This is a genomic window from Mycoplana sp. BE70 (assembly GCF_031455855.1).
In the GTDB taxonomy this organism is placed as follows: domain Bacteria; phylum Pseudomonadota; class Alphaproteobacteria; order Rhizobiales; family Rhizobiaceae; genus Mycoplana.
Window position 1 is genome coordinate 57,371 of the sequence record NZ_JAVDTM010000013.1, and the last position, 56,021, is coordinate 113,391.

The 56,021-nt window shown below is 63.1% G+C and carries 53 protein-coding genes and 1 pseudogene (2 of these 54 running past the window's edge); 30 read left to right on the forward strand and 24 right to left on the reverse strand.

Annotated elements, in window-relative coordinates; translation table 11 throughout:
- Positions 1 to 137, forward strand: the end of a protein-coding gene (locus J2Y48_RS21195) for an amidohydrolase family protein (protein ID WP_310422130.1). It extends 1,063 nt beyond the left edge of the window; the window shows 137 of its 1,200 coding nt (coding positions 1,064–1,200); its start codon lies off the left edge, out of view; its stop codon occupies positions 135 to 137.
- A gap of 103 nt (positions 138 to 240) precedes the next feature.
- Here J2Y48_RS21195 and wrbA read toward each other — a convergent pair whose 3' ends face one another.
- The gene (wrbA, locus tag J2Y48_RS21200) at positions 241 to 840 is read right to left on the reverse strand and encodes an NAD(P)H:quinone oxidoreductase type IV (protein ID WP_310422133.1); all 600 of its coding nucleotides are present in this window, start codon (positions 838 to 840) and stop codon (positions 241 to 243) included.
- 173 nt (positions 841 to 1,013) lie between these two features.
- Here wrbA and J2Y48_RS21205 point away from each other — a divergent pair, with 173 nt between their 5' ends.
- From J2Y48_RS21205 to J2Y48_RS21225, 5 genes are all read left to right on the forward strand, one after another.
- Positions 1,014 to 1,769, forward strand: a complete 756-nt coding sequence (locus J2Y48_RS21205) for a competence/damage-inducible protein A (RefSeq protein ID WP_310422136.1) — start codon at positions 1,014 to 1,016, stop codon at positions 1,767 to 1,769.
- A gap of 220 nt (positions 1,770 to 1,989) precedes the next feature.
- Positions 1,990 to 2,832, forward strand: a complete 843-nt coding sequence (locus tag J2Y48_RS21210) for a universal stress protein (protein WP_310422140.1) — start codon at positions 1,990 to 1,992, stop codon at positions 2,830 to 2,832.
- A 175-nt stretch (positions 2,833 to 3,007) separates the two neighbouring features.
- Positions 3,008 to 3,505, forward strand: a complete 498-nt coding sequence (gene gpt / locus J2Y48_RS21215; RefSeq protein ID WP_310422143.1) for a xanthine phosphoribosyltransferase — start codon at positions 3,008 to 3,010, stop codon at positions 3,503 to 3,505.
- A gap of 852 nt (positions 3,506 to 4,357) precedes the next feature.
- The gene (locus J2Y48_RS21220) at positions 4,358 to 8,170 is read left to right on the forward strand and encodes a vitamin B12-dependent ribonucleotide reductase (protein WP_310422146.1); all 3,813 of its coding nucleotides are present in this window, start codon (positions 4,358 to 4,360) and stop codon (positions 8,168 to 8,170) included.
- A gap of 360 nt (positions 8,171 to 8,530) precedes the next feature.
- Positions 8,531 to 8,797: a DUF2277 domain-containing protein gene (locus tag J2Y48_RS21225; protein WP_310422150.1), complete on the forward strand. Its 267-nt coding sequence runs from the start codon at positions 8,531 to 8,533 to the stop codon at positions 8,795 to 8,797.
- Between the two features lie 11 nt (positions 8,798 to 8,808).
- Here J2Y48_RS21225 and J2Y48_RS21230 read toward each other — a convergent pair whose 3' ends face one another.
- The 4 genes from J2Y48_RS21230 to J2Y48_RS21245 form a co-directional block, all read right to left on the reverse strand.
- Positions 8,809 to 9,000: a DUF6494 family protein gene (locus J2Y48_RS21230; RefSeq protein ID WP_310422152.1), complete on the reverse strand. Its 192-nt coding sequence runs from the start codon at positions 8,998 to 9,000 to the stop codon at positions 8,809 to 8,811.
- A gap of 245 nt (positions 9,001 to 9,245) precedes the next feature.
- Positions 9,246 to 10,517 (reverse strand): ATP-binding protein, encoded by a 1,272-nt coding sequence (locus tag J2Y48_RS21235; RefSeq protein ID WP_310422153.1) that lies wholly within the window; start codon positions 10,515 to 10,517, stop codon positions 9,246 to 9,248.
- 59 nt (positions 10,518 to 10,576) lie between these two features.
- The gene (locus tag J2Y48_RS21240; RefSeq protein ID WP_310422156.1) at positions 10,577 to 11,227 is read right to left on the reverse strand and encodes a response regulator; all 651 of its coding nucleotides are present in this window, start codon (positions 11,225 to 11,227) and stop codon (positions 10,577 to 10,579) included.
- A gap of 120 nt (positions 11,228 to 11,347) precedes the next feature.
- On the reverse strand, positions 11,348 to 11,833 hold the full coding sequence (locus tag J2Y48_RS21245) for a hypothetical protein (protein WP_310422159.1): 486 nt from the start codon (positions 11,831 to 11,833) through the stop codon (positions 11,348 to 11,350).
- Between the two features lie 263 nt (positions 11,834 to 12,096).
- On the opposite strand from J2Y48_RS21245, the gene J2Y48_RS21250 reads away from it, so the two are divergent.
- On the forward strand, positions 12,097 to 13,311 hold the full coding sequence (locus J2Y48_RS21250; RefSeq protein ID WP_310422162.1) for a GGDEF domain-containing protein: 1,215 nt from the start codon (positions 12,097 to 12,099) through the stop codon (positions 13,309 to 13,311).
- A gap of 152 nt (positions 13,312 to 13,463) precedes the next feature.
- Positions 13,464 to 14,237: an NAD kinase gene (locus tag J2Y48_RS21255; RefSeq protein WP_310422165.1), complete on the forward strand. Its 774-nt coding sequence runs from the start codon at positions 13,464 to 13,466 to the stop codon at positions 14,235 to 14,237.
- A gap of 144 nt (positions 14,238 to 14,381) precedes the next feature.
- Here J2Y48_RS21255 and prfB read toward each other — a convergent pair.
- The 3 genes from prfB to J2Y48_RS21270 all read right to left on the reverse strand — a co-directional run bounded on the left by prfB (position 14,382) and on the right by J2Y48_RS21270 (position 19,637).
- A protein-coding gene (prfB, locus tag J2Y48_RS21260; protein WP_310422168.1) for a peptide chain release factor 2 occupies positions 14,382 to 15,513 on the reverse strand; the annotation gives its coding sequence in 2 pieces (ribosomal slippage) (positions 14,382 to 15,443 and positions 15,445 to 15,513; 1,131 coding nt in all).
- A gap of 113 nt (positions 15,514 to 15,626) precedes the next feature.
- Positions 15,627 to 18,077, reverse strand: coding sequence for a penicillin-binding protein 1A (locus tag J2Y48_RS21265; protein WP_310422172.1), 2,451 nt, complete (start codon positions 18,075 to 18,077; stop codon positions 15,627 to 15,629).
- Between the two features lie 306 nt (positions 18,078 to 18,383).
- Positions 18,384 to 19,637, reverse strand: coding sequence for an N-acetylmuramoyl-L-alanine amidase (locus J2Y48_RS21270; RefSeq protein WP_405030277.1), 1,254 nt, complete (start codon positions 19,635 to 19,637; stop codon positions 18,384 to 18,386).
- A 727-nt stretch (positions 19,638 to 20,364) separates the two neighbouring features.
- Here J2Y48_RS21270 and J2Y48_RS21275 point away from each other — a divergent pair.
- Positions 20,365 to 23,274: an Rne/Rng family ribonuclease gene (locus J2Y48_RS21275; protein ID WP_310422175.1), complete on the forward strand. Its 2,910-nt coding sequence runs from the start codon at positions 20,365 to 20,367 to the stop codon at positions 23,272 to 23,274.
- Between the two features lie 134 nt (positions 23,275 to 23,408).
- On the opposite strand, the gene J2Y48_RS21280 is transcribed toward J2Y48_RS21275, so the two are convergent.
- Positions 23,409 to 24,560 carry an aminotransferase class I/II-fold pyridoxal phosphate-dependent enzyme gene (locus tag J2Y48_RS21280; RefSeq protein ID WP_310422178.1) on the reverse strand — a complete coding sequence of 384 codons (1,152 nt, stop codon included), beginning with the start codon at positions 24,558 to 24,560 and terminating at the stop codon, positions 23,409 to 23,411.
- Between the two features lie 236 nt (positions 24,561 to 24,796).
- On the opposite strand from J2Y48_RS21280, the gene J2Y48_RS21285 reads away from it, so the two are divergent.
- From J2Y48_RS21285 to aat, 5 genes are all read left to right on the forward strand, one after another.
- Positions 24,797 to 25,558 (forward strand): DsbA family protein, encoded by a 762-nt coding sequence (locus tag J2Y48_RS21285; protein ID WP_310422182.1) that lies wholly within the window; start codon positions 24,797 to 24,799, stop codon positions 25,556 to 25,558.
- Between the two features lie 205 nt (positions 25,559 to 25,763).
- On the forward strand, positions 25,764 to 26,201 hold the full coding sequence (gene aroQ, locus J2Y48_RS21290; protein ID WP_310422185.1) for a type II 3-dehydroquinate dehydratase: 438 nt from the start codon (positions 25,764 to 25,766) through the stop codon (positions 26,199 to 26,201).
- 22 nt (positions 26,202 to 26,223) lie between these two features.
- Complete coding sequence (accB, locus tag J2Y48_RS21295) at positions 26,224 to 26,688, forward strand: acetyl-CoA carboxylase biotin carboxyl carrier protein (RefSeq protein ID WP_310422187.1); 465 nt, start codon at positions 26,224 to 26,226, stop codon at positions 26,686 to 26,688.
- Positions 26,689 to 26,698: 10 nt separating this feature from the next.
- Entirely contained in the window at positions 26,699 to 28,042 is a 1,344-nt protein-coding gene (gene accC, locus J2Y48_RS21300) for an acetyl-CoA carboxylase biotin carboxylase subunit (RefSeq protein WP_310422190.1), read from the forward strand.
- 9 nt (positions 28,043 to 28,051) lie between these two features.
- Positions 28,052 to 28,666 carry a leucyl/phenylalanyl-tRNA--protein transferase gene (gene aat, locus J2Y48_RS21305; protein WP_310422194.1) on the forward strand — a complete coding sequence of 205 codons (615 nt, stop codon included), beginning with the start codon at positions 28,052 to 28,054 and terminating at the stop codon, positions 28,664 to 28,666.
- A gap of 92 nt (positions 28,667 to 28,758) precedes the next feature.
- Here the strand turns inward: aat and J2Y48_RS21310 are convergent, their stop codons facing one another.
- From J2Y48_RS21310 to gatB, 4 genes are all read right to left on the reverse strand, one after another.
- Positions 28,759 to 29,202, reverse strand: coding sequence for a DUF2155 domain-containing protein (locus tag J2Y48_RS21310; protein WP_310422197.1), 444 nt, complete (start codon positions 29,200 to 29,202; stop codon positions 28,759 to 28,761).
- A 79-nt stretch (positions 29,203 to 29,281) separates the two neighbouring features.
- Positions 29,282 to 29,677: an NADH:ubiquinone oxidoreductase subunit NDUFA12 gene (locus tag J2Y48_RS21315; protein ID WP_310422201.1), complete on the reverse strand. Its 396-nt coding sequence runs from the start codon at positions 29,675 to 29,677 to the stop codon at positions 29,282 to 29,284.
- 153 nt (positions 29,678 to 29,830) lie between these two features.
- Positions 29,831 to 30,328, reverse strand: a complete 498-nt coding sequence (locus J2Y48_RS21320) for a GNAT family N-acetyltransferase (protein WP_310422204.1) — start codon at positions 30,326 to 30,328, stop codon at positions 29,831 to 29,833.
- Positions 30,329 to 30,330: 2 nt separating this feature from the next.
- The gene (gene gatB / locus J2Y48_RS21325) at positions 30,331 to 31,833 is read right to left on the reverse strand and encodes an Asp-tRNA(Asn)/Glu-tRNA(Gln) amidotransferase subunit GatB (protein ID WP_310422207.1); all 1,503 of its coding nucleotides are present in this window, start codon (positions 31,831 to 31,833) and stop codon (positions 30,331 to 30,333) included.
- A gap of 154 nt (positions 31,834 to 31,987) precedes the next feature.
- On the opposite strand from gatB, the gene J2Y48_RS21330 reads away from it, so the two are divergent.
- Together J2Y48_RS21330 and J2Y48_RS21335 are read left to right on the forward strand one after the other, a co-directional pair.
- Positions 31,988 to 32,293, forward strand: coding sequence for a DUF1294 domain-containing protein (locus J2Y48_RS21330; RefSeq protein ID WP_310422210.1), 306 nt, complete (start codon positions 31,988 to 31,990; stop codon positions 32,291 to 32,293).
- 195 nt (positions 32,294 to 32,488) lie between these two features.
- Positions 32,489 to 32,746, forward strand: coding sequence for a YjhX family toxin (locus tag J2Y48_RS21335; protein WP_310422213.1), 258 nt, complete (start codon positions 32,489 to 32,491; stop codon positions 32,744 to 32,746).
- 94 nt (positions 32,747 to 32,840) lie between these two features.
- On the opposite strand, the gene J2Y48_RS21340 is transcribed toward J2Y48_RS21335, so the two are convergent.
- From J2Y48_RS21340 to J2Y48_RS21360, 5 genes and pseudogenes are all read right to left on the reverse strand, one after another.
- A complete protein-coding gene (locus tag J2Y48_RS21340) occupies positions 32,841 to 33,350 on the reverse strand; it encodes a GNAT family N-acetyltransferase (RefSeq protein ID WP_310422215.1) in 510 nt (169 codons plus the stop codon).
- A 59-nt stretch (positions 33,351 to 33,409) separates the two neighbouring features.
- Positions 33,410 to 34,891 carry an Asp-tRNA(Asn)/Glu-tRNA(Gln) amidotransferase subunit GatA gene (gene gatA / locus J2Y48_RS21345; protein WP_310422218.1) on the reverse strand — a complete coding sequence of 494 codons (1,482 nt, stop codon included), beginning with the start codon at positions 34,889 to 34,891 and terminating at the stop codon, positions 33,410 to 33,412.
- An 18-nt stretch (positions 34,892 to 34,909) separates the two neighbouring features.
- Entirely contained in the window at positions 34,910 to 35,386 is a 477-nt protein-coding gene (locus J2Y48_RS21350) for a GNAT family N-acetyltransferase (protein ID WP_310422221.1), read from the reverse strand.
- A 4-nt stretch (positions 35,387 to 35,390) separates the two neighbouring features.
- Entirely contained in the window at positions 35,391 to 35,678 is a 288-nt protein-coding gene (gatC, locus tag J2Y48_RS21355; RefSeq protein ID WP_310422226.1) for an Asp-tRNA(Asn)/Glu-tRNA(Gln) amidotransferase subunit GatC, read from the reverse strand.
- 128 nt (positions 35,679 to 35,806) lie between these two features.
- Positions 35,807 to 36,510, reverse strand: a pseudogene (locus tag J2Y48_RS21360) (metal-dependent hydrolase).
- Between the two features lie 191 nt (positions 36,511 to 36,701).
- Between J2Y48_RS21360 and J2Y48_RS21365 the strand changes: the two are divergent.
- Positions 36,702 to 37,007, forward strand: coding sequence for an alkylphosphonate utilization protein (locus J2Y48_RS21365; RefSeq protein WP_310422228.1), 306 nt, complete (start codon positions 36,702 to 36,704; stop codon positions 37,005 to 37,007).
- Positions 37,008 to 37,017: 10 nt separating this feature from the next.
- Complete coding sequence (gene ruvX / locus J2Y48_RS21370) at positions 37,018 to 37,491, forward strand: Holliday junction resolvase RuvX (RefSeq protein ID WP_310422231.1); 474 nt, start codon at positions 37,018 to 37,020, stop codon at positions 37,489 to 37,491.
- Here ruvX and J2Y48_RS21375 read toward each other — a convergent pair.
- Together J2Y48_RS21375 and J2Y48_RS21380 are read right to left on the reverse strand one after the other, a co-directional pair.
- On the reverse strand, positions 37,449 to 37,787 hold the full coding sequence (locus J2Y48_RS21375) for a DUF6105 family protein (RefSeq protein ID WP_310422233.1): 339 nt from the start codon (positions 37,785 to 37,787) through the stop codon (positions 37,449 to 37,451). The genes ruvX and J2Y48_RS21375 overlap by 43 nt on opposite strands.
- Positions 37,784 to 37,942: a hypothetical protein gene (locus J2Y48_RS21380; RefSeq protein WP_310422236.1), complete on the reverse strand. Its 159-nt coding sequence runs from the start codon at positions 37,940 to 37,942 to the stop codon at positions 37,784 to 37,786. Before J2Y48_RS21380 ends, J2Y48_RS21375 begins: the two co-directional genes overlap by 4 nt.
- 241 nt (positions 37,943 to 38,183) lie before the next feature.
- Here J2Y48_RS21380 and J2Y48_RS21385 point away from each other — a divergent pair, with 241 nt between their 5' ends.
- The gene (locus J2Y48_RS21385) at positions 38,184 to 39,116 is read left to right on the forward strand and encodes an AEC family transporter (protein WP_310422238.1); all 933 of its coding nucleotides are present in this window, start codon (positions 38,184 to 38,186) and stop codon (positions 39,114 to 39,116) included.
- Here J2Y48_RS21385 and J2Y48_RS21390 read toward each other — a convergent pair.
- Entirely contained in the window at positions 39,101 to 40,750 is a 1,650-nt protein-coding gene (locus J2Y48_RS21390; RefSeq protein WP_310422241.1) for an acyl-CoA dehydrogenase family protein, read from the reverse strand. The two genes, J2Y48_RS21385 and J2Y48_RS21390, sit on opposite strands and share 16 nt — an antisense overlap.
- 173 nt (positions 40,751 to 40,923) lie before the next feature.
- Between J2Y48_RS21390 and J2Y48_RS21395 the strand changes: the two genes are divergently transcribed.
- The 4 genes from J2Y48_RS21395 to dprA all read left to right on the forward strand — a co-directional run bounded on the left by J2Y48_RS21395 (position 40,924) and on the right by dprA (position 45,036).
- Positions 40,924 to 41,865 (forward strand): aspartate carbamoyltransferase catalytic subunit, encoded by a 942-nt coding sequence (locus J2Y48_RS21395; RefSeq protein ID WP_310422244.1) that lies wholly within the window; start codon positions 40,924 to 40,926, stop codon positions 41,863 to 41,865.
- Positions 41,862 to 43,154: a dihydroorotase gene (locus J2Y48_RS21400; RefSeq protein ID WP_310422247.1), complete on the forward strand. Its 1,293-nt coding sequence runs from the start codon at positions 41,862 to 41,864 to the stop codon at positions 43,152 to 43,154. The genes J2Y48_RS21395 and J2Y48_RS21400 overlap by 4 nt, the downstream gene beginning before the upstream one ends.
- Before the next feature lie 107 nt (positions 43,155 to 43,261).
- The gene (gene plsY, locus J2Y48_RS21405) at positions 43,262 to 43,876 is read left to right on the forward strand and encodes a glycerol-3-phosphate 1-O-acyltransferase PlsY (protein WP_310422250.1); all 615 of its coding nucleotides are present in this window, start codon (positions 43,262 to 43,264) and stop codon (positions 43,874 to 43,876) included.
- Between the two features lie 14 nt (positions 43,877 to 43,890).
- Positions 43,891 to 45,036 (forward strand): DNA-processing protein DprA, encoded by a 1,146-nt coding sequence (dprA, locus tag J2Y48_RS21410; protein WP_310422254.1) that lies wholly within the window; start codon positions 43,891 to 43,893, stop codon positions 45,034 to 45,036.
- Here dprA and J2Y48_RS21415 read toward each other — a convergent pair.
- Positions 44,968 to 45,222 (reverse strand): hypothetical protein, encoded by a 255-nt coding sequence (locus J2Y48_RS21415; RefSeq protein WP_310422256.1) that lies wholly within the window; start codon positions 45,220 to 45,222, stop codon positions 44,968 to 44,970. The genes dprA and J2Y48_RS21415 overlap by 69 nt on opposite strands.
- Before the next feature lie 233 nt (positions 45,223 to 45,455).
- Between J2Y48_RS21415 and topA the strand changes: the two genes are divergently transcribed.
- From topA to rpmG, 6 genes are all read left to right on the forward strand, one after another.
- Positions 45,456 to 48,134 carry a type I DNA topoisomerase gene (gene topA, locus J2Y48_RS21420; protein WP_310422259.1) on the forward strand — a complete coding sequence of 893 codons (2,679 nt, stop codon included), beginning with the start codon at positions 45,456 to 45,458 and terminating at the stop codon, positions 48,132 to 48,134.
- A complete protein-coding gene (gene rnr, locus J2Y48_RS21425; protein WP_310422262.1) occupies positions 48,131 to 50,485 on the forward strand; it encodes a ribonuclease R in 2,355 nt (784 codons plus the stop codon). Before topA ends, rnr begins: the two co-directional genes overlap by 4 nt.
- A gap of 110 nt (positions 50,486 to 50,595) precedes the next feature.
- Entirely contained in the window at positions 50,596 to 51,045 is a 450-nt protein-coding gene (locus tag J2Y48_RS21430) for a DUF983 domain-containing protein (protein WP_405030278.1), read from the forward strand.
- Positions 51,042 to 51,710, forward strand: coding sequence for an NUDIX hydrolase (locus J2Y48_RS21435; protein WP_310422268.1), 669 nt, complete (start codon positions 51,042 to 51,044; stop codon positions 51,708 to 51,710). Before J2Y48_RS21430 ends, J2Y48_RS21435 begins: the two co-directional genes overlap by 4 nt.
- A gap of 12 nt (positions 51,711 to 51,722) precedes the next feature.
- A complete protein-coding gene (locus J2Y48_RS21440) occupies positions 51,723 to 52,907 on the forward strand; it encodes an MFS transporter (protein ID WP_310422271.1) in 1,185 nt (394 codons plus the stop codon).
- Between the two features lie 101 nt (positions 52,908 to 53,008).
- Entirely contained in the window at positions 53,009 to 53,176 is a 168-nt protein-coding gene (gene rpmG / locus J2Y48_RS21445) for a 50S ribosomal protein L33 (RefSeq protein ID WP_258162352.1), read from the forward strand.
- A gap of 831 nt (positions 53,177 to 54,007) precedes the next feature.
- Here the strand turns inward: rpmG and J2Y48_RS21450 are convergent.
- Together J2Y48_RS21450 and J2Y48_RS21455 are read right to left on the reverse strand one after the other, a co-directional pair.
- Positions 54,008 to 55,375: a PleD family two-component system response regulator gene (locus J2Y48_RS21450; RefSeq protein WP_310422274.1), complete on the reverse strand. Its 1,368-nt coding sequence runs from the start codon at positions 55,373 to 55,375 to the stop codon at positions 54,008 to 54,010.
- 15 nt (positions 55,376 to 55,390) lie between these two features.
- Entirely contained in the window at positions 55,391 to 55,762 is a 372-nt protein-coding gene (locus J2Y48_RS21455; protein WP_108001214.1) for a response regulator, read from the reverse strand.
- Between the two features lie 142 nt (positions 55,763 to 55,904).
- Here J2Y48_RS21455 and J2Y48_RS21460 point away from each other — a divergent pair, with 142 nt between their 5' ends.
- On the forward strand, positions 55,905 to 56,021 hold the 5' portion of the coding sequence (locus J2Y48_RS21460) for a DUF3572 domain-containing protein (RefSeq protein WP_310422277.1). It continues 180 nt past the right edge of the window; only the first 117 of its 297 coding nucleotides appear in the window; the start codon lies at positions 55,905 to 55,907; the stop codon falls past the right edge of the window.

Genomic DNA, 56,021 nt, shown 5'->3' on the forward strand with positions numbered 1-56,021 from the left:
GTCCGGGCGCACGAGCCGATTTCGTCGTTCTCGACGCACCGCACATCCCGCAGGCCGTGGTCGAGGTACCGAAGGCGCGGGACGTCTACAAGGGCGGGCGGCTCGTGGCATCCAACGGGAAGATCGTCTCGGGCTGACGTCGCGATCGCCCACCTGTGCGGTTGCCCATCTGCTTACCATACGAAGAAGGGCGCGCTCGGCCGAGCGCGCCCTTTTTCGGTTTCAATATATAGCGTGAGCTCAGCCGGCGAGCTTCGCAGCGAGCTTTGCGACGTGGGCGCCCTGGAAACGGGCGGCGTCGAGTTCGACAGCCGAAGGCTGGCGCGAGCCGTCGCCGTCGGTGATCGTCGAAGCACCGTAGGGCGAGCCGCCCTTGACTTCATCGACGCCCATCTGGCCCTGGAAGGCGTAAGGCAAGCCGGCAACGACCATGCCGTGATGCAGGAACGTGGGGATGAAGCTCAGAAGGGTCGATTCCTGGCCACCGTGCTGGGTCGCGGACGAGGTGAACGCAGACCCGACCTTGCCCACGAGCTTGCCGTTGAACCACAGGCCGCCGGTCTGATCCCAGAAATTGCGCATCTGCGAAGCCACGGTGCCGAAGCGCGTGCCGGCGCCGACGATGATGGCGTCGTATTCTTCCAGTTCATCGATCGTGGCGATGGGAGCGGCCTGATCGAGCTTGAAATGCGAAGCCTTGGCGACCTCGTCCGGAACCAGCTCCGGTACACGCCGGATCGCGACGTCGGCGCCTGCGGATTTCGCGCCCTCAGCCACGGCATTCGCCATGGTTTCGATGTGCCCGTAGGCGGAGTAGTAAAGAACCAGTACTTTTGCCATTCTTCTTCTCTCATTGCGTAGAGGTAGCGGTCATTCCGCTGATTGCTGCAGCTGCGAACATGGAGCACATGCCGGGACAAAGCCAGCGCCCGCCACCGAAACAGACTGTTCGCGCAGAATTGACAATCACTTCGCCGCGTTGAACGAATCAACGACAATAAGGAATATTCCCAATGACTTCCGCCAAGCTCATCACCGCCGCGATGCTCGCCATCGGCGACGAACTGCTGTCCGGGCGCACCAAGGACCGCAACATCGGCCATCTGGCCGACATGCTCTTTCTCGCTGGAATCGACCTCAAGGAAGTGCGCATCGTCGGCGACGACGAGGAGATGATCGTCGACGCGCTGAACGCCCTGCGCCGCCGCTACGACTATGTCTTCACCTCCGGCGGCATCGGCCCTACCCATGATGACATTACCGCCGACGCGGTCGCCGCGGCGTTCGGCGTACTCTGCACGCACGATCCGGCCGCAATGGAACTGATGGCGGCGATGTATGCCCGTCGCGGCATGGAATTCAACGAGGCGCGCCAACGGATGGCGCGGATGCCGGTCGGCGCGAAACACATCCCAAACAGCGTCTCGACCGCCCCCGGCTTCAGCATCGGCAATGTGCATGTGATGGCCGGGGTACCGCAGGTCTTCGTCGCGATGCTGGAATCCCTCCTGCCGACGCTTAAGACCGGGACGCCGGTGCTTTCCCGCAGCATCGCCTCCCCGTTTGGCGAGGGCGACATCGGCACCCAGCTGACCGCCATCCAGAGGGCCCATCCCGAAACCTCGATCGGCTCCTATCCGCGGTTCGACGGAACACGCTTTTCGACCGAAATCGTCATCCGCAGCCGCGAAGAAGCCACGGCGTCTGCAGCCGAGAGGGACATCCTGGCGATGATCGCTGAGATCGCGGCGGCCAAGGCCGCCACTTGACCGACATCAAGGCCGGATTGCAACCGGCGGCGCAGATTGCATTGGCCTGACCGCGTCAGCATCGCAGATTGCGACGCCGACAGGAGACCAAATTCCGCATGCCTCTTGAATCGAAGGCGATTTGGGAGAAGGATCATGCAGAAATTCAACGCGTTACCGACCCGCTGCCGGAGGGTTGTTCCGTTCGGCGCGGCGCACCCCGACCGCAATGGAGACCGCAATGACATACAAGACCATCACCGCCGTGCTCAGTGTTGCGGAAGACGCTGAAAAGGTGACCCAGCACGCGCTCGCGCTTGCCGAGCGGCACGGCGCGCATCTGATCGGCGTGCACGCAGAGACACCGATCGTCGTCACGATCGCTGCACCGATGGAGTTCCCCGATCCGAACGCGATCATGGAACAGCAGGCGCAGGCGCAGGCGGTTTCGCGGACGATCCAGAAAACCTTCCGGACCCTGGCCCAACGCGCTGGCGTCCCCCACGAGTGGCGGCTTTTCACCGGTAGCGCCGGCTATAGTGCCAGCGGCGTCATCGACAGTGCGCGGGCGAGTGATCTGGTGGTGGCAGCGCAGTTGGACGCCAACGGCGACGGCCCTTCCCGCGCCGACATCGAGGACCTGCTCTACGAAAGCGGTCGGCCGCTCTGCCTCGTCTCCGATGCCGTCGCCGGTCCCGAGACGCCCGAACGCGTGCTGGTCGCCTGGAACGGCACGCGCGAATCGGCCCGCGCCGTCTTCGACGCACTGCCGCTGCTCAAGGAGGCGAGGGAGATCGAGATCTTCACGGTCGACGCCCACGACAGCGCTTCGGAGCATGCCGCCTTCTCCGGTGCCGAGATCGCCTCCACCCTCACGCGCCATGGCCTGACGGTGTCCATCAATTCCGTAAGTTCCGGCGGGGACACGGTCGCCCACGTCATCAACCGCCGCGTCAGCCAGACCGGCGCCAATCTGCTCGTCATGGGTGCCTTCAGCCATTCCTGGCTGCGGCACCGCCTGTTCGGGGGCGTCACCAGCGCAATGATGAAGGACCTGCGCGTGCCGGCGATCATGTCGCGCTAAGCTGATTTAGAGCACGGCGCGGCCCGCTGCACCTCCGAACCGGCTGCGATTCCGTCTCTTCGCTGTGGATCACCGGGCGACGGCGCAACTGCGCCGTTTCCCTTCGCGATGCAACTGCTCTAGAAAAGGCCGATCATCCGCATTTCCGCCGGACGCCCGGCGATAGGAGCCCGCCATGTCGCTTCCCGACAAAGCCTTTCCCGTATCCTGGGACCAGTTTCACCGCGACGCCCGGGCGCTTGCCTGGCGGCTGTCCGACAACGACCGCGAGTGGAGGGCGATCGTCTGCATCACGCGCGGCGGCCTCGTGCCTGCCGCGATCATCTCGCGCGAGCTCAACATCCGCCTGATCGAGACCGTCTGCGTCGCCTCCTATCACGACTACGTGTCGCAGGGCGAAATGCACGTGCTGAAGGGCGTCGCGCCGGAACTGCTGCAGAACGAAGGCGAAGGCATTCTGATCATCGACGACCTGACGGATACCGGCAAGACCGCCGCGCAGGTGCGCGCGATGCTGCCGAAGGCGCATTTTGCCGCCGTCTATGCCAAGCCGAAGGGCCGGCCGATGGTCGACACCTTCGTCACCGAGGTCAGCCAGGACACCTGGATCTATTTCCCCTGGGACATGGGTTTCAGCTACCAGGAACCGATTGCCAAGGGCACCCGCGGCTGACCGCCTGCCAACACCCTGCCCTTCTACGCTTCAGCCCTGCAATGCCGCCGTGGCAACGGCGGCATTGCCGTCTATTGGCTGCTGTACACATCGAAGCGAACACTGTCTGGCGGCGCTCTTCTTGCGACGGACGCGAACTGCCACCAGGCTGGCGGGCACGCGGCCATGGAAAAGAGGAAACCGCCGGTTCGCTCGTCCATTTTGTCACGCGGCTGGCCCTGCGCAGCCATCGGCCTAGTGAAACAGCGCGGGGAATGCACATCGCCGATCCGTTGCCAATTCCCCCCATGTGCGTTGCGCGGTTTTACCCTTAGTTTTGCCCCATTATTTCTTGGGCTATCCACACTTGTCTCGCACCCGCCGTGATCATCCGCTCGGAAACGCCTGATTTTGCAGCATTTGAACGATCTCCCCATTTTCCACAGGCAACGCACACAACATGTAGCGTCCACAAATCCGTCACAAACCACCCCTTGACGGAATCGGGTGCCATGGCGTTAATGGTTCTTAAGTTGCAACGGCGGCTGGGCCGGAGAGTTTAAAGTCCGGTTCATAAAATCAGGAAATCGCGATTGGTGACCATGCGTCAAGGTGGATGATCCGCCGCCGCAGGGGATGTTTTGCGCACGTTTTCTTGATCGCCGAAGCGGCCCATGAGGCTGGAATAAAGAAGTTGTTTACACTACATTTAGTGTTTGCAGCTAAACTCAGCACAAGATACAGGGTCTCGATAGATCGGGTTTCCCGCACACATTGAAGAGAGTTGGGGCAGGCTGCGAGACATTGCGGCCGCGCGGAACAATTGCGCCTGCGCACACGTACGCAGGAACGCTGACAGAAGGACAACGGACCATGCGCATAGAACGTCGCTTCACCAAGCAGGGCCAATCGGCCTATGCCGAGATCGAATTCCGCAAGGCCACCAGCGAGATCAAGAACCCGGACGGCTCGATCGTCTTCCGGCTCGCCGACATCGACGTTCCCGCCCAGTTCAGCCAGGTCGCAGCCGACATCCTGGCCCAGAAGTATTTCCGCAAGGCCGGCGTGCCGGCGCGCCTGAAGAAGGTCGAGGAGAACGACGTCCCCTCCTTCCTGTGGCGCTCCGTCCCCGACACCGACGCGCTGAAGGACCTGCCGAAGGAAGCCCAGTACGGCTCGGAGACCGACGCCCGCCAGGTGTTCGACCGTCTCGCCGGCACCTGGACCTACTGGGGCTGGAAGGGCGGCTACTTCGACAGCGAAGAAGACGCCTCCGCCTTCAAGGACGAGCTTGCCTACATGCTCGCCACCCAGCGCGTCGCCCCGAACTCGCCGCAGTGGTTCAACACCGGCCTGCACTGGGCCTATGGCATCGACGGCCCCGGCCAAGGCCATTTCTATGTCGACCCTTTCACCGGCAAGCTGACGAAGTCCAAGTCGGCCTACGAGCATCCGCAGCCGCACGCCTGCTTCATCCAGTCGGTCGAGGACGACCTCGTCAACGAGAACGGTATCATGGACCTGTGGGTGCGCGAGGCGCGCCTCTTCAAGTACGGCTCCGGCACCGGCTCCAACTTCTCGCACCTGCGCGGCGAAGGCGAAAAGCTGTCCGGCGGCGGCCGCTCCTCCGGCCTGATGAGCTTCCTGAAGATCGGCGACCGCGCCGCTGGCGCGATCAAGTCGGGCGGCACGACGCGCCGCGCCGCCAAGATGGTCGTGGTCGACATCGACCATCCGGACATCGAGGAATACATCAACTGGAAGGTCAAGGAAGAGCAGAAGGTCGCGGCGCTCGTCACCGGCTCGAAGATCGTCGCCGGCCACCTCAAGGCGATCATGAAGGCCTGCATCAACTGCTCGGCTGACAACGACGCCTGCTTCGACCCGAACGAGAACCCGGCGCTGAAGCGCGAGATCCGCGCCGCCAAGAAGAACCAGGTTCCGGAAAACTACATCAAGCGCGTCATCCAGTTCGCCAAGCAGGGCTACAAGGACATCGAGTTCAAGACCTACGACACGGACTGGGATTCGGAGGCCTACCTCACCGTTTCGGGCCAGAACTCGAACAACTCCGTCTCCATCAAGGACGACTTCCTGCGCGCCGTCGAGACTGACGGCGACTGGAACCTGACCGCCCGCAAGGACGGCCGCGTCATGAAGACGCTGAAGGCGCGCGACCTCTGGGAATCGATTTCCTACGCCGCCTGGGCGTCGGCCGACCCGGGCCTGCACTTCAACACGACGATGAACGACTGGCACACCTGCCCGGCTGCCGGCCCGATCCGCGCATCCAACCCGTGCTCGGAATACATGTTCCTCGACGACACGGCCTGCAACCTCGCCTCGCTGAACTTGCTGCAGTTCAAGGACGCAGCCACGAAGAACATCAACATCGCCGACTACGAGCATGCCGTCCGCCTGTGGACGATCGTTCTCGAAATCTCGGTGATGATGGCGCAGTTCCCGTCCCGCCAGATCGCCGAACTCTCCTACGAGTACCGCACGCTCGGCCTCGGCTATGCCAATATCGGCGGCCTGCTGATGTCGTCCGGCATCCCTTACGACTCGGCCGAGGGCCGTGCCATCTGCGGCGCGCTGACCGCGATCATGACTGGCGTTTGCTACGCGACGTCCGCCGAGATGGCCGGCGAGCTCGGCACCTTCCCGGGCTTTGCACCGAACCGCGACAACATGCTGCGCGTCATGCGCAACCATCGCCGCGCCGCCTATGGCGAGACGACCGGCTACGAAAATCTCTCGGTCGACCCGGTCGCCCTCCTCCATGACGACTGCCCAGACCAGGACCTGATCGTCCACGCAATGAGCGCCTGGGACAAGGCGGTCGAGCTCGGCGAAAAGCACGGCTATCGCAACGCGCAGGTCTCGGTGATCGCCCCGACCGGTACGATCGGCCTCGTGATGGACTGCGACACCACCGGCATCGAGCCCGACTTCGCGCTGGTCAAGTTCAAGAAGCTCGCCGGCGGCGGCTACTTCAAGATCATCAACCGCGCCGTTCCCGACGCGCTGCGCACGCTCGGCTACTCGGAAGCCCAGATTGCCGAGATCGAGGCCTATGCGGTCGGCCACGGCAACCTCAACCAGGCGCCCGGCGTCAACCCCGGCTCGCTGAAGGCCAAGGGTTTTTCGGACGAGAAGATCGCCGCCGTCAACGGCGCGTTGAAGAGTGCCTTCGACATCAAGTTCGTCTTCAACCAGTGGACGCTCGGCGCCGACTTCCTGAAGGACACCCTGAAGGTGTCCGACGAGCAGCTCGCCGACATGAGCTTCAACCTGCTCGAGCACATCGGCTTTGCGAAGAAGGACATCGAGGCAGCGAACATCCACGTCTGCGGCGCGATGACGCTCGAAGGCGCACCGTTCCTCAAGACCGAGCACCTGCCGGTGTTCGACTGCGCCAACCCCTGCGGCAAGATCGGCAAGCGCTACCTTTCGGTGGAAAGCCACATCCGCATGATGGCGGCCGCCCAGCCGTTCATCTCGGGCGCGATCTCCAAGACGATCAACATGCCGAACGAGGCGACCGTCGAGGATTGCGGCTCTGCCTACATGCTCTCGTGGAAGCTGGCGTTGAAGGCCAACGCCCTCTACCGCGATGGTTCGAAACTATCCCAGCCGCTCAACGCCTCGCTGATCGAGGACGAGGCGGACGAGGATGCGGTCGAGGAACTGCTGCAGGCCCCGGCTGCCGCCCAGGCGGTTGCCGTCACCGAGAAAATCATCGAGCGCGTGATCGAGAAGGTCACCCGCGAGCGCGAGAAGCTGCCGAACCGTCGCCAGGGCTACACCCAGAAGGCCGTCATCGGCGGGCACAAGGTCTACCTGCGCACCGGCGAATTCGGTGACGGCCGCCTTGGCGAGATCTTCATCGACATGCACAAGGAAGGTGCGGCCTTCCGCGCGATGATGAACAATTTCGCGATCGCCATCTCGCTCGGCCTGCAGTACGGCGTGCCGCTCGAGGAATATGTCGAGGCCTTCACCTTCACCAAGTTCGAGCCGGCCGGCATCGTCATCGGCAACGACGCGATCAAGAACGCCACCTCGATCCTCGACTATGTGTTCCGCGAGCTCGCCGTGTCCTATCTTGGCCGCAACGACCTCGCCCATGTCGACACGTCGGACTTCTCCAACACCGCACTCGGCAAGGGCATCCAAGAAGGCAAGACCAACCTGCTGGCGACCGGCTGGACGCGCGGCTACAAGCCGACCCTCGTCCTCGGCGGCGGCGGCGATCGCCCGCTTGGCGAGCCCAAGGGGGCCGCGACCGCCGCGCCCACCAAGGCCACATCTGCCGGCAACGTCACGTCTTTTGCTGGAAGCGCTGCGCGCAAGCTCGAGCCGACCGTTGCGATCTCCACCTCCGAAATCGTTGCTTTCAAGCGCGACTACGAGGAAAAGGCAGCGGAACTGGCCGAACAGGTCGCCGAAGAGGCTGCAAGCGAAGCCGAACCAAGCGTGACCGCCCTCTTCTCCGACAAGGCCCAGGCCGACGCGGCCGCGGCCAAGGCGGATGCGAAGAAGCTGGAGAACGAACGCCGGATGCGCTCGATCGCCCAGGGCTACACCGGCAGCATGTGCTCGGAGTGCCAGAATTTCACGATGGTGCGCAACGGCACGTGTGAGAAGTGCGACACGTGCGGTGCGACGAGCGGGTGCAGCTGAGCCAACCAAGGTATAAAGATGCCATCGCCGTCCGAAGACGGAGGAAGCACCGGTAACACCACAAAATGTTGCCTCAAAACACAAGAAGCCCGCCAATTGGCGGGCTTCTTGCATTTCAAAAAGGGGCGCTGGTCTGCGCCATCCCAATAAGATTCTAATGTCATTCCGTCACCGCTCGATTTCCGCATTTCTCTATGTCGCCCAAGGCCGCAAGCCGTGCCAAAGTTGGTGAGATACCGCGACTGTTATATTCTCGCGCTTGAGACCTGCTTTGAAAGCACCTTGCCGCCCCAGCGGGCATTGAGTTCTCCTCATCAACGCCTCCAAAGAGAGGGAGCGGAACGCAACCGGGAGCATGTCATGTGCCGAAACATAAAGCCGCTGTTCAATTTCGATCCTCCGGCGACGAAGGAGGAAATCCACGATGCCGCATTGCAGTTCGTACGCAAGCTGGCCGGAACGACCAGACCCTCAAAGCGGAATGAAGCGGCATTCGATCGCGCGGTGCGGGCAATCGCGGCCTGCGCCAGCGAACTGCTCGATTCCATGGAGACCTCGCAACGGCCACGCAACCGTGAGGAAGAGGCCGCGAAGATGCGGGCGAGAAGCGCAGCCCGGTTCGCTTGATCGGCGGCAGCCTACGGAAGGTCGATCTCGCCGTCCACCACGTGGGTGAGGCCGGTGCCCTCCGCCGTCAGCGTCATGCGAAGCTTCAGCTTCTTGCCGGCGACCTGCCCTCCGCGCACCATCTCCTCGATCTTGCGCTGCGAGGTGACGCCGACTTCCTTCAAGAACTTGCGGATCGACATGTTGAAAGCGTCTTCGCTCATCGGGGAACTCCTCAGTGCCGATAAGGAATTGTAGGCGAACGGCGAGGTCAAGGAAACAGGAGCGCGGCAGCACAGGAGCCACGCTAAAGCGCGTCGCGATCTTTCAGATTCGCTTGCCGCGCTTTAGGCCCTTGTTGTTTCGCATGTCATCGTCCCGAAACCGGTTGCCACTTTTTCGGGTGGAGACATGCTTAAATCGATGCACCGCCTGACCGACGACTCCGGGCGCGCAAAGCCGGGAGGGACTACTGGTCCGCCTCCCACAATGGCAGCGTGACTTCGGCGCAAAGCCCCTTGCCTTCCGGACGGTCGCCGAGCGTAAACGTGCCGCCGTGGCTTTCGACGATCGCGGCCACGATCGACAGTCCCAGACCGCTCCCTTCGGCACCGCTGCCGGCCACCCGGAAAAAGCGGTCGAGCGCACGTGCGCGCAACTCCGGCACGATGCCGGGCCCCGTATCCTCGATGCGCAGGACCAAAACATTGTCGCGGCGGGCCAGGTGGACGGTAACCCGGCCGCCTTCGGGGATATATCGCAGCGCGTTGTCGACGAGGTTGCGCACCATCGCGCCGAGAAGGTCGGCATTGCCGCGGACGGTCGCCTCGACCCCCGGCTCGACCTCCAGCCCCAGATCGATGTCGCGCGCGGCGGCCTGTGGCGCCAGCGGGACGAGCGTGTCACGAACCAGCGCCGCCAGATCGACCGGCTGCGACGCTGCGCCAGCGGAGTCATGCTCCACCCTCGCCAGCGCCAGAAGCTGTTCGACCACGCGCGTGCCCCGGTCGACGCCGACGAGCACGTCGGCGATTGCCTGCTGCCGTTGGTCGGGGGCCGTGGCCAGCCGTGCCACCTGCGCATGCGCGCGAATCGCGGCCAGGGGTGTGCGAAGTTCATGCGCGGCGTCGGCTGCAAAGTGCCGGTCGCGCTCGCGGGCGGCGGCGATCCGCGAAAACAGCGCATTGAGCGCACCGACGAGCGGCAGCACCTCGGCCGGCGCGGTCTCCGGCCGCAGCGGCGACAGGTCCGCCGCCGAACGTCGCCTGACGCCCTCCGTCACCCGATCCAGCGGCTGCACCCCCCAGCGGACGAGGCCCCAGATCAGGACCGCCAGCAAGGGCACCGCAATCCACACCGGGTGGAGGATATGGGCTGCAACGCTGGCAGCGAAACTGTTACGCACCTCCTGGCGTACCGCGACCTCAACGAAGGTATCGGCGCCGGCGGCCGCCCTGTAGACGCGCCAGCTGTCGCCATTGTCGACGGCGTCGCTGTAGCCGGTCTGTCCATTTCCCGCATCCGCCGGCGCGTCGGCACCGCGAGGATGGGTGCGGATGTGGAAGGACAGCGGCTGTGCGCGATCCGATTCGATCAGCAGCCCCTCGGAGGGGAAAGACGCCGTTGCGGACAAACGATCCAAAAAGTCCACCATCATGTCCGCGGACTGCTTGAGGTGGACGTCGACTACCTCGTCGATCAGGCTCCGGGTGTCGTAATAGGTGAAGTAGGCTGTCGCCATCCATCCGGCGACCATGCTTCCGCACAAGGACAACACCAGCCGGCGGCGCAGCGATCCACTCATGGACGAGTTGGAATGTGATAGCCGACGCCGCGCATCGTGCGGATGACGTCGGGGAAAAGCTTGCGGCGCAGATTGTGAATGTGAACCTCGACGGCGTTGCTGTCTATTTCCTCGTCCCAGCCATAAAGTTGTTCTTCCAGCTGTCTGCGGGTCAAGACCCGCCCCGCATTCATCAGCAGGCTCTGCAGCACTGCAAACTCCCGGTTCGAGACGGCAACCGGCGTTCCGTCCAGCGTCACGCTGCGGGCCGCCGGATCGAGCGCGATCCGACCGTTCTTCAGGACCGGCGCCGCCTCACCGACCGCGCGGCGCAGCAGCGCCCGCACCCGAGCCAGCAACTCCTCCAGATCGAAGGGCTTCACCAGATAGTCGTCGCCACCCGCATCAAGGCCCAGGACGCGATCGGCGATGGTATCGCGCGCGGTCAGGACCAGCACCGGGATCTTGTCCCCTGCGGCGCGCCACCGCCGAAGCAGGGTCAACCCGTCCATGACCGGAAGGCCGAGATCCAGAACCACCGCATCATACTTCGTCACCGCCCACGCCGCCTCGGCATCATCCCCGTCGCGCACCCAGTCCACCGCGAAGCCCGCCTGGCCGAAACCGGCAACCAGACCACGACCCAGCAACACATCGTCTTCGACCAACAACAATCTCATCGCGCGTGCTTGTTTGCCAACGTTTGGAAGGAAGCTGCCTGCCCGCCGGCAAGGCCGGCGGGCGCAATGTGACATCCTTGGTGGCAGCCGGCAATCTACAGCCACTTGTTACAACGACTGCCAGTTCGGGTGCTCGAAATGGGTGCCGTACGCCTCCAGCGCCTGCACGATCAACAGCACGCCCTCGTGCGGATCGGCCTCGCCTTGCAGCCCGGAAATGCCGTCGAGAACCTGCGCCAGCACCAGATGGAATTGCTCGTCCACTTCGGGCTCCAATTTGCAATTCTGGACCATGAAATCGACCTGGGCCTGAACCTCTGTCGCAAGCGCCTTGTAGTCCGCAGCCGGCAGCGTGCCGGCGTCGATAGCCGGTATCCTTGCTGCGATCGCGCCGTGGATCCCGTTCATGCCCTTGATCATGTTGTCGTCGCCTTGCCATTTTGCGCCGGCGTTGAGCGTCAGCTCCAGTTGGGTCTGGCCATGATCGTGCGTTGCCGTCTGCGCTAACGTCGCGCCACCCCCGAGGCCGAGGCCGAGGCCGAGGCCGAGGCCGAGGCCGAGCGCGGATACGGTCAATTGTCTACGGATATTCATGATATTCTCCTTGGTCGATGCCAGCACTTCGGTGCCGCAGGCCGGTCTACGCCGCCCAGCTTATGGGTCGCTTAAGTTGATCCAGCCGACGCAGAACCTGGAAATGCGCTTGGCGCCAGAGGTCCGAAAGAGACAAGTTTACCGGTTTCCTTGAACCCGCCCTTAACCGACCCGTGCTATTGCGGGGTCCCAACCCGCTGCGGATGGGCATGCGCGCCATGAGGGCGAGCAGCATTATCGCGTATACGTTTCGTGGAACTCGGATGAACCTGGATTTCCAAACGCTTTATCTCATCATACTGCTCAACTCAGTCGTCCTGTGCGTTACTTGGTCAGGTTTCGTCTGGACGCATCGTAACATCAGTGGCGCCGGCTACTGGTTCGCTGCATGCCTGTCGACGACGATCGGCGGCATTATGTTCACCATCGAATCGACAACCTACGGCCACCTGTCCATTGTCGCGGCCAACACCTTCACGGTGTTCGGCTTTTGCCTGGCATGGGCCGGCATCAGGCGCTTTCGAGGCCAGCTCGTCGATTGGCGTTCCATCCTGGTCATCGTCCTGGCCGGTGCCGGGGTCCTGGCTGCGGCTGGCGGCAATCGACCCGCCATCAATGTGATCATTGCGGCAGTCCAGCTCATTCCCATGGTCTTAGCCACCGTCGCTCTGGCGGCCTTTCGCCGGCCAAGCCTGGGAACGATCGCCGCGACTTCGGGCTTTGTTGTCGCCTTGATGGGTCAAGGCACCGAGATGGTGCTCAACGTCCTGCGACTGACCGGTAGCCTGTCGACAGAGGCGTACTATGAAGTTGCGGCATTGTTGCTGGTTGCTGCGATCTTCGGCGCAACCATCTGGAACCTCGGTTTTGTGCTGATGGCAGTCGATCGCCTGGCGTCCGATCTCAACAGGCTCGCTTCTTTTGACGAACTTACGGGGCTACCCAATCGTCGCAACTTCCTGGAGACCGCCCACTGTATGAGAGCCGATGCGGAGCGTGTTGGTGCCGGGTACGGTGTGATGATGATCGACATTGACCGATTCAAGACCATCAACGACACCTATGGCCATGCGGCAGGCGATGCGTGCTTGCAGCATTTTTCCACGATCGCTGGTCAGTTCGTGAGGCCCGACCGGTTGTTGGGGCGTCTGGCGGGTGACGAGTTCGGCATTGCCCTTGTCGTCAGAGATCCCGTTGCCGCGCGGTCATTCGCCGAACAGCTTGCACGGACTGTCGCCGCAAGCCGTTTCCGTTGGCAGGGTGAAATCATCCAGATTTCCATCAGTGTCGGCGTTGCACTCAGGTCGGCTGGCAACGGCGACTTGCTCAAAGATATCATCGAAGAGGCGGACGTGGCACTTTACGAAACCAAGCGCCGCGGACGCAATGGCTTCACCATGGCCCCCGGGGCCACTGCCCGGAACGGGTCATGGACCGCACCAGTTCCGGCGACTGCCAAGGCAGCCCGACGGGCATGATAGATGACAGCCGGAAGCAGCGACATGTGCGAGTTTTGTGGTGCACCCTTCAACAATGCATGCAACAAAGGATTCATCTAGGCGATCATGAACCGCGATCGGCAGGAACGCTCGACGGTCTACGGAACTGGAAGAAGGACTAAGCAGACGACATGACACGCAGCATCAGATCGCTTTCGTTCGTCGCCTCGCAGGCGCCGGAGGCGCAGGAGGCGATGGCCGAACTGGTGGCGCGATACGGCAATGCCGGGCCGGACGAGGCAGACGTGGTCGTGGCGCTCGGCGGCGACGGCTTCATGCTGCAGACGCTGCACGCCATGATGAATTCCGGCAAGCTGATCTACGGCATGAACCGGGGTTCGGTCGGCTTCCTGATGAACCGCTACAGCATCGACGCGCTGCCGGATCGGGTGGCCAAGGCCGAGGAAAATATCTGCCGTCCGCTGGAGATGCAAACGATCGACGCCGCCGGCAACAGGCGCGAGGCGCTCGCGATCAACGAGGTCTACCTGTTCCGCCAATCCTACCAGGCGGCCAAGTTGCGCGTGGCCGTCGACGGCCGCACCCGGCTGGAAGAACTGATCTGCGACGGCCTGCTGCTGGCGACACCGGCCGGCTCGACCGCCTACAATCTGTCGGCGCACGGGCCGATCCTGCCGCTGGAGGCCCCGCTGCTGGCACTCACCCCCGTCAGCCCCTTCCGCCCGCGGCGCTGGCGCGGCGCTCTGCTGCCGAACCACGTCACCGTGGAGATCGACATTCTCGAGCCGGAAAAGCGGCCGGTAAACGCGGTGGCCGACTATACCGAGGTCAAGTCGGTGTCGAAGGTCACCATCACCGAATCGGAGAACTCGACGGCGATCATCCTCTCCGATCCGGACCACTCCTGGTCGGAACGGATCCTGTCGGAACAGTTTCAGTATTGAGCCGGCGCCGCCACCGCGTCAGCCGTCCATCAAGGCTCTGATTTTCCGGCAATCACGCAATCACCGGAGAGTGCTTCCGCTCGATGCAGTGGCCACAGACAGAAAAGGCCCCCGCAGGGGCCCTCTCCATTCATTTTCACCGGATCAGGCGAGATCCTCGACCGCCGCATCCGCGCCGCCATTGACGCGGTGAGCGAGCGCCGCCTCCATGAACTCGTTCAGTTCGCCGTTCAACACGTCGTCCGGGGCCGTGCTTTCGACACCGGTGCGCAGGTCCTTGACCAACTGGTAGGGCTGCAGAACATAGGAGCGAATCTGGTGTCCCCAGCCGATGTCGGTCTTGGAGGAGGCCTCCGCATTCGCCGCTTCCTCCCGCTTCTTCAGTTCCGCCTCATAGAGGCGGGCGCGCAGCATGTCCCAGGCCTTGGCGCGGTTCTTGTGCTGCGAGCGCTCCTGCTGGCAGGCGACGACGATACCGGTCGGAATGTGCGTGATGCGCACCGCCGAGTCTGTCGTGTTGACGTGCTGGCCGCCGGCGCCCGATGAGCGGTAGGTGTCAATCCGGCAATCGCTCTCGCTGACCTCGATGTTGATCGAATCGTCGACCACGGGATAGACCCAGATCGAGGAGAACGACGTATGGCGGCGGGCGTTGCTGTCATAGGGCGAGATCCGCACCAACCGGTGCACGCCCGATTCGGTCTTCATCCAGCCGTAGGCGTTATGGCCCTTGACGAGGATCGTCGCCGACTTGATGCCGGCTTCTTCGCCGTCGTGGATTTCCAGCAGTTCGACCTTGAAGCCCTGGCGCTCGGCCCAACGCGTGTACATGCGCAGCAGCATGTTCGCCCAGTCCTGGCTCTCGGTGCCGCCGGCACCGGAGTGCACTTCGACATAGGTGTCGTTGCCGTCCGCCTCGCCCGACAGCATCGCCTCGACCTGCCGGCGGTTGGCCTCCGTGCGCAGTTCCTTCAGCGCGTTCTCGGCATCCTTGACGATGTCGGCGTCGCCTTCTTCCTCACCGAGTTCGATAAGGTCGATATTGTCCCTCAACTGCTGCTCGAGCGCGCGAAGGCCATTGATGCCGTCATCAAGCTGCTGGCGTTCGCGCATCAGCTTCTGCGCCTCGCCGGCATCGTTCCAGAGGGTCGGGTCCTCTGCCTTGTTGTTCAACCAGTCCAGTCGTCTTATCGCCTGGTCCCAGTCAAAGATGCCTCCTCAGCAGGCTTATGGCCTGCTTGATTTCGTCGACTACGTTTTCGATTTCCGCGCGCATGTCCGCCTTCTTCGATTGTTTGTGAATTGGCTGGTGAGATAGTCATAAGGGGCGCAGAAGTAAAGGCGAGCGTCCGAGAACGCCCGCCCTTTTTACCCCGCCCGGACCGGTGGCTAGAACAGCCCGCTTTGCCCGCCGGTGACGGCCTGATTGGCCTGCGGCGAATTCTTCAGGATTTCCTCCGGCTCCATGTATTCCTCGCCGCCGATGACCGAGAAGACGTCGGCCGGCCCCGTGCCGGGCTTGAACGCCTCCATGATCGTGTCCGGCTCGCCCTCGTAGGCCTGCATGCCGGTCTTGCGGTTTACCGCGATCATCTGCATGCCTTCAGGAATCAGGAACTTGCTCGGCGGCGTTCCTTCCGTGGCCGCCTGCATGAAGGTGTTGAACAGCGGCGACGACAATGAGCCGCCGGTTGAGCCGCGCCCCATCGGGGCCGGGTTGTCGAAGCCGAGATATAGCCCGGTGACCAGATCCGGCGTGTAGCCGACGAACCAGGCGTCCTTCTCGTCATTGGTGGTACCGGTCTTGCCTGCCACGGGGCGATCGAGCTTGATCTTGCCCGCCGCCGTGCCGCGCGTGACCACGCCCTCCATCATCGAGGTGATCTGATAGGCGGTCATCGGATCGAGCACCTGCTCGCGATTGTCGATCACGTTCGGCTCGTCCTGGTTTTCCCAATTGCTTGCATTGCAGCCTTCGCAGGTCCGCTCCTCATGGCTGAAGATCGTCTTGCCATAGCGGTCCTGGATGCGATCGATCAGCGACGGCTTGATCTGCTTGCCGCCGTTGGCAAACACGGCATAGCCGGACACCATACGAAGCACGGTGGTCTCGCCCGATCCGAGCGAGGCGGCGAGAACCGGATACATCTTGTCATAGACGCCGAAGCGCTCGGCGTATTCGGCCACGATGTCCATGCCCATGTCCTGGGCAAGGCGCACCGTCATCAGGTTGCGCGACTTCTCGATGCCGAGGCGCAGCGTCGACGGACCGGCGGCGCCGCCGCCGTAGTTCTGCGGACGCCAGATCTGGCCGCCGGCGACGATCTCGAGCGGCGCATCCATGATCACCGATGCCGGCGTGTAGCCATTGTCGAGGGCTGCGGCATAAACGAAGGGCTTGAAGGAAGACCCCGGCTGGCGCATCGCCTGGGTCGCGCGGTTGAACTCGGATTGCGCATAGGAAAAGCCGCCTACCATCGCCAGAACGCGTCCGGTATGCGGATCCATCGCCACCAGGCCGCCCTGAACCCGTGGTGGCTGGCGGAGACGATACGTGCCCTGTACCTCGGTGGGTTCGACATAGACGACGTCGCCGGGAGAGAAAACGCCTTCCGGCGACTTGGCCGACTTGCGGTCGCCTTTGGACGACCGGTACGCCCACTTCATCTGTTCGGCGGGAATGCGGCCGGTCACGCGTTCCTCCGCCACCTTGCCGGAGGGTTCCTTGCGCGGCTGCAGGCCGATGTCGGCACCCTTGCCGTCGGTCGCAAGGACCACCGCGAGCTTCCATTCCGGCACATCGCTGAGAGCGTTGACCTTGCTGAGCTCGCCACCCCAGTCGCCGCCGATCTCGATCGTCTTGATCGGTCCGTGGAAACCGCGGCGCTCGTCATAGCTGATCAGGCCGTCCTGCAGGGTCTTGCGGGCGATCACCTGGAGGCGCGGGTCGAGTGAGGTGCGCACCGACAAGCCGCCTTCGTAGAGCGCGTTGTCCCCGTAGCGCTCGATGATCTGCCGGCGCACCTCTTCGGCGAAATAGTCCGAGGCGAAAAGGTAGGAGCCGCGGTTGCGCGGCGTGACGCCAAGCGGCTGCTTCTTGGCTTCGTCACCCTCGCTCTTGGTGACGTAACCGTTCTCGACCATGCGGTCGATCACCCAGTTGCGGCGCTCGATGGCGGCGTCGGCCCGGCGGAACGGATGATAGTTGTTCGGTCCCTTCGGCAGGGCTGCCAGGTAGGCCGTTTCGGCGATCGTCAATTCCGTGACGGACTTGTCGAAATAGGTCAGCGCCGCGCCAGCGATGCCATAGGAGTTCATCCCGAAGAAGATCTCATTGAGATAGAGCTCGAGGATACGGTCCTTCGTGTAGGCCTGCTCGATGCGGAACGAAAGGATCGCTTCCTTGACCTTGCGGTCGATCGTCTGGTCCGATGAGAGCAGGAAGTTCTTGGCGACCTGCTGGGTGATGGTCGAAGCGCCGACCGGCCGGCGACCGGAGCCCATCTGCTGCACATTGACGACGATCGCCCGGAAGAGGCCGGTCACGTCCACGCCGGGGTGGTTGTAGAAATTCTTGTCCTCGGCCGAAAGGAAAGCCGCCTTCACCCGGTCCGGGATCGCCTGGATCGGCAGATAGAGCCGGCGCTCGCGCGCGTACTCTGCCATCAGCGCGCCGTTGGCGGCGTGCACGCGCGTCGTCACCGGCGGGGCATAGCTGTTCAATACCTCGTAGTCAGGCAGATCTTTCGTGACGTTTGCGAGATAGACCGCGACAATCGCGGCCACACCGAGAAAGAACACGGTGCCAATCCCGAAAAAATATCCAATCAATCTGAACATGTGCCAGTTACCGGTACCCTATTATCTCATCGGCTGGGACAAAAGCGGCGCGCCACGCCAGGCACGTATGCAATTCGGGGGCCGCCCCGTCCCGAAGGCGACCTGAAAATTCGCCCATCGAGTCGCCTCACGTTGCACCCGACTAGGGCCGTGAATGTGAGGAAAATAGGGCTTAATACAAACGCTACCGGAAGACCACGGCACAATTGCATGTGCTGTTACTTTTTCGGCACATCAATTAGGGTAACACGACGTTTAACTCCTCGCGTCGCGAATACGAGGGTGCGAGGGTCAAGCGGCAGCGGATCAACCGCCGTTGGCGACCACGGTCGAGCGATAGCGCTGAACGGCCTGGGCCAGCAGCTCGGCAACCTTCTTCTGCCAGGCCGGATCGAGCAGCAGTTGCTCGTCCTCCTTGTTCGACAGAAAGCCCAGTTCGAGAAGAACAGACGGTACGTCAGGCGCCTTCAGCACCCGGAACCCGGCATGGCGATGGGGGTTATTGATGAGGTTGACCTTCCCCTCGAACGAGCCGACCACCTCCTTGGCGAGGCTGATGGAGAAGGCCTGCGTCTCCCGGCGCGTCAGATCGATCAGAATGTCGGCGACCTCCGCCGGCTCACCTTCCAGCGTCATGCCTGCGATCTCGTCGGAGAGGTTCTCCCGCACGGCAAGATTGGCCGCGAGGCTGTCGGAGGCCTTGTCCGATATCGTATACACCGTCGCGCCGCGAATGTCCTTCTGGCGCAGCGTGTCAGCGTGCACGGAGATGAGCAGGTTGGCGCCGCGATTGCGGGCCAACTGCACCCGCTGCGGCAGGGACAGGAACTCGTCCTTTTCGCGCGTCAGGAAGGCCTGCGTCGAAGGCAGCTTGTTTAGTTCAGCCGTTAACTCCTGGGCGAAGGCGAGCGTCAGCACCTTTTCATTGGTGCCGGTGACCGCTCCCTGCGCACCGTTGTCGATGCCGCCGTGCCCCGCATCGACGGCGACCACGAACGACCCGCTGCCGCCTGCGGCGGCACCCGGCAAAAGCTGGTCGCCGTCGGACGCCGCCGGGATCGCGGTAGCATCCTTCCACGTCTGGCCGGCCAACAGTTCCGAGAATGCGGCCGTGGTCACCACCTCCGCATCGACGATCAGGCGGTAGCTGACGCCCCCCTCCTCCTCGCGGACGTCGGAAACGACGACCTTGACCGGATGCCTGGCCGTCAGCACGATCCGCGATCGCCCGGCCGCCATGGCGCCGTAGCGAATGTCGGAAAACACCCCGCGGGCAGCGACATCCTCTTTCTGGAGCGAGAACACGGTTTCCGGCAGGTCGAGCAGGATGCGGTAGGGATTGGCGACGTAGTGCACCGAAACATCCGGCCGCCGGTCGAAGTCTATGACGAGGCGCGTGCGGGTATCGTCTCCGGCAACACGGCCGGAAAATGCGAGCAGCGGAGCATCCGCCACGGGGATTGATGCCGTCGTCACGACCGGCTCGGCAGCGAGCGCCGTTCTGGAAAACCCCGCAAAGGCTGCAGCGATCAGAAGGGCCGCGACCGCGCCCCGGCGCAACGCCTTACCAGCCAACCGCCTCACCTGGCCCGCTCGAAGCACCGCAACCGTCAAACTCCTGCTCTCCTCCAACTGACCGGATATTCCAAGGCGCGTTCAACGCCGATTCAGCAGTTCATGCCAATCCGAACCGTACAAAAGCTGAGCGTCCAAGATGCCGTCGGCATGGTTAACGAGACCTTATCGTTCCCGACCCCATCTCGAACGGCCGGCCTCCATCCCGCGCGATTGGATCATAATTGTGACGGTCCCGGCTTTTTCCTTGCCATTGTGACATATTGAACATAAAAGCAATTTCAGGAAAGAAGTACAGACGGGATAGGAGCCGCAGACGGGCAGCCAACCATCTGGAATTGGCGCCGCATTTGGCCTCCATCCGCCGTCGCAATGCTTGTTTCCGGGCAAATGGAATCGCGTACTCCGGCGGTGGCCGGACCAAACTCAGGGTGGATTTCCACCACGACCCCTTCGGGTCTTTTCATCGGGCCATATTGGTCTAGAGCATTGGCATTCTCGTTTGGACGTAGATGTTGTCGCTGCGGTATTCGTCAGAAGTAAACAGGCACCGGTACAGTCTAGTACCGGCTGTTGTCTGGCCGCGGCCCGCTCACCGTAGTCAGACGAGAAATCACATATTCGGCACAGCAGCATCCCCCCTCTCCGGCCCACCGTCCCTGAAGGACCGGTCGCCAGGCGGGTTCCGCTCGCGCCGAGGAGCAGAATTTTCATGGCAGACAAAATGCTTATCGATGCGTCTCACGCAGAGGAGACGCGCGTCGTTGTCGTACGCGGCAACCGCATAGAAGAGTTCGATTTCGAATCGCAGCACAAGAAGCAGATCCGCGGGAATATCTACCTGGCAAAGGTGACCCGGGTCGAACCTTCGTTGCAGGCGGCCTTCGTCGACTACGGCGGCAACCGGCACGGCTTCCTCGCCTTCGCCGAAATCCACCCCGACTACTACCAGATTCCGCTTGCCGACCGCCAGGCCCTCCTGCGCGCCGAAGCCGAGGAAGCACGCCGTGACGAGGACATCGAGCACGTCGAAACCGCCCCGGTAGCAAAAGCGATGGAAGTTGCTGACGTGGCCGTCCCGGTCGCGGCGATCGCCGAGGCGGAGGCTGAAACTGTCGAAGTTACAGCCGACACAGCCGCCGGCGATGCCGAGCCTGCTGTCGGTGCGGCCGAAGCCACCATCGACGCCGCCGAGTCCGGCGTCGAGGCGGAAGCGATTGCGGCTGAAGCCGAAGTGGAAGCCAAGCCGAAGGCACGCAAGCCCCGCAAGCCGCGCGCAAAGAAAGTTGCAGCGTCAGAGGGAACCGCAACCACCGAAGAGACCGCCGCCGCTGAAGACAGCGAAGGCAAGACTCCGTCCGGTGACATGGCTGCCGCCGTCGATACCGACGAGATCTCCGAAGAAGTGCGCAAGCGCCCCAATGACGACGATGATGACGACGATCATCACGACGAGAAGGAAGAGATCGAATCGGTCGGCGCCGAGGACGCGATGGAGGAGGTTCCCGATCGCATCGTCCGCAAGCCACGCAAGCAGTACCGCATCCAGGAAGTCATCAAGCGCCGGCAGATCCTGCTGGTGCAGGTCGCCAAGGAAGAGCGTGGCAATAAGGGCGCGGCTCTGACCACCTATCTTTCGCTCGCCGGACGCTATTCGGTTCTCATGCCGAACACCGCGCGCGGCGGCGGCATTTCCCGCAAGATCACCAATCCGCAGGACCGCAAGCGCCTGAAGGAAATCGCCCGCGACCTCGAGGTTCCGCAGGGCATGGGCGTGATCCTGCGCACCGCCGGCGCCAACCGCACCAAGGTCGAAGTCAAGCGCGACTTCGAGTATCTGATGCGCCTGTGGGAGAATGTTCGCACGCTGACGCTGAACTCCACCGCCCCCTGCCTCGTCTATGAGGAAGGCAGCCTGATCAAGCGCTCGATCCGCGATCTCTACAACAAGGACATCGGCGAGATCATCGTGGCCGGCGAGGAAGGCTACAAGGAAGCCAAGAGCTTCATGAAGATGCTGATGCCGAGCCACGCCAAGGTGGTTCAGCCCTACCGCGACATCCATCCGATCTTCTCGCGCTCGGGCATCGAAGCCCAGCTCGACCGCATGCTGCAGCCGCAGGTGACGCTGAAGTCGGGCGGCTACATCATCATCAACCAGACCGAAGCGCTCGTTTCGATCGACGTCAACTCCGGCCGCTCGACGCGCGAACATTCGATCGAGGAGACGGCGCTGCAGACGAACCTCGAGGCATCCGAGGAAGTGGCGCGCCAACTGCGGCTGCGCGACCTTGCCGGCCTCGTCGTCATCGACTTCATCGACATGGAGGAGAAGCGCAACAACCGGGCCGTCGAGAAGAGGCTGAAGGACTGCCTCAAGAACGATCGCGCCCGCATCCAGGTCGGCCGTATCTCGCATTTCGGCCTCTTGGAAATGTCGCGCCAGCGCATCCGCGCCTCCGTGCTCGAGAGCACGATGCAGACCTGCCCGCACTGCAACGGCACCGGTCATGTCCGTTCGCAGTCTTCGGTCGCCCTGCACGTCCTGCGCGGCGTCGAGGAATACCTGCTCAAGAACACCACGCACAACATCACCGTGCGGTCGACGCCGGACATCGCGCTCTACCTTCTGAATCAGAAGCGCGGCACGATCAACGATTACGAGACCCGGTTCGGCGTGCACATCGTCATCGATGCGGATGCTCATGTCGGCGCTCAGCATTTTGCGATCGATCGCGGCGAGCCGGTGGAAAACCCCGTTAAGATCGAGCAGTTCGTTCCCTTCGCACCGGAGCCGGACGAGGACGACGATATCATCATCGAGGATGATCTCGCCGAGGAAGAGGCCGAAGCGGTCGCCGCTTCGCCGACGCCTGCCGCATCGGCCGATGAAGCGGGCCGCAAGCGCAAGCGTCGCCGCCGTCGCCGCGGTCGCGGTGGACGCGACGAGGCCGAGGGCAGCGATACCGCGGCGTTCGGCGGCGAACAGGCCGGTGATGAGGACGAGGTCGAAGGCGACGCCAACGGCGAGGACGAAGGCGACGTAGCCGATGCCGGCGCTGAAGCACTGAGCACGGCCGAGAGCGAGCAGAAGCGCAAGCGTCGTCGGCGCGGCAAGCGCGGCGGCCGCCGCAACCGCGACGAGGCCGAAACGTCCGCGTCTGGCGAGGCATCAGACGACGAGTCGGATGAAGTCGAGACCGCGGACATCGCAGCTCTGGAAAATGCGGATGCCGCGGCGGAAGATGCCGTAGAGGGCCAGCCGGCGCCGACCGAAGTGGAAGTCGTCGCCGAGGTTCAGCCCGAGCCGGCCCCCAAGGCACGTCGGACCCGCAAGGCTAAGACGAAGGTCGAACCTGCAGCTGAACCCGCAGAGGCCGTTGCCGATGTCGCAGCTCAAGTTGAGGTCGAAGCGCAACCTGCGGAGGAAACCGCCGCCGAGCCCGCCGTTGAGGAAGCCGCGGCAGCGCTCGACGAGGCCAAGTCGGCGCGTGCTAACCGCGACCTTTCGGCCATCGCCACGCCCCCGGTCGTGACGTCGTCGACGTCGCAGGAAAAGGGCGATGACGAACCGGAGAAGCCCAAGAAGGGCGGCTGGTGGCAGCGCCGCGGCTTCTTCTGAGAAGCGCACCAGAACCAATTAGAAAAGACCCGGCCCAGTGCCGGGTCTTTTGCTTTTGAAGCGCTTGGGCAGGCCCGGCTGACAGGCGAACCCGACTTGCCGCGTCAGAGCATAACCGGACCGGAGCCGCCCCCCTACTTCAGCCAGGTGGCGATACGGTCGGTGGCTTCGACCATCTGCTCGTGCGCCCCGGCAAATGAGAAGCGCATCGTGCGGTGACCGCCGATCGGATCGAAGTCGTGCCCCGGCGTCGCCGCGACGTTGATCTCGTTCAACATCCGGCGGGCGAACGCCATGCTGTCGTTTGTGAAGCGCCCCACGTCGACATAGGCGTAGAACGCGCCGTCCATCGGCGAGGCGATCGAAAAACCAAGTTCCGGCAGGCGAGTTGCCAGCAAATCGCGGTTGCGACGGTAGCCTTCACGATGAAGGTCGAGCTCGTCGCTGGCACCGAGTGCAGCCAAAGCGGCCAGCTGCGAGATTTCCGGTGCGGAGATATAGAGGCTTTGCGTCAGGCGCTCGATCGGTCGCACGACGGCTTCCGGCAACACCATCCAGCCGATCCTCCAGCCGGTCATGCAGTAGTACTTGGAAAACGAGTTGATGACGACGGCGTCATCGGTGAGTTCGAGCGCGCTCGTCTCCTCACCGGAAAATGTCAGGCCATGGTAGATCTCGTCGGAAATGAAGGCGATGTCGTTGGCGGAGCAGTAGTCAGCGAGCGTCGTCAGGTGGGCGCGGTTCGTGACGGTCCCGGTCGGGTTTGCCGGGCTGGCCAGCAGGATGCCCGAGAGCTTGCCAAACACAGACTGCGCCGCCTCCAGGCTTTCGGGCGTCATGGTGAAATCATTTTCGGCACTCACCTCGATCTCGATCGTCTCGATGCCGAGCGCGGCGAGAATGTTGCGATAGGCGGGATAGCCAGGGCGCGCGATCGCCACCCGGTCGCCTGGATCGAAAAGCGTCAGGAAGGCCAGATTGAACGCCGCCGACGAGCCGGTGGTCACGGCGATGCGGGACGCGTCGATCTTGACGCCATGGCGCGTTCGATAGTGTGCGGCGATGCCCTGACGCAGCGCATCGAGACCAAGGGCCTCCGTGTATCCGATTCGACCATCGGCAAGTGCGGCCCGTGCCGCCTCGAGTGCGACGCGCGGCGCCGGATGGGCCGGCTGGCCAACGGCCATGGAGATCACCGGATGCCCGGCGGCTCGCCGCCGTGTTGCCTCCGCGAGCACGTCCATCGCGTGAAAGGGTTCTACTGCGCTGCGCCTGGATATCTTCATCGCCGGGTGCTTCCTTGCCTTACGTGAGATTTCTTCGCCCCGGCCTTCCCCTTGCCGGAAGAAACGCCTGTTCACAATCCCGGGAGGCCCGAATTTCGGCCACTTTTGCTGTTTCGTTTGCCTCCACCTCGCCCTAAGGTCGTTATGAATGCACCGCAAGGACCGACACCGTCGCGGGCGATGAAGTTTGGCCGCGCCCGATGTGAATGCGGCCTTCGCAATGTAACGAGGACAGCATGTTTCGCACCACCAAATCGCTTGCCGCAGCGCTCGCTCTCGCCTGCACCGTGTCGATCCCCCTGCCGGCCTTGGCACTCGACGCCAAGCAGAAGGAAGAGATCGGCGCCTACATCAAGGAGTACCTGCTCGCCAATCCGGAAATCCTGATGGACATGCAGGAAGCGCTGCAACAGAAGCAGACGCTGGCGCAGCAGCAGCAGGCTGCATCGGCGATTGCCGAAAACCAGAAGGCGATCTTCAACGCCAAATACGACATCTCGCTCGGCAATCCTGATGGCGACGTCACCATCGTCGAATTCTTCGACTATAATTGCGGCTACTGCAAGCGCGCGCTCTCGGACATGGACGCGATGCTCGAGGCCGACAAGAACGTGCGCTTCGTGCTGAAGGAATTGCCGATCCTGGGTCCGGATTCACTCGCGGCCCACAAGGTGAGCGCGGCCTTCCGCGACCTCGCACCCGAAAAATACGGTGAATTCCACCGTGCACTTCTGGGCGCCGAAAGCCGTGCCACCGAGGAGAGCGCGATCGAAGTGGCCGTCAAGCTCGGCGTCAGCGAAGCCGACATCCGCAAGGCCATGGCAGAAAAGCCGCATGACGATGCCGTTCGCGATGCCTATACGCTTGCACAGAGCCTCGGCATCACCGGCACGCCCTCCTACGTGATATCGAACGAGGCCGTCTTCGGCGCCGTCGGCGTTGACGAACTCCGCGACAAGGTTGCCAATGTCCGCTCCTGCGGCAAGACGGCCTGCTGAGGGGGCGGCGCGGCCCGTTTGAAGATTGCGCGTGATCCGGTTGTCACAAACAACGTTGGGGTCCGCGCCGAGCCGCCATCTTTCCGCCATCCCGGTGCTGTTCAGCCTTGATGGTTGTGGACAAGACCGGCGCAATTCCTTTGGGCTTTCCCTGAAAGAACCGCCGGTCTATACGTAACCCACGATCCAGCAAGCGGAAATCCGAATGGCGTCAACAATCTTCGTCCTGAACGGCCCGAACCTGAATGCGCTCGGCAAGCGCGAGCCCGGCATTTATGGCGGGCATACCCTGGCCGACATCGAGGTGTTGTGCCGCGCGGAGGGCGAGAAGCTCGGTTTCGCCATCGATTTTCGCCAAACGAACCACGAGGGCACACTCGTCGACTGGATCCACGAGGCTGGCGAGACGGCCGCGGGCATCGCGATCAATGCGGGAGCGTACACGCATACCTCCATCGCGTTGCACGACGCCATCCGCGCCATCCGCATTCCCGTCGTCGAACTGCATCTGTCCAACGTGCACGCCCGCGAGGAATTCCGCCACAAGTCCATGATCGCGCCGGCGGTCAAGGGCGTCATCTGCGGCTTCGGCGAGCAAAGCTACATCCTGGCGCTGAACGCGCTGAAATCCATCACGAAATAAAGAAAAAAAGAGGCTAAATCCAATGGCTGACAAGAAACAGGGCATCGATCAGGCACTGATCCGCGATCTCGCCAACATCCTCAACGAGACGGACCTGACCGAGATCGAAGTCGAGCAGGACGAACTGCGCATCCGCGTCTCGCGCGCCGGCACGCCCCAATACATCTCGGCCCCTGTTCCAACCGCCCAGTTTGCACCTCCGGCGGCAGTCGCAGCGGCCGCTCCGGCCGCCGCTCCCGCTGCCCGTGACAACAAGAATGCCGTCACCGCGCCGATGGTCGGTACCGCATACCTTGCTCCCGCACCGGGCTCCCGTCCCTTCGTTGAAGTCGGTTCAACGGTTCAGGAGGGCCAGACGATCCTCATCATCGAAGCCATGAAGACGATGAACCAGATTTCGGCGCCGCGCTCTGGCAAGGTCACTGAAATCCTTGTCGCCGACGCCGCACCGGTCGAATATGGCGAACCCCTGATCGTCATCGAGTAAGGCCAGAGCGATGATTTCCAAAGTCCTCATAGCCAATCGCGGCGAGATCGCGCTTCGCGTTCTGCGCGCCTGCAAGGAACTCGGCATCGCCACGGTCGCCGTGCATTCGACGGCGGATGCCGACGCCATGCACGTGCGTCTCGCCGACGAGAGCGTCTGCATCGGCCCGCCGCCGTCGCGCGACAGCTACCTCAACATCCACCAGATCGTCGCAGCCTGCGAGATCACCGGTGCGGACGCCGTTCACCCGGGCTACGGCTTCCTTTCGGAGAATGCCAAGTTCGCGGAAATCCTGGACGCGCACGGGATCACCTTCATCGGCCCGACCGCCGAGCACATTCGCCTGATGGGCGACAAGATCACCGCCAAGCAGACGGCGCAGGAGCTCGGCATTCCCGTCGTTCCCGGTTCCGAGGGCGAAGTGAAGCCGGAAAACGCTCTGGAGATCGCCCGCAAGATCGGCTTCCCGGTCCTGATCAAGGCGACTGCAGGCGGCGGTGGCCGTGGCATGAAGGTCGCCCGAACCGAGGAAGATCTGGAAGTCGCCGTCGCCACCGCGCGCACCGAAGCGGCTGCCGCATTCGGCAACGACGCCGTCTACATGGAAAAGTTCCTCGGCCATCCTCGCCACATCGAGGTGCAGATCGTCGGCGACGGCGCTGGCAACGCGATCCATCTCGGCGAACGCGACTGCTCGCTGCAGCGTCGTCACCAGAAGGTCTGGGAAGAGGCCAATTCCCCTGCCCTGAACGTCGAGCAGCGTATGAAGATCGGCCAGATCTGCGCCGACGCCATGAAGAAGATGAAGTATCGCGGCGCCGGCACGATCGAGTTCCTCTACGAGGACGGCGAGTTCTATTTCATCGAGATGAACACGCGTCTGCAGGTGGAGCACCCGATCACCGAGGCGATCACTGGTATCGACCTGGTGCACGAGCAGATCCGCGTCGCCTCCGGCGCCGGGCTTTCCGTCACCCAGGACCAGATCGAGTTCTCGGGCCACGCGATCGAGTGCCGGATCAACGCCGAGGACCCGCGCACATTCGTCCCCTCGCCGGGCACCATCACGCACTTCCACGCGCCCGGCGGGCTGGGTGTGCGCGTCGATTCGGGCGCCTATCAGGGCTATCGCATCCCGCCCTACTATGACAGTCTGATCGGAAAGCTGATCGTCCACGGCCGCACCCGCGTCGAATGCATGATGCGTCTACGCCGCGTTCTTGACGAATTCGTCATTGACGGGATCAAGACGACGCTACCATTGTTTCAGGAACTGATCGCCAATCAGGACATCGCCAACGGCGACTACGACATCCATTGGCTGGAGAACTATCTGGCCAAGACTTCGGTCTAGGGGCAGAACATGGCAGGGCGACGCGGCAGGTCCCCGGAAGTTACACCGGAACTCTTGCTGCGCGCCTATTCCATCGGGCTGTTCCCGATGGCCGATTCGGCCGACGACCCGGAGCTGTTCTGGGTCGAACCGGACATACGCGGCGTGATCCCGCTCGACCGGTTCCACATCTCGCACAGCCTGGCGAAGAAGATTCGTAAAGCTCCCTACGAGATTCGTATCGACACCGCGTTCGAGGCCGTGATGGCGTGCTGCGCGGAGGCGGCGCCCGACCGCCCCTCCACCTGGATCAACAGCAAGATCAGGTCGCTCTACGCAACCCTGCATCAGATGGGTCATGCCCATAGCGTCGAGGCATGGGAAGACGGCCAACTCGTCGGCGGTCTCTACGGTGTCTCGCTGGGGGCGGCATTCTTCGGAGAAAGCATGTTCTCCCGGCGCAGCGACGCCTCAAAAATCTGCCTGGTCTATCTTGTCGATCGGCTGAAGCAGAGAGGCTTCCGGCTCCTGGACACACAGTTCACGACCGAACACCTGAAAACCTTCGGCGCGATCGATGTCCCCAAGGCCGATTACGAAGGCATGCTGGCCAAGGCGTTGGCCTCGCCAAACCTGACCTTCTGAATTCGACTGAAATCGTTGATCGGCATGTCTCGCGAAAGCAGGACCGGCTTCGCGACTTGGTGCCCGGAAGCTTCTGAACAAGCGCGAAGCACTTAATTGCCGTCCGTCGACGCCGGCGGCGGAACGTCGGATTTCGCCTTGCACTCCGTGAGCCAGACGTCAAAGACCGGATGCTCGACGGCATTCAGGCCCGGACTTTCAGCGAACATCCAGCCGGTGAAGATGCGGCGGATCTTTCGGTCGAGTGTGATCTCGTTCACCTCGACGAACGAGTCCACCTTCTGCGCCTCGGTGTCGTCGCGGTTGTAGCAGACGCGCGGCGTGACCTGCAGCGCGCCGAACTGCACTGTTTCCCCAACATAGACATCGAACGAGGTGATGCGGCCGGTGATCTTGTCGAGTCCGGAAAACACCGCGACGGGATTGGAGATGCGGGCAGCTTCCGCCGGCGCGCCAGCGGACAAAACCGTCATCGCGACCGCGGCAATTGCCGCAGCAGCCCGCGAAACGATCCTGAGCGTGCCGGCCGTTGCCATCCCTGTGTCTCCTGCGAATTCCCGTCGCCGGCTCGTGCCGGCACGGTATGCGCTAACCGTCAAATGTGGCGAAAGCGTATCAGTTGCGCGGCGTCCAGGCGTCGTAGTCGCCGGTGACGCGCGGACGTTCGCCCGAAACGGCGAGCGAGCCAGGCGGGCGATAGGCCTGGGAGGTGCCGGTCGAATTGGCGCGGTGGTTCTTCTGCCAGTCGCGTGGTTCGTAGTTCTCGTCGGCGGGAGAAACATCAGTGCGGTGGTGCATCCAACCGTGCCAGCCCGGCGGAATGGCCGAGGCATCGGCGTAGCCGTTGTAAATGACCCAGCGGCGCGTGCGGCCTTCGGAATCCTTGCCACCCTGGTAGTAGACGTTGCCGAACTGGTCTTCGCCGACCTTCTTGCCGTTGCGCCAGGTATGGAAGCGCGTGCCGATGGTCTGCCCGTTCCACCAGGTGAAGATCTGCTTGAGAAGGTTCATGATTGCCGTCCTTGGACGGACCTGCCGCCTGCAGGCCCGCTGTCGAAATGATCAATCGCTTATGGCGCGACAAGCCTTGAATGTCCAGCGATTCCCGCCATTTCCAGCCGGTTTTGCCGCGACAGTTCGTTGCTGCGGCAAAGCCGGGAGTCTCTAGCCGAGCATCTTTTCGTAGATCAACGCAGCGATCCCGGAATGACCGCCGCCGCAATTGGCGGTCTCCCCGACCTTCGCAAATCCATGCGCCTCGTAGAAGCCGATCGCCCTGGCGTTCTCCGGATCCACCTCCAGCCGCATGACCTTCGCGTCGGGAAAGCAGGTCTCGAGCTCGGCGAACATGTCCCGGCCGATCCCCTGCCCCTGATGCTGCGGCAGGACATAGAGCTGATGCAGGATCGCGACCTTCGGCTCGGTCTTCGACATGGCGGCATAGCCCATTCCGCCGAGTGCCTTGCCGTCGTCGGCGACGACGAATTCGGCATCGCGGCGCGCAAGCTGCACCTTCAAGGCCTCGACCGAATGCCACTTGGCCGTGATCTCCTTGACCTGCTCGGCACCGTAGAGCGTGTCATAGGTCGCGTGCCACGCCTCCCCCAGGAGCGCGCTGACCTTGGCCAAATCGCGCTCGGAGGCAGTGCGGACGAAGAACACGGTTATTCCTCGATGCCGAGCTTGGCCTTCACGAGCGCCTGCACGGCCTGCGGGTTGGCCTTGCCGCCCGTCGCCTTCATCACCTGGCCGACAAACCAGCCGGCCAGCGACGGCTTGGCCTTGACCTTCTCGACCTGATCCGGATTGGCCGCGATGATCTCATCGACGGCCTTCTCGATCGCGCCGGTGTCGGTCACCTGCTTCATGCCGCGGCTTTCGACGATCTCCGCCGGTACGCCACCCTCGTTCCAGACAATCTCGAACAGGTCCTTGGCGAGCTTGCCGGAGATCGTGCCGTCCTTGATGAGGTCGATGATGCCGCCCAGCTGACCGGGAGAAACCGGTGTGTTTTCAATGCCTTTTCCGGCCTTGTTCAACGCTCCCAGGAGGTCATTGATGACCCAGTTGGCAGCGAGTTTGCCATCGCGGCCGGCAGCCACCGCCTCGAAATAGTCGGCGATCGCCTTTTCCGAGACGAGCACCGAGGCATCGTAGACGGACAGGCCGAGCTCGCGCACGAAGCGCTCCTTCTTGTCGTCCGGCAGCTCCGGCAGATGCACCCGCAAATCCTCGACATAGGCGTCGTCGAACTCGAGCGGCAGCAGGTCCGGATCGGGGAAATAACGGTAATCGTGCGCGTCCTCCTTGGAGCGCATCGAGCGGGTCTCGCCCTTGTTCGGGTCGAACAGGCGGGTCTCCTGATCGATCACACCGCCGTCCTCGAGAATGCCGATCTGGCGGCGGGCCTCGTACTCGATCGCCTGGCCGACGAAGCGGATCGAGTTGACGTTCTTGATCTCGCAGCGCGTACCAAAACCCTCGCCGGGGCGGCGCACGGACACGTTTACGTCGGCGCGCATCGAGCCCTCGTCCATGTTGCCGTCGCAGGTACCGAGATAGCGCAGGATGGTACGGAGCTTGGTCACATAAGCCTTCGCCTCGTCGGAAGAGCGCAGGTCCGGCTTGGAGACGATCTCCATCAGCGCCACGCCGGAGCGGTTCAGGTCGACATAGGACATGGTGGCATGCTGGTCGTGCATCGACTTGCCGGCGTCCTGCTCTAGGTGCAGGCGCTCGATGCCAATTTCGACATCCTCGAACTGGCCCTGACGGTCGGGGCCGACGGAGATGACGATCTTGCCCTCGCCGACGATCGGATCCTTGTACTGCGAAATCTGGTAGCCCTGCGGCAGGTCCGGATAGAAATAGTTCTTCCGGTCGAAGATCGAACGATTGTTGATCTTCGCCTTCAGGCCAAGGCCGGTACGGATCGCCTGCTTGACGCATTCCTCGTTGATGACCGGCAGCATGCCGGGCATGGCCGCGTCGACGAGCGAAACGTTGGCGTTCGGCGCCTTGCCGAACTCGGTCGAGGCGCCGGAGAAAAGCTTCGAATTGCTGGTGACCTGGGCGTGCACCTCCAGGCCGATGATAACTTCCCAATCGCCGGTGGCGCCGGGAATGTAGCGTTTCGGTTCGGAGGTACGGACGTCGACAATGGTCATGGTGAGCTCTTTGGAAGTCGCTTCAGGTGCCTGATTTTCACTTGTGTCGGTAGACCATATGGACTGGCGGCGCAAGGCTTTGCCGGTTCGACGGAGTCGGCCAGCACCGCAATCCGGATAGCCGACGTTAACGCGGCTCGGATAGGCTCGCTGCATGACCGTCCTGCTGAGCCTCGCCGTCCTGCTGTTCGTCAACCTGACGACATTCCTTGTTTTCTGGTGGGACAAGGCGGCGGCCCGCGCTGGCAGGTGGCGCGTTCAGGAGAGCACCCTCCTCGGCCTGGCCCTCGCCGGCGGAAGTCTCGGCGCCGTTTTCGCCCAGAAACTTCTGCGACACAAGACACGCAAGGAGCCGTTCCGGTCCCTGCTGAACCTCATCATCGGCGGCCAGCTTGCCCTGGCCATCGCCTGGATTTCGGCACCGAACTGGTTGCCCCAACTGGTTGCGCAGATGCCTTGACGGGCACGCGCCGGCTTCATAGGCTCTGGCCGGAATAGTGGAGCCTTTATGTTCTCTTCGTCTGAGTCCCGCTGAGGGCCCTGCCCGCAACTCTCTTGCGCGCATGGGCCGGAAAAAACGTTTCAGCCCGCCCGACCTCGTCTGGCGGATCGTTTTTTCGCGTTCTTCGAGGACGCCTCTCGGACTTCAACAACTATGGACATTTCTCGCGCCGAACAGCGCATTCTCCATCTGCTCGCCCAGGGCGGCAGGATCGAACTCGAACGGGACGACACCCGGACCATCATCAACGTCTATTGCATCACGCGGGACGGCTGGCGCGCCGGCGGCCTGAACATGGAGTTGTTTCGTAAACTCAAGCGGCGCAAATGCATCGCATCCAGCGACGGAAAACCCTACCGCATCACCCAGCGCGGGTTGGTCCTGGTGCGTTCGCAACTGGACAACCGGTGAGAGGACGTGCGCGGCTTCGGCCGCGCGCGTCAGCGCGCCGTACGCGATGACAGGAACAGGGAACATTTCTGGGTTTTCCCGGCGATCGGGCCGATCAGAAGCCGCCCGGCCCGTAGCCTATGGGCTGATCGTCGACCAGTTGCCGCCGCAGCCCGACCGATTCCACATCCCTGTCGAGCTTTGGCGAATAGGTCACGGACAGCCAGTTGACCGCGTAGCCCTGCTTCCGGAAGAAGGCGAGCGCCGGCGCATTGCGGGCATGGGTCTGCAGGTCCGCCGCCTCGAATCCGGAGCGGCGCATCTCGTCTTCGAGTGTCGCCAGGAGTGCCGTGCCTACGCCCTGCCGCTGTGCGGCGGGATTGACCCAGAGATCGGTGATCTCCTCGTCCATCTTCTCACGCGCCGCCCATCCGGCGATGGTGCCGCCCTCCGCAACGATCACGGTCACCCATTTCGCAGCGAGGAACTGCAGGAAGGCTTCGCGTGCATTGTCTCTGAGCGCATCGAGGTCGGCGACGCTGGTCGCCGCCTGCTCCCAGGCGCGCAGGCCGATCTCGGCAAGTGCTGGAACATCGTCCGTGGTCGCGGATCGGATGGTAATCATGATGCCGGTGCTCTACCGGCCTTATAAAACCATCCGAATCGTCGCATGGCGAAAGCCTGTTACCACCACTTCTGCGGCGCGAAGCGACCGGCGGCCTGTTCGATGACGTGTGCGGTCTTGAACAGCGTTTCTTCCTCGAACGGCCTGCCGATCAGCTGCAGGCCGAGCGGCAGGCCCTTGTGGTCGAGGCCGGCGGGGACGGCGATGCCCGGCAGGCCGGCCATGTTCACCGTTACCGTGAAGATGTCGTTCAGGTACATCTTGACCGGATCGGCGGCGAGATCCTCGTCGGCGATGCCGAAGGCGGACGACGGGGTCGCTGGCGTCAGGATCGCGTCGACGCCGGCCTGGAAGGCCAGTTCGAAATCGCGCTTGATCAGGGTGCGGACCTTCTGCGCCCGCAGGTAGTAGGCATCGTAGTAGCCGGCCGACAGCACGTAGGTGCCGATCATGATGCGGCGCTTGACCTCCTGGCCGAAGCCGGCGGCGCGCGTCTTCTCGTACATGTCGACGATGTCCTTGCCATCGACGCGCAGGCCGTAGCGCACGCCGTCATAGCGGGCGAGGTTCGACGAAGCTTCGGCCGGAGCGACGATGTAGTAGGCCGGCAGCGCATATTTCGTGTGCGGCAGGGTGATGTCGACGATCTCGGCGCCGGCCTCCTTCAGCCAGGCGATGCCCTGCTGCCAGAGCGCCTCGATCTCTTCCGGCATGCCATCGACGCGGTATTCCTTCGGAATGCCGATCTTCATGCCCTTGACCGACTGGCCGATCGATTTCTCGTAGTCCGGCACCGGCAGGTCGACGGAGGTGGTGTCCTTCGAATCGACGCTCGCCATCGATTTCAGCAGGATGGCCGCATCGCGGACGTCGCGGGCGATCGGGCCCGCCTGGTCGAGCGACGAGGCGAAGGCGACGATGCCCCAGCGCGAGCAGCGGCCATAGGTCGGCTTGATGCCGACGGTGCCGGTGAAGGCGGCCGGCTGGCGGATCGAGCCGCCGGTATCGGTCGCGGTCGCACCGGCGCAGAGGAACGCCGAGACGGCGGCGGCCGAGCCGCCGGAGGAGCCGCCCGGTACGAGGTCCAGGTTGGAATCCTTGGCGCGCCACGGGTTCTTCACCGGGCCGTAGTAGGAGCTCTCGTTCGACGAGCCCATGGCGAACTCGTCCATGTTCAGCTTGCCGAGCATGACGGCGCCATCGTTCCACAGGTTCTGGGAGACGGTCGATTCGTATTTCGGCTTGAAGCCGTCGAGGATGTGGCTGCAGGCCTGGGTGTGGACGTCGCGGGTGCCGAACAGGTCCTTGATGCCAAGCGGAATGCCTTCCAGCGCACCGGCCTTGCCCTCGGCGATCCGGGCATCCGACGCCTTTGCCATCTCACGGGCCTTCTCCGGCGTGACAGTGACATAGGCGTTCAGCGCACCGTTGGCGGCATCGATCGCGGACAGATAGGCCTCCGTCAGCTCGACGGCGGTGATCTCCTTGGCGCCGAGCTTCTCGCGGGCTTCGGCAATGGTCAGGCGGGTCAGATCGGTCATGGTTCTATCTTTTCGCGGTCACGCAGCGCTGGAGGCGCGTCCAAGCTGCTTCTGATAAAAAACGGAATAGGGGCTGTCCGGATAGTCGAGCACCGGGCCACAGCGAGTAAAGCCGGCCTTCTCGTAGATCGCCCAGGCAGCGGGATGCTGGTCGCCGGTCTCGAGCACGAGCTCGGCAAGGCCGTCCTCTTCAGCGGCTGCGACGATCTTCGCCAGAATCTCCCGTCCGACGCCCCTGCCCTGGCACTCGGGCCGGGTGAACATGCGCTTCACTTCGCCGACATCGGCCGTATGGCGCTTCAACGCGCCGCAGGCGATTGCCCTGCCGTCCTCGCGCGCGATCCAGACGGTGACGCCAGGCTCCGCCATCTGCTCCACCGTCAGGTGGTAGCAGGCCTCCGGCGGCGACAGCGCCAGCAGAGCCTCGTTCAACTCCGCGACCAGTTCGCGCACCTCGTCCTGCAACGGACTTTCGACGGCGATTGAAACGGCCAAGGGCTTACTCCACGACCTTCGGCACGAGGAAGAAGTCGCGGTCGGAGACAGGCGCGTTGGCGACCACATCCGCGGCCTTGTTGCCGTCGGTAACGAGGTCGTCTCGCTCCTTCATCGCCATCGGCGTCACCGAGGTCATCGGCTCGACGCCTTCGATATCGACTTCACTCAACTGCTCAACAAAGCCGAGGATGCCGTTTAGCTCCCCCATCATGCGTTGGGCTTCGTCCTCGCTGACCGCGATACGGGCGAGATGGGCCACCCGTTTGACGGTGGCAAGATCAACAGACATCGGCACTCTCCGGTCGGAAATTTCCTATCCGCTATAATGACCAAGCCCCGGCAGCGCAACGGGGGAATGTGTGCGGGGCCTGGCAGCAGGTCCGGGTCCCGCCTGACTGGCCGCCCCGTTACACGCAGCTACCGCGATACCGAGCCGCCCACCTTCGGCACTTCGACCTTGCCCTTCACTTCGTCCATCGCCGCGACGAAGGTGTCGGCCGTCTGGTCGATGATGGGGAACGAGCCGTAGTGGCAGGGGATGACCGTGCCAAACTTGAAGAAGCGCTGGCAGGCGAGCGCGGCCACCGCACCGCCCATGGTGAAGCGGTCGCCGATCGGCACGAGGCCGATCTCCGGCTGATGCAGTTCGTTGATCAGCGCCATGTCGGAGAAGATATCCGTATCGCCCATGTGATAGAGCGTCGGTTCGTCATCGAAATGCAGCACCAGGCCGTTGGCGTTGCCGAGCGAATGGGAAACACCATCTTCGGAAATTTGCGCGGAGGAATGCAACGCGTTGACGAAGGTTGTGGAGAAACCATCGAAATGAATGGTGCCGCCGGTGTTGCCGGCCTCAAGCTTCCGAACACCCTTCGAGCCGAGCCAGGCAGCAAGGTCGGCATTCGCCAGGACCGTGGCGCCGGTCTCCTTGGCGATCTTGACCGTGTCGCCGACGTGGTCGCCGTGGCCGTGCGTGAGCAGGATATGCGTCAGGCCGGCGGTCGCGTCCCTGCGGGTCGATTCGTCAAAGGACGGGTTGCCGGTGAAAAACGGATCGATCAGGATTTTCGCCTTCCCGTCTCGATGCGGAAGGCCGAATGGCCGAGCCAGGTGATCTTCATGGTATTCTCCCGTTGGACTTCCGCCGCCTTATGCCATAGAGCATGGCGCACCTAAAGCAGCTCGATTGCCTTGACACTCCTCGCGACACAGGCAGCACCTGTCGCGGTGGGGTCCTTGCCAATTGGCGGATAGCGGCCTGTGAAAACGCAGCCGCCTCACCGTAGCATCCAGACTACCAATGGAGACCAACATGGCCAACAGCGACGACGAATATGTGTACGACGAAGCCACCGGCGATTGGCGTCCGGCCTCCGAAGTCGCGGCCGCTGCAGCCGCCAGCCAGCCAATGGCGCGCGATGCTGCTGGCAACGCTCTCGCCGACGGCGATTCGGTCACCCTCATCAAGGACCTGAAGGTTAAAGGCACCAACACGACCATCAAGCAGGGCACGGTCATCCGGTCGATTCGCCTGACCGACAATCCGGAGGAAATCGACTGCCGCCACGAGACGATCAAGGGTCTCGTGCTGCGCACCGAATTCGTCCGCAAGCGGTAGGTGTTACTGCATGGCGACCCTGACCATCGAAGAACTCGCCGCCGTGCTGGAGCGCGGCCAGCCGATTGCCGGGCTGGACCTCGGCACCAAGACGATCGGCCTTTCCGTTTCCGATCTCGGCCGCAGGTTTGCCACGCCGCGCCCGGTGCTCAAGCGGGTGAAGTTCGGCATCGATGCAGACACCCTGCTCGCCTTTGCCGAAACGGAAAAGATTGTGGCCTTCGTCATCGGCCTGCCGATGAACATGGACGGCAGCGCCGGCCCGCGTGTGCAGGCGACGCGCGCCTTCGTTCGCTCCATGGGTGAAAAGACAGACATTCCCTTCGTCTTCTGGGACGAACGGCTGTCGACGGTCGCGGCGGAGCGGACGCTGATCGAGATGGATGTGTCGCGCAAGAAGCGGGCGGAGCGGATCGATTCCGCCGCCGCCTCCTTCATCCTTCAGGGCGCGTTGGACAGGCTCTCGGCGCTCGGCAAATCCTGAGCAGACCCATCTGATCGCAGCTGGCGGCGGCCTTTCCACCAGGCCATGATGCGCTTGCGCCTGCGGAAGGCGATGATGGCGAAGACGAACAGGCTGTCGATGACGATGGCGCGCGCCACCAGCGGCGGGATGCTCTCCGGCGGCATGCCCAGCACATGGCCATAGATCCGGAACACCAGGTCATGGGCATCGCGCGTCAGCATGAAGATGCCGAAGCTCATATCATAATAGGACAGGCCGTACCAACTGCCAAGGAAAGCGATGGGCGCCGCCCAGAGGATCAGGAACCACTTCATGCCATCCTCTCCTCGCTGATGAACACGGTCCCCATCGCCAACCCGATCTCGCGCACGGCGGCGAGGCTCAGCAGCACGGCGGTGGGCACGGCTATGTCGAGCGCCAGGGTAGCAAAGAAGGCCGTCATGGCCAGTATCGGTCCCGCTCTCGTCATGGCGCCGCATCTTCACATGGTTAACAAATCCTTAACGACGACACTTTCCTCCCTCCCGTGCGACGACGCAATGCAAACCCTTGGTTAAGGTTAATTTCCACACGCCTGCGGCGTTTGCAGCAACGCAACCTCATCGTGCATCCAATGAGATAGGGCCGCATCCGGCAAATCAACCTCGGGGATTGCCCTTCTCACGGACACGTGAAATGACGACCGGAAATTCCATGCCGGTCACTCCCAAATGCTCGTCATCTTCGAAAGCACCCTGCCCGTCTTCCTGCTCGTCATTCTTGGCATGCTCCTCAAGCGCTGGCGGAAGATCGACGACGGGCTCTGGCTCGGCCTTGAACAGCTCGGCTTCTATGTCCTGTTTCCGGCTCTGCTCTTTTCCACGCTGGCGCAGGCGGATTTTGGCGGCATGGCCGCAGCCACGCTCGCGATCACGTCGATCGGATCGGTCACCCTGATGTCCGGCGCGATCCTTCTGTGCTGGCCGCTGTTTCGTGGCGCCGGCGTGTCGGCGCCGGCCTTTACCACGGTGGTCCAGACTTCAACCCGCTGGAACGGCTTCATGGCGCTTGCCATCGCCGGCAAGCTCTACGGAACGGACAGCATGGCGTTGCTGGCGTTGATCATGACGCTCATCATCATCCCGATCAACTTCTACAACATCGCCATCCTCGTCTGGTTCGGCGGCGGGGCGCGCGATATCCGCGTGTTCCTGACAAAGATCGTCACAAATCCACTGATCATCGCGGCCGTTCTCGGCACGCTGTTCAATCTGGCCGGAATCCGCCTCTACCCGCCGCTGATGGAGGCGATCGGCCTCATGGGCGAAACCTCGCTCAGCCTTGGCCTCGTCATGGTCGGCGCAGGTCTCAGGATAGCGGACGCACTGAGGCCGCGGGCGATCGCCGTTCTACCGGTCGGATTGAAGCTTCTTCTGATGCCCTTGATGATGACCGGCGCCGCCTGGTTGGCGGGCATCGACGGCGAGGCGCTTCTGACCGTCGCGCTCGGTGCGAGCGTGCCGACGGCGATGAACGGTTATCTGCTGGCCAAGCAGATGGGCGGCGACGCACCGCTCTATGCCGCCGTCGCCACGATGCAGACGGCAACGTCCTTCTTCACCATTCCGCTCGTCCTGATGCTGACGGCCTACGCTGCCGGATAAAGAAGGTCGACGATGTAGGCCGAATCGAAGCGCGAATCGAGCATGCCATAGGTGGAGCGCCAGCCCGCGGCCAGACGCGTCTCGAGGAAGGCATCGGCGATGCGCCCGGCACCGATCCGGTTGAGTTCGGCGGCGGCAGCCGACAGGGCCAATTGCTCGACCAGCATGCGAGCGGCCCCCTCGTCGCGGTCGCAAAGCGAGGTGGCTGCGCGCAGCACCTCGACGGTCTTCCGACCCGATGGCCCCAGATCCTGGGCAATGCCGGCAAAAACCGACTCGAACAGATCCTTGCCGCGCGATAGCACGCGCAGCACGTCGAGCGCCATAACGTTGCCCGACCCTTCCCAGATCGCGTTGACGGGCGCCTCGCGATAGTGGCGAGCGATCGGGCGCTCCTCGACGTAGCCGCTGCCGCCGATGCACTCCATCGCCTCGTAGATCAGCGCTGGGGCGATCTTGCAGCACCAGTATTTCGTTACCGGCGTCATGACGCGGGCATAGGCCGCATCATCGGCGCTCACAGGTGCGCGGTCGAAGGCTTCGGCGAGGCGCAGCGACAGCGCGGTGGCGGCAGCCACGTCCAGCGCCATATCGGCCAGCACGCGTGTCATGATCGGCTGCTGGATCAAAACCTTGCCGAAAACCTTCCGGCCCCGCGTATGGTGCACGGCTTCGGCAAGCGAGGCGCGCATCATGCCGCTGGAGGCCAAAGCGCAATCGAGCCGCGTCAAGGTCACCATATCGAGGATGGTGCGGACGCCCGCATCCGGCGCACCGAGCAGGAAGCCGAACGTGTCGGTGAACTCGACCTCGGACGAGGCATTCGAGCGGTTGCCGATCTTGTCCTTCAGCCGCTGGAACCGAAGCCCGTTGGCTGTCCCGTCTTCCAGCAGCCGCGGCACGAGGAAACACCCCATGCCGTCACGCGTCTGCGCCAGCATCACGAAGGCGTCGCTCATCGGCGCCGACATGAACCATTTGTGGCCGCTGAGGCGATAGATCCCCTCGCCCACGCGCTCGGCGGTGGTGGTGTTGGCGCGAACGTCCGTGCCGCCCTGCTTCTCCGTCATGCCCATGCCGATCGTAAGCGCCGTCTTCTGCATGGCGGGTCGATTGGTGCTGTCGTACTTGCGCGACAGGATCCGACCGCCCCATTCGCGCTGCACGACCGGCGACGCGGAGATTGCCGCAACTGATGCGCTGGTCATGGTCAGCGGGCAGAGGTGACCGCATTCGAGTTGTGCGGTGAGGTAGAAGCGGACTGCGCGCGCCTTGTGCGCCCGTCCCCGTTCCTCCGGCAGGTTCTCCCAGATCGACGAATGCAGACCGCTCACCATGGATCGGCGCATCAGCGCATGCCAGGCCGGGTGGAAATCAACGACATCCAGGCGCTCGCCGCGGGGACCGTGGGTGCGCAACTGCGGCGGTGATTCATTGGCCATCCGCGCCAGTTCCTGCATTTCGGGCGCTGTCACGTGGCGGCCGAGCGCATCGAATTCATCGCGCAGGGATTTCGGCAGCGAGGCCGTCCCGTCGACCAGCAAGGGATCGGACCGATAGGCATTGATGCCCGTCCAGAGCTTCGGCTGGTTCAGGTCGGTAAGGGTTTGTTCGGTCCGGGTCAGTTGAGTCATGATGGGGTTCTAACCTAACTGCTCGCGGTGTGAAACGGGTGACCGCGAGCGTGGCTGCAAAGAATGCCGGCAAAAGCGCGCTGATCCAGGCGCAAGACCCGCCTGCCGCCTTGCCGCGTGGATGTTGAGCCTCTATAGACCCGGCTTATTCAAAGACAGTCGAGGCGACCACAATGGATTCCTTTCCGCATCGCCACCTGCTCGGCATCAAGGGATTGACCGAGCCGGAAATCACCTACCTGCTCGACAAGGCGGATGCCGCCGTCAACATCAGCCGGCAACGGGAAAAGAAAACCTCGACGCTTCGCGGCCTGACCCAGATCAACCTCTTCTTCGAGGCATCGACGCGGACGCAGTCCTCCTTCGAGCTCGCCGGCAAACGGCTCGGCGCCGACGTCATGAACATGTCGGTTGGCAATTCGTCGGTGAAGAAGGGCGAGACGCTGATCGATACGGCGATGACGCTGAACGCCATGCACCCAGACGTGCTGGTCGTACGCCACTCGTCTGCCGGTGCCGCGGCCCTTCTCGCTCAAAAGGTCTCGTGCTCGGTCGTCAACGCCGGCGATGGCCAACACGAACACCCGACCCAGGCGCTGCTCGACGCCCTCACCATCCGCCGTGCCAAGGGCAAGCTCTCGCGCATCATCGTCGCCATCTGCGGCGACGTGCTGCACTCTCGCGTGGCCCGCTCGAACATCCTGCTCCTAAATGCCATGGGCGCGCGGGTGCGGGTCGTGGCGCCGGCGACGCTGCTTCCGAACGGGATCGCCCAGATGGGCGCGGAGGTCTACCATTCCATGGAGGAGGGCCTGAAGGACGCCGACGTCGTGATGATGCTGCGCCTCCAGCGCGAGCGAATGTCGGGCGCCTTCGTCCCGTCGGTGCGCGAGTACTTCCGTTACTTCGGGCTCGACGCCGAAAAGTTGAAGGCCGCCAAGGACGATGCGCTCGTCATGCATCCGGGACCGATGAACCGCGGCGTCGAAATCGCCTCGGAGATCGCCGACGGCCCGCAGAGCGTCATCGAGCAGCAGGTGGAGATGGGCGTTGCCGTCCGCATGGCCGTGATGGAGACCCTCCTCGTTTCGCAGAACCAGGGACCGCGCGCATGACCCGTCCGACCGTCATCCAGAACGTCCGCATCATCGACCCATCCCGCAATCTCGACGAGACGGGCAGCATCGTCATCGAGAACGGCCGGATCGCGGCTGCCGGCAAGGAAGCCCTTAACCAGGGCACGCCCGAAGCGGCTCAAATCGTCGATGGCTCGGGCCTTGTCGCGGCCCCGGGCCTTGTCGACGCCCGCGTCTTCACCGGCGAACCGGGTGGCGAGCATCGTGAGACCATCGAGTCGGCCGCGCGCGCGGCGGCCGTCGGCGGCATCACCTCCTTCATCATGATGCCGGACACCGATCCGGTGATCGATGACATCGCGCTGGTCGAGTACGTGCTGAAGACGGCGCGCGACAAGGCGGTCGTCCATGTCCATCCGGCCGCAGCACTGACGAAGGGGCTGGCGGGAACCGAGATGACCGAGTTCGGCCTCCTGCGCGAGGCCGGTGCCGTCTGCTTCACCAATGGACGTCATGCGATGCATGACAGCCAGGTGCTGCGCCGGGCGATGACATACGCCCGTGATTTCAACACGGTGATCGCGCTAGAAACCCGCGACAAGCATCTTGGCGCGGGCGGCGTGATGAACGAGGGCCTGCTTGCGAGCTGGCTCGGCCTATCCGGCACGCCGCGTGAAGCGGAACTCATCCCGCTGGAGCGCGACCTGCGGCTAGCCGGTTTGACACGCGCCGCCTATCACGCCGCGCAGATCTCGGTGCCGGAATCGGCGGAGGCCATCCGCCTCGCCCGCAAGCGTGGCGCGAACGTCACCTGCGGCATTTCGATCAATCACCTGACGCTGAACGAGAACGACATCGGCGAATACCGAACCTTCTTCAAGCTATCGCCCCCCTTGCGCGGCGAAGACGACCGCAAGGCCATGGTCGAGGCGCTCGCCGATGGCACGATCGACATCATCGTCTCCTCACACGATCCGCAGGACGTCGACACCAAGCGCCTGCCCTTTGCCGATGCGGCCGATGGTGGGATCGGCCTTGAGACATCGCTTGCAGCCGCTCTGCGCCTGTATCACAGCGGTGATGTCGGCCTGATGCGCTTGATCGACGCGATGTCCACGCGCCCAGCGCAAATCTTCGGCCTCGACGCCGGCACGCTCAAGCCCGGTGCGATTGCGGATATCGTCCTGATCGACCTGGAGGAACCGTGGATCGCCGCAAAGGACGGCTTCGTCTCGCGCTCGAAGAACACGCCCTTCGAGGATGCCCGCTTTACGGGACGGGCACTTCAAACCTATGTTGCGGGCGACCGCGTCCATTCGGTGCGGTAGCATTTCAAAGGTGCGCATCCCTGCAGACGGGACCAAATGGATGCGCGAGGGGGCAACAGTACTGCGATAGATCATGACCGATCGGCAATCTCGGGGGAAACAGTAGAGTGTCCGACCTATTCACATGGCAGCTTGCGCCACTGCCGACGCTTCTGAGCCTCGCCTTCGGCTATTTGCTGGGCTCGATCCCGTTTGGCCTGATCCTGACCCGCATGGCAGGGCTCGGGGATGTCCGCAAGATCGGGTCCGGCAATATCGGCGCGACCAACGTGCTTCGCACCGGCAACAAGAAGCTCGCCGCTGCCACCCTGCTCCTCGATGCCCTGAAAGGCACGGCCGCCGCCGCGATCGCCTCCCGCTTCGGACTGGATGCCGGGCTCGCGGCCGGGTTTGCCGCCTTCATCGGCCACCTCTTCCCGGTTTGGCTCGGCTTCAAGGGCGGCAAGGGGGTCGCCACCTACCTCGGCATCTTGCTCGGTCTTGTCCCGATCATGCTGGCCGTCTTCGCCGCGATCTGGCTGATCATTGCATACTTTAGCCGCTATTCCTCGCTCTCCGCCCTGGTTGCAACGGCTGCAACTCCGGTTGTATTGTGGTTTTCCGGCAACGAGAAGGTGGCGGTGCTTTTCGCCCTTCTGACAGCAATCACTTGGTGGAAGCACCGCGCCAACATCGGGCGTCTCATCAGCGGTACAGAGAGCAAGATCGGCGACAAGGGCTAGAACCAGGGGGAAACATGACCGACGGCGCAGGCAGGCAGGGAATTGCGCTATCGGAGAAACAGAGGATCGCCTGGCTGCGCCTGATCCGCAGCGACAATGTCGGCCCCGTCACCTTCCGCGATCTCATCAATCACTTCGGCACCGCCGAGGCTGCCCTGGAAATGCTGCCGGAGCTTTCCCGCCGCGGCGGGGCTGCGCGCGCGATCCGGATCGCAAGCCATGCCGACGCCGAGCGTGAATTGGACCTGGCCTACCGCCATAACGCGGTACTCGTCGGCATCGGCGAGCCTGACTACCCGACCTTGCTCCGCAAGACGGACGGCGCGCCGCCCCTTCTGGCGATGAAGGGCAACCTTCGGATCGCCAGTGACGTGGCCGTCGGCATCGTCGGCTCGCGCAATGCCTCGATCGTCGGGGCAAAGTTTGCCGGAATGCTGGCGCGAGACCTTGGGGCTGCCGGATACGCTGTCGTTTCCGGACTGGCCCGCGGCATCGACACCGCCGCGCACCGCGCCAGCCTTGCGACCGGCACCATCGCGACAATGGCGGGCGGTCTCGATCAGCCCTATCCGCCGGAAAATGTCGGCCTCCTCGGTGAGATCACCTCGGGTAACGGACTGGCAGTGAGCGAGATGCCGTTCGGCTGGGAGCCGCGGGCGAGGGACTTTCCGCGACGGAACCGGCTGATCGCCGGAATGGGATTGGGACTGGTCGTGGTGGAAGCAGCCAACCGTTCCGGTTCGCTCATCACGGCGCGCAACGCGGCAGACTTCGGTCGACTGGTCTTTGCCGTGCCCGGTTCTCCGCTCGATCCGCGCGCCCATGGCACAAATGAGCTGTTGAAGGACGGTGCCATCGTCACGACCAGTGCATCCGACATTCTGGACGCACTGGCACCGCTTCATGGTGCGGATCAGTTCCAAACCGTCAGCGGCGCGGACGAGCCTGCAATGGACAGCGGCGACCTCCCCCTCCCTCCGAACGACGGCGATCGTGACCGCATTGCTTCCGCGCTCGGGCCGACCCCGGTTGAGATCGACGAGATCATCCGCCACACCGACCTGCCTGCCGCGACCGTCTATCTCGTGCTGTTAGAACTGGACCTTGCCGGCCGGCTCCACCGCTATTCCGGCGGGCTGGTTGCCCTCGCCATTGATTGACAGCGGCCGCTGACCGGCCAGGATATCACCGGCCTCCAGATAGGCCATTTCGATCAGATAGCGCAGCATTTCGGCGCCCTCGGCATCGGCCACGGCGCGAAGCTCACCGAGCATCTGGCGAATGAAGGCGACTTTCTCCCGCGTTTGCCCACCAGTCGGTACGGGGACCCTCGGTTTGGAATTCATGTCGCGTTCCTGTCTGACTACCGCTTGCATGGCACACGGGAAACGATACAACCTTTATCATAAATTGCAACAGGCTCAAAATCCCCCATAGGTTGCATTGCATCCGTTATTTTGGCTTCGCCTCTTGACCGGGACGCTTTCCCTGTTCATTTCGAGGCGACGACAACGCCGGCGCGCATCGCATATCAAAAGGGCCATCCCGCCGGGAACGCCCCCGGCTTCAGAGAACGACGATGAATGTTGTAGTGGTAGAATCGCCTGCCAAGGCCAAGACAATCAACAAGTATCTGGGTTCAGGCTACAAGGTCCTGGCCTCGTTCGGCCATGTGCGCGACCTGCCCGCCAAGGACGGCTCGGTGCTGCCCGACCAGGACTTCGAGATGTCCTGGGAAGTCGACGGCGCCTCCGCCAAGCGGATGAAGGACATCGCTGATGCGGTTAAGTCCTCCGATGGCCTGATCCTCGCCACCGACCCGGATCGCGAAGGTGAAGCGATCTCCTGGCACGTGCTCGACCTCCTGAAGAAGAAGCGGGTGCTCGGCGACAAGCCGGTCAAGCGCGTCGTCTTCAACGCCATCACCAAGGCCGCCGTGCTCGACGCGATGAAGTCGCCGCGCGACATCGACATCGATCTGGTCGATGCTTACCTGGCCCGCCGTGCGCTCGACTATCTGGTCGGCTTCAACCTGTCGCCGGTACTCTGGCGGAAGCTGCCGGGCGCCCGCTCGGCCGGCCGCGTGCAGTCGGTTGCGTTGCGCCTCGTCTGCGACCGCGAGTCAGAGATCGAACGCTTCGTGTCCGAGGAATACTGGAACATCTCGGCATTGCTGAAGACCCCGCGCGGCGACGAATTCGAGGCACGCCTCGTTTCTGCCGATGGCAAGCGCCTGCAGGCGAAAGCGATCGGCAATGCGGACGAGGCCAACCGCCTGAAGGATCTGCTCGAAGGCGCGAGCTTTCGCGTCGAGAGCGTCGAGGCGAAACCGACGAGGCGCAACCCGGCGCCGCCCTTCACCACCTCCACCCTGCAGCAGGCGGCGTCCTCGAAGCTTGGCTTCTCCGCCTCGCGCACCATGCAGGTGGCGCAGAGGCTTTATGAAGGCATCGATATCGGCGGCGAGACCGTCGGCCTGATCACCTATATGCGTACCGACGGCGTGCAGATGGCGCCGGAGGCGATCGATGCGGCGCGCCAGGCGATCGGCAGCCAGTTCGGCGAACGCTACCTGCCGGAGAAGGCTCGCCTCTACTCCACCAAGGCAAAGAACGCCCAGGAAGCGCACGAGGCGATCCGCCCGACCGACTTCAACCGCGTTCCCGACCATGTCCGGCGTTCGCTCGATCCGGACCAGGCCAGGCTGTACGACCTGATCTGGAAGCGTGCGATCGCCAGCCAGATGGCCTCGGCCGAAATCGAGCGCACGACCGTGGAGATCGACGCCGACAAGGCCGGCAAGCATGCCGGCCTGCGCGCAACGGGTTCGGTCATCCGCTTCGACGGCTTCATCGCCGCCTACACCGACCAGAAGGAGGACGGCGAGCAATCCGACGACGGTGACGAGGACGGCCGCCTGCCGGAGATCAATGCACGCGAAAACCTCGCCAAGCAGAAGATCAACGCCACCCAGCATTTCACCGAGCCACCGCCGCGCTACTCCGAAGCTTCGCTGATCAAGAAGATGGAAGAGCTCGGCATCGGCCGGCCTTCGACCTATGCCGCGACGCTGAAGACCCTGGAAGACCGCGAATACATCGCGATCGACAAGCGAAAGCTGATCCCGGAAGCCAAGGGCCGTCTCGTCACCGCCTTCCTCGAGAGCTTCTTCACCCGCTATGTCGAGTACGACTTCACCGCATCGCTCGAAGAAAAGCTCGACCAGATCTCGGCCGGCGAACTGAACTGGAAGGACGTCCTGCGCGACTTCTGGAAGGACTTCATCGCCCAGATCGACGAGACCAAGGAGCTGCGCGTCACCAACGTGCTGGATGCGCTGAACGACATCCTTGCGCCGCTGGTCTTCCCCAAGCGCGAAGACGGCAGCGATCCGCGCACGTGCCAGGTCTGCGGGACCGGCAAGCTGTCGCTGAAACTCGGCCGCTACGGCGCCTTCGTCGGCTGCTCGAACTACCCGGAGTGCAACTTCACCCGCCAGCTCTCGTCCGAGACGAACGGCGACGCGGAGGCGGCTGCCTCCAACGAGCCGCAGAGCCTCGGCAAGGATCCGCACACCGGCGAGGAGATCACCCTGCGCTCCGGCCGCTTCGGGCCCTACGTCCAGCGCGGCGACGGCAAGGAAGCGAAGCGCTCGAGCCTGCCGAAGGGATGGACGCCTGCCAGCATCGACCATGAGAAGGCGATCGCCCTGCTGTCGCTGCCGCGCGATATCGGCGCGCACCCCGAGTCCGGCAAGATGATCTCCACCGGCATCGGTCGCTACGGACCATTCGTGCTGCACGATGGCACCTATGCAAACCTGGAAAGCGTCGAGGACGTGTTCTCGATTGGCCTCAATCGTGCCGTCTCGGTTCTGGCCGACAAGCAGACCAAGGGCGGCGGTGCCCGCGGCCGGGGAACGCCGGCGGCCCTCAAGACGTTGGGAGACCATCCTGACGGCGGCGCCATCACCGTCCGCGACGGCCGTTACGGCCCCTATGTCAATTGGGGCAAGGTCAACGCCACTCTGCCGAAAGGCAAGGAGGCGGACTCGGTGACACTCGAAGAAGCGCTGGTGCTGATCGCCGAAAAGGCGGGCAAGAGCGGTGGAACGAAGGCCAAGGCCAAGTCCGCCTCCCCCAAGGCCAAGACCACCGCCGCGAAAACTACGACCTCCAAGGCCAAAACGACGAAGACCGCCAAGGCGACCGGCACGAAGGCCAAGGCCACCGGTAAAACCAAGAAGGCAAGCGAATGACGCATGATCCGCGCGACCGGTCGAGGCAAACAAAACGGCCCGGCCGCGCGGGCCGCGACCTGCCGCCCGGCGCCGACGTTCCGCTGATCCACGGCGAAATCCCGCCGCGCGAGGTGCTGCTGCGGTTCATCGCCGATCATCCGGACAAGGCCTCCAAGCGCGAGATCTCCAAGGAGTTCGGCCTCAAGGGCGAAAAGCGGGTCGAACTGAAACAACTACTGAAGAGTTTTGAGGAGGAAGGCCTACTGGAGAAGCGGCGCAAGTCGCTGGTCCGTCCCGGCGCACTTCCCCCGGTCGCTGTCCTCGACATCACCACGCGCGACGTCACCGGCGAACTGATCGGCCGGCCGGCCGAGTGGCTGGAGGATGCGGGCGTGGCGCCGGCCGTGGCCATCCGGCAATCTACCGTCGGCAAGACCTCGGGCAAGGGTCCCGTCGCAGGCCTCGGCGATCGCGTCCTGGCCAAGATCTTCGCGGCCAAGGATCGCGGCGGCCCGGCCTATACCGCGCGCATCATCAAGGTCCTCGACAAGCGCAAGAATGCCGGCATGGGCGTGTTCCGCGCGATGCCAGACGGCGGCGGCCGCATCATGCCGATCGAGCGGCGTGGCGAGGAACTGTCCGTCGACAGCGATTTCACTGCCGGCGCGAAGGACGGCGACCTCGTCGAAATCGACGTCGTTCGCATTGGACGCTATGGATTGCCGCGCGCACAGATCAAGTCGGTCATCGGCTCGGTGGCCTCTGAAAAAGCGATCTCGATGATCGCAATCCACGCCCATGGCATTCCCCACGTTTTCCCGGACGGCGTGATCAAGGAAGCAGCCGATGCCGGGCCGGCGACGATGTCGCACCGCGAGGACTGGCGTGACCTGCCACTGATCACGATCGACCCGGCAGACGCCAAGGATCACGACGACGCCGTCTATGCCGAGGCCGATACCAGCCCCGAGAACCCCGGTGGTGTCATCGTCACGGTGGCGATTGCCGACGTCAGCTACTATGTCCGCCCCGGTTCGGCGCTCGATCGGGAGGCCCTCAGGCGCGGAAATTCCGTCTACTTCCCCGACCGCGTCGTGCCGATGCTGCCGGAACGAATTTCCAACGATCTCTGCTCGCTGAAGGAGGGCATCGATCGCCCTGCTCTGGCCGTGCGCATGGTCTTCTCCAAGGAAGGACGCAAGGCAAGCCACACCTTCCACCGCATCATGATGAAAAGTGCAGCCAAGCTCTCGTATCAACAGGCGCAGGCTGCGATCGACGGCGCGCCCGACGACAAGACCGCGCCGATCCTCGAGACGATCCTGAAGCCGCTCTGGAACGCCTACCGGATCATGACCGTCGGCCGCGACCGGCGCCAGCCGCTCGAGCTCGACCTGCCGGAGCGCAAGATCCTGCTGAAGGAAGACGGCACGGTCGATCGTGTGTTCGTCCCGCCCCGCCTCGATGCCCACAAGCTGATCGAGGAAATGATGATCCAGGCGAACGTCGCCGCCGCCGAGACGCTCGAGAACAAGCGGCAGGCACTGATCTATCGCGTCCACGACGCGCCCTCGCTTGCCAAGCAGGAAACCCTGCGCGAGTTTCTGGCGACATTGGACATCGCGCTCGTCAAGGGCGGGAACATGCGATCGAACCACTTCAACGGCATCCTCAAGAAGGCCGCCGAGAAGCCATACGAGCAGATGGTCAGCGAAATGGTGCTGCGCTCCCAGAGCCAGGCCATCTACAGCCCGGAGAACATCGGCCATTTCGGCCTGAACCTGATGAAGTACGCGCACTTCACCTCGCCGATCCGCCGCTATGCCGACCTGATCGTACACCGGGCCCTGGTCGCCTCGCTGAAGCTGGGTGAAGGGGGACTGACGACCGGTGAAGAACAGGCGCTGGACGACATCGCCGCGGAGATCTCGACCTTCGAGCGCCGCGCCATGGCGGCGGAGCGCGACACGGTGGACCGGCTGATCGCCCATCATCTCGCCAGCCGCATCGGCGAGGAATTCGACGGCCGGGTGTCGGGGGTCACGAAGGCGGGACTATTTGTCACTCTCCCCGCCTATGGCGCCGACGGCTTCGTGCCTGTATCTACACTCGGCCGTGATTATTATCTGTTCGACGAGGCGCATCAGGCGCTGACGGGAGAAAAGACCGGCCTTGGCTTTCGATTGGGGGATGAGGTGCAGGTCCGGCTCGCAGAGGCCGTGCCGCTTGCCGGAGCCCTGCGGTTCGAAATGTTGAGCGAGGGGCGCAAGATGCCAACCGGCACGCGCTCCTTCCACAAGGCGGGTCGGCGCGAACGCGCCGGCTCACGGCGCCAGCCCGGTACGCGCCCGCCGCGCGGCAGACGTTAGAACACACGGCGTCCACGGCGACGCGCATCTAAGACTTGAAGCCACGCCGACCGCGACCGAAAGTTGGCAGGCGCTAGGCCGGCAAGTGGCGCCGGCAGAAGGACATGGATATGCAGGCGACGTTTCAACAGACGAAAATTGGTCCGGACGCTTCGGGATACGACCGTCCGGTCGGCCGGGCGATCAAACGTGGTCTGCTCAACCGCTGCCCGGCCTGCGGTGAAGGACGCCTGTTCAAGGCGTTTCTCAAGCCGGTCGACGACTGTTCTGTCTGCGGCGAGGAGATGCTGCATCACCGCGCCGACGACCTGCCGCCCTATATCGTGATCACCATCGTCGGTCATATCGTTATCGCTGGCTACATGATGACCGACCTCATCTTTCCGTTCCCCACCTGGGTGCACCTTGCGATCTGGGCTCCCCTGACACTCCTGGGGGCGCTAGGCCTCATGCAGCCGGTCAAGGGCGGCGTGATCGGCCTGCAATGGGCACTCAAGATGCATGGTTTCGGCGGCGAAACCGACAAACTCGCGGGTCCGCATCACGACCCGGCCGCATGACGAAACCTGCCCCCCTGCGGCCGGTCGATGCCGCCTCTGTCCTCCTGATCGACCGATCGCTGGACCGATTTCGCGTTTTGGTGGGCAAGCGCAGCAGCAAGCACGTCTTCATGCCGGACGTCTACGTCTTTCCGGGCGGTCGCCGTGACCGCCACGATTCGCGCACGCCCGTCAGCGCGCCGCTGCATCCAGCCGCCATCGAGCGGCTGCTCTTGCACACACCGGCACGAACAAGGCAGGCGACGCTGCACGGGCTCGGCGTTGCGGCCCTGCGCGAACTTCACGAAGAGGCCGGATTGACCATCGGCAATCACGTCTCCGGCAAACCGGGCGCGTTGCCCTTTCTCCCCGATCTCTCGGCTCTGCGCTTCTTCGCCCGCGCGATCACCCCGCCGGGCCAATCGCGTCGGTTCGACACGCGTTTCTTCGCCCTGTTCACCGATGAAGCCGAGATCGACCCGACGGCAGCAGCAGACAGTCACGAACTCCTGGATCTGCGCTGGATCGACATATTCGAGCAGTTAGATGTCGATATGCACATGATCACCATCCAGGTGCTCGAAGAACTGAAGCGGTGCCTGCAGGAGGACCCGTCCCTGCCGTTCGGGACACACGTGGCTTTCTTTCGGAACCATCGCGGGCAGGTTGTCCGCAATACGCTTTAAGGCCATGTGCTGATGTCAAAATCGCAGTCCGGCAAAAAGACCCCGGTGGACAGCATTCACTGGCGTTCGCTCTTCGCTGCGATCGCGGCGATTTCGGCCGTCGGCATTGCGATCGGCCTTGGCCTGCCGCTACTCAGCATCATCATGGAAAAGCGCGGCATTCCCTCGACGCTGATCGGCCTGAATTCCGCGATGGCGGGCATCGCTTCGATGCTCGCAGCCCCCTTCACCACGCAGATCGCGCATCGGTACGGTACATCGACCACGATGGTGACGGCGATCGTCCTGGCCGCCGCCAGTTCACTCGGCTTTTACTTCATCCAGAATTTCTGGCTGTGGTTTCCGCTGCGCCTGGTGTTTCACGGCGCGATCACGATGATCTTCATCCTGTCGGAGTTCTGGATCAACGCCGCCGCCCCGCCGCGCCGGCGCGGGCTGGTGCTGGGCATCTACGCGACCGTGCTCTCGCTGGGCTTCGCCGCTGGCCCGCTCCTGTTCTCCCTGCTCGGCAGCGACGGGCCCCGCCCCTTCGCCGTCGGTGCCTTTGTAATCCTGCTTGCGGCCGTCCCCATCCTGATCGCCCGCAAGGAAAGCCCGACCATCGAGGAAAAGCCTGAACTGCATTTTCTGCGCTACGTCTTCCTCGTGCCCACGGCCACGGCTGCCGTGTTCATCTTTGGCGCGGTCGAAGTCGGAGGCCTGTCGCTGTTTCCGATCTATGCGACGCGCATCGGCTTCAGCGAATCGCAGGCGGCCCTGCTCCTCACCGTCATGGGAATCGGCAACTTCATCTTCCAGATCCCGCTCGGCATGCTCTCCGACCGGATGAAGGACCGGCGCAGCCTGTTGTCGATCATGGCACTGATCGGCCTGATTGGCGCGGCGTCACTGCCGCTCCTGGCGGAAAACTGGCTGCTGATGGCGACGGTACTGCTGTTCTGGGGCGGCTGCGTGGCCGGTCTCTATACCGTCGGCCTCAGCCATCTCGGATCCCGCCTCCACGGCGCCGACCTTGCCGCTGCCAACGCTGCCTTCATCTTCTGCTACGCGGTGGGCACCGTCGCCGGACCGCAGGCGATCGGCGCGGCCATCGATATTGCCGGCGCGAACGGCTTTGCATGGGCAATCGTGTTCTTCTTCGGACTCTATGTCGCACTTTCCCTTGCGCGCATGGCAATGCGGCCAAAACGGGCTTGACTTTTCGGGCGCGATTTGTAGTTTCGCGCCACATTTAGAGTTCAACGCCGTGGAACCGGACTGGTCGTCCACGGCTTCGTTTTTGTAAAGGCAGGACGACCATGGCCAAGGCTACCACCATCAAGATCAAGCTGCTGTCGACGGCCGACACCGGCACTTTCTACGTCACGACGAAGAACAGCCGCACGATGACGGAAAAGATGACCAAGACGAAGTATGACCCGGTCGTGCGCAAGCACGTCGAGTTCAAGGAAACCAAGATCAAGTAAGCCTGATTTCTTCGGTCCTTAAAAGGGCGCCCGCGCAAGCGGCGCACCCTTTTTCATGTCCGGTACTCCACCCGACAAGCACCGGACACCACCGCCTTGCAAGCGATCCCAGCACAAAGTCTTTCAATGGAGGATGGTGAAAACCACGACGCCGCCTCCTTTCGGAAGCGGCGTCAAATGGGGGCCGGCTGAGGAAGACCACGGCACGAGGATTCCGCTTATGTCGTCACCAGCCGGCCGACCCCACGACCCAGGAGATGCGGCGGACCTAGCATCATGGGGTAACGTAACCGGTAAGGAGCTCTTACGCTCACCTTTAAGGAGAGGATTGCGCGGAATTGAAAAAAAATCAACGAAATCTTAGGCGCCGCCGACGCACCGCCAGCAGCCATGGTTAATTCGTTTGCCTACACCACAGGGAATCAGGCGAAGAAAACGTTATGATTTACAACAATATTTATCGGCGAAATCAACAACCCCCAGATGCATATCGCCGGTACTATATGCCCTGACGCCGGGTAACCCCATCCACCCCGCATTCAGAAGACATTGAATACATTAACAAACCCAAACAGTATTATAAATTACTAAAAGTAGCCTGGACGGAAAATTTTCGGCTCTCACTACAACACATGGGTTAGCAAGCGCTGCCGGCTTGCTGCGCCGGGGAAACTTGACCCGTGATCAGGTTTCGCCAAGGAAAGCTGTGGAAAACAAATTCTGCATGGAGACTGTGCTGTATTTGCCACGCAACGCACCCTGCGATTCGATCGGTGAAACGACTGTGCGGGCAAAAGGGCACCGGCGAAGGCCGGCCAGGGATATGAGTTGCTACGCGGCGGCGGCCACAACGCGGTTGCGGCCGCTTCGCTTGGCTTCGTAGAGCGCCTTGTCCGCGCGCTTCATCAGCCCGTCGGGCCCGTCACTATCCGAAAGAAGCGACGCGATACCAAGCGAAGCCGTCACTTGCAGGGCGGCTGCGACGCCTGGAACCGAAAAGGGTTCCTGTTCGATCGTCATCCGCAGCCGCTCGGCGACGGCCGTTGCCGTCTCAGCCGAGGTATCCGGCATGACAAGCACAAATTCCTCTCCGCCGTACCGGCATGCGAGATCGGCGCCGCGCACGGCGGTCCGCAACCTGTTTGCGAACTCGCGCAGGACCGCATCGCCGACATCATGGCCGTACGTGTCATTGATGAGCTTGAAGCGGTCGATGTCGGTGATGCAGATGGACATCTCGCGACCACGCGCCATCGAGCGGTCCACCAGAAGCTTCAGATGACTGTCGAGATAGCGGCGATTGTGCAATCCGGTCAGGCCGTCGATGACCGCGAGCTCGATCGACTGGGTCACGCTGGAGCGAAGCCGGTCGTTGTACCGTTTCCTGCGGATCTGGGTCAGGCTGCGGGCCAAAAGCTCATTCGGCTCGATCGGGCGCATCAGGTAGTCGGTCACGCCAAGATCGAGGGCGCGAACCACCATGTCGTCATTGTCCTGTTCGGAGATCAGCAGGATCGGCAGGTAGCGCGTGCGCTCCAGCGACCGCAATTGCGAACACAGCCGCAGGGGATCGTACTCGGTGAAATTGGCGTTGACGATGACGAGCTCAAATGGATTTTCTGCAGCCTCGAACAAGGCCGCCTGCGGATCGGACATGCAGGTGACGTCAGCAATCGGCCGAAGCGCGCGGACGATCCGCTCCTGTGAGCTGCCGCGGCCGTCCACGAGCAGGACCGAGCCGGGTTCGTCGCCGAGGGCAGCAACAAGCCCCGCCTCCACGCCAATCGCGTGAGCGGCCGCCGCCCGTCCCCTCAGTTCGTCGGTCAGGGTCTTCAGCCGCACCAGGCTCTTTACCCGCGACATCAGCTGCAGGTCGTTCACCGGCTTGGTCAGGAAGTCGTCGGCCCCGGCCTTGAGCCCCCTCACCCGGTCGGAAGGCTGGTCCAGCGCCGTGACCATCACGACGGGAATATGCGCCGTGCGCGGATTGTCCTTGAGCCGCTCGCACACCTCGAAGCCGTCGATGCCCGGCATCATCACGTCGAGAAGGATGAGGTCGACCTGGGTTCGTTCGCAGATCGCAAGCGCATCGTAGCCGTTTGCCGCCGTCAGCACGTCGAAATACTCGGCCAGAAGCCGTGCCTCCAGCAGCTTGACGTTGGCGGGAATGTCATCGACGACGAGGATGCGTGCTGTCATCGTCCCGTCCCCGCCTCAGGCATCGCCCAGATAAGTCTTGATCGTCTCGATGAACTTCGGCACCGAAATCGGCTTGGAGACGTAGGCCTCGCATCCCCCCTGGCGGATTCGCTCCTCGTCGCCCTTCATCGCGAAGGCCGTGACGGCGATCACGGGGATGACGTGCAGTTCATCGTCCTCCTTCAGCCACTTCGTCACCTCGAGGCCGGAAACCTCGGGCAACTGGATGTCCATCAGGATCAGATCTGGGCGGTAGCGGCGGGCGAGATCAAGGGCTTCCATGCCATTTCTGGTCTGGATCGTCGTATAACCGGACGCCTCGATGAGGTCCCGGAAGAGCTTCATGTTAAGCTCGTTGTCCTCGACTATCATCACCTGTTTCGGCATTACACGTCCTTGCCCCTCACTCCAGCTTTGCAACGCCCCCGAGAGAGATATAAGTTGCCGCAATGCCGAATTCACCCAGCACAATCCTTGCGAAGATAGCGGCATTTGGTTGACCAAAAGGTAACTTTTCCGGGAAATTGCCATGCAAAGCCAAAAAGATACATCGGCCCAGGCCGCCGAATCGACGGCGATCGCAGTCCTCGCCTGGCTGGCCGCTGAACCGGAACTTTTGTCCCGCTTCCTGGCCTTGACCGGTGTC

What these genes read in the sequence shown, in the direction of transcription:
- J2Y48_RS21430 (WP_405030278.1), top strand. Translation starts at nt 50,596, where the DNA reads ATGCAGGCGACGTTTCAACAGACGAAAATTGGTCCGGACGCTTCGGGA.
- J2Y48_RS21455 (WP_108001214.1), bottom strand. Translation starts at nt 55,762, where the DNA reads ATGCCGAAACAGGTGATGATAGTCGAGGACAACGAGCTTAACATGAAG.
- topA (WP_310422259.1), top strand. Translation starts at nt 45,456, where the DNA reads ATGAATGTTGTAGTGGTAGAATCGCCTGCCAAGGCCAAGACAATCAAC.
- gatB (WP_310422207.1), bottom strand. Translation starts at nt 31,833, where the DNA reads ATGACCATTGTCGACGTCCGTACCTCCGAACCGAAACGCTACATTCCC.
- accB (WP_310422187.1), top strand. Translation starts at nt 26,224, where the DNA reads ATGGCTGACAAGAAACAGGGCATCGATCAGGCACTGATCCGCGATCTC.
- J2Y48_RS21315 (WP_310422201.1), bottom strand. Translation starts at nt 29,677, where the DNA reads ATGAACCTTCTCAAGCAGATCTTCACCTGGTGGAACGGGCAGACCATC.
- aat (WP_310422194.1), top strand. Translation starts at nt 28,052, where the DNA reads ATGGCAGGGCGACGCGGCAGGTCCCCGGAAGTTACACCGGAACTCTTG.
- J2Y48_RS21230 (WP_310422152.1), bottom strand. Translation starts at nt 9,000, where the DNA reads ATGAGCGAAGACGCTTTCAACATGTCGATCCGCAAGTTCTTGAAGGAA.
- gatC (WP_310422226.1), bottom strand. Translation starts at nt 35,678, where the DNA reads ATGTCTGTTGATCTTGCCACCGTCAAACGGGTGGCCCATCTCGCCCGT.
- J2Y48_RS21205 (WP_310422136.1), top strand. Translation starts at nt 1,014, where the DNA reads ATGACTTCCGCCAAGCTCATCACCGCCGCGATGCTCGCCATCGGCGAC.
- dprA (WP_310422254.1), top strand. Translation starts at nt 43,891, where the DNA reads ATGACCGACGGCGCAGGCAGGCAGGGAATTGCGCTATCGGAGAAACAG.
- J2Y48_RS21255 (WP_310422165.1), top strand. Translation starts at nt 13,464, where the DNA reads ATGACACGCAGCATCAGATCGCTTTCGTTCGTCGCCTCGCAGGCGCCG.
- gpt (WP_310422143.1), top strand. Translation starts at nt 3,008, where the DNA reads ATGTCGCTTCCCGACAAAGCCTTTCCCGTATCCTGGGACCAGTTTCAC.
- J2Y48_RS21375 (WP_310422233.1), bottom strand. Translation starts at nt 37,787, where the DNA reads ATGAAGTGGTTCCTGATCCTCTGGGCGGCGCCCATCGCTTTCCTTGGC.
- J2Y48_RS21210 (WP_310422140.1), top strand. Translation starts at nt 1,990, where the DNA reads ATGACATACAAGACCATCACCGCCGTGCTCAGTGTTGCGGAAGACGCT.
- rpmG (WP_258162352.1), top strand. Translation starts at nt 53,009, where the DNA reads ATGGCCAAGGCTACCACCATCAAGATCAAGCTGCTGTCGACGGCCGAC.
- J2Y48_RS21265 (WP_310422172.1), bottom strand. Translation starts at nt 18,077, where the DNA reads ATGTTCAGATTGATTGGATATTTTTTCGGGATTGGCACCGTGTTCTTT.
- J2Y48_RS21395 (WP_310422244.1), top strand. Translation starts at nt 40,924, where the DNA reads ATGGATTCCTTTCCGCATCGCCACCTGCTCGGCATCAAGGGATTGACC.
- aroQ (WP_310422185.1), top strand. Translation starts at nt 25,764, where the DNA reads ATGGCGTCAACAATCTTCGTCCTGAACGGCCCGAACCTGAATGCGCTC.
- J2Y48_RS21245 (WP_310422159.1), bottom strand. Translation starts at nt 11,833, where the DNA reads ATGAATATCCGTAGACAATTGACCGTATCCGCGCTCGGCCTCGGCCTC.
- J2Y48_RS21235 (WP_310422153.1), bottom strand. Translation starts at nt 10,517, where the DNA reads ATGGCGACAGCCTACTTCACCTATTACGACACCCGGAGCCTGATCGAC.
- rnr (WP_310422262.1), top strand. Translation starts at nt 48,131, where the DNA reads ATGACGCATGATCCGCGCGACCGGTCGAGGCAAACAAAACGGCCCGGC.
- accC (WP_310422190.1), top strand. Translation starts at nt 26,699, where the DNA reads ATGATTTCCAAAGTCCTCATAGCCAATCGCGGCGAGATCGCGCTTCGC.
- J2Y48_RS21280 (WP_310422178.1), bottom strand. Translation starts at nt 24,560, where the DNA reads ATGAAGATATCCAGGCGCAGCGCAGTAGAACCCTTTCACGCGATGGAC.
- J2Y48_RS21340 (WP_310422215.1), bottom strand. Translation starts at nt 33,350, where the DNA reads ATGATTACCATCCGATCCGCGACCACGGACGATGTTCCAGCACTTGCC.
- J2Y48_RS21365 (WP_310422228.1), top strand. Translation starts at nt 36,702, where the DNA reads ATGGCCAACAGCGACGACGAATATGTGTACGACGAAGCCACCGGCGAT.
- wrbA (WP_310422133.1), bottom strand. Translation starts at nt 840, where the DNA reads ATGGCAAAAGTACTGGTTCTTTACTACTCCGCCTACGGGCACATCGAA.
- J2Y48_RS21400 (WP_310422247.1), top strand. Translation starts at nt 41,862, where the DNA reads ATGACCCGTCCGACCGTCATCCAGAACGTCCGCATCATCGACCCATCC.
- J2Y48_RS21330 (WP_310422210.1), top strand. Translation starts at nt 31,988, where the DNA reads ATGACCGTCCTGCTGAGCCTCGCCGTCCTGCTGTTCGTCAACCTGACG.
- J2Y48_RS21380 (WP_310422236.1), bottom strand. Translation starts at nt 37,942, where the DNA reads ATGACGAGAGCGGGACCGATACTGGCCATGACGGCCTTCTTTGCTACC.
- J2Y48_RS21385 (WP_310422238.1), top strand. Translation starts at nt 38,184, where the DNA reads ATGCTCGTCATCTTCGAAAGCACCCTGCCCGTCTTCCTGCTCGTCATT.
- J2Y48_RS21225 (WP_310422150.1), top strand. Translation starts at nt 8,531, where the DNA reads ATGTGCCGAAACATAAAGCCGCTGTTCAATTTCGATCCTCCGGCGACG.
- J2Y48_RS21335 (WP_310422213.1), top strand. Translation starts at nt 32,489, where the DNA reads ATGGACATTTCTCGCGCCGAACAGCGCATTCTCCATCTGCTCGCCCAG.
- ruvX (WP_310422231.1), top strand. Translation starts at nt 37,018, where the DNA reads ATGGCGACCCTGACCATCGAAGAACTCGCCGCCGTGCTGGAGCGCGGC.
- J2Y48_RS21450 (WP_310422274.1), bottom strand. Translation starts at nt 55,375, where the DNA reads ATGACAGCACGCATCCTCGTCGTCGATGACATTCCCGCCAACGTCAAG.
- J2Y48_RS21435 (WP_310422268.1), top strand. Translation starts at nt 51,042, where the DNA reads ATGACGAAACCTGCCCCCCTGCGGCCGGTCGATGCCGCCTCTGTCCTC.
- gatA (WP_310422218.1), bottom strand. Translation starts at nt 34,891, where the DNA reads ATGACCGATCTGACCCGCCTGACCATTGCCGAAGCCCGCGAGAAGCTC.
- J2Y48_RS21440 (WP_310422271.1), top strand. Translation starts at nt 51,723, where the DNA reads ATGTCAAAATCGCAGTCCGGCAAAAAGACCCCGGTGGACAGCATTCAC.
- J2Y48_RS21415 (WP_310422256.1), bottom strand. Translation starts at nt 45,222, where the DNA reads ATGAATTCCAAACCGAGGGTCCCCGTACCGACTGGTGGGCAAACGCGG.
- J2Y48_RS21390 (WP_310422241.1), bottom strand. Translation starts at nt 40,750, where the DNA reads ATGACTCAACTGACCCGGACCGAACAAACCCTTACCGACCTGAACCAG.
- J2Y48_RS21250 (WP_310422162.1), top strand. Translation starts at nt 12,097, where the DNA reads ATGAACCTGGATTTCCAAACGCTTTATCTCATCATACTGCTCAACTCA.
- J2Y48_RS21285 (WP_310422182.1), top strand. Translation starts at nt 24,797, where the DNA reads ATGTTTCGCACCACCAAATCGCTTGCCGCAGCGCTCGCTCTCGCCTGC.
- J2Y48_RS21275 (WP_310422175.1), top strand. Translation starts at nt 20,365, where the DNA reads ATGGCAGACAAAATGCTTATCGATGCGTCTCACGCAGAGGAGACGCGC.
- J2Y48_RS21220 (WP_310422146.1), top strand. Translation starts at nt 4,358, where the DNA reads ATGCGCATAGAACGTCGCTTCACCAAGCAGGGCCAATCGGCCTATGCC.
- J2Y48_RS21310 (WP_310422197.1), bottom strand. Translation starts at nt 29,202, where the DNA reads ATGGCAACGGCCGGCACGCTCAGGATCGTTTCGCGGGCTGCTGCGGCA.